Source organism: Paraburkholderia yinzeri, from assembly GCF_046581065.1.
GTDB lineage: Bacteria > Pseudomonadota > Gammaproteobacteria > Burkholderiales > Burkholderiaceae > Paraburkholderia.
In genome coordinates this window covers 56,510-113,192 of the sequence record NZ_JBFOCJ010000003.1, presented here as the reverse complement: position 1 = coordinate 113,192, position 56,683 = coordinate 56,510, and the positions used below count along the sequence as shown (strand labels likewise).

Annotated in this window: 51 protein-coding genes and 1 pseudogene (2 of these 52 cut by a window edge); 19 read left to right on the top strand and 33 right to left on the bottom strand. The window is 63.3% G+C overall.

What is annotated here, in order from left to right; translation table 11 throughout:
- A pseudogene (locus tag WJ542_RS27305) lies at window positions 1-250 on the bottom strand (SGNH/GDSL hydrolase family protein) (its annotated part extends 122 nt beyond the left edge of the window); the annotation flags it as partial.
- 15 nt (window positions 251-265) lie between these two features.
- Window positions 266-1,111, bottom strand: coding sequence for a helix-turn-helix domain-containing protein (locus WJ542_RS27300; protein ID WP_411192697.1), 846 nt, complete (start codon window positions 1,109-1,111; stop codon window positions 266-268).
- A gap of 338 nt (window positions 1,112-1,449) precedes the next feature.
- Between WJ542_RS27300 and WJ542_RS27295 the strand changes: the two genes are divergently transcribed.
- Together WJ542_RS27295 and WJ542_RS27290 are read left to right on the top strand one after the other, a co-directional pair.
- Window positions 1,450-2,193 carry a hypothetical protein gene (locus WJ542_RS27295; RefSeq protein ID WP_411192696.1) on the top strand — a complete coding sequence of 248 codons (744 nt, stop codon included), beginning with the start codon at window positions 1,450-1,452 and terminating at the stop codon, window positions 2,191-2,193.
- A 455-nt stretch (window positions 2,194-2,648) separates the two neighbouring features.
- On the top strand, window positions 2,649-5,414 hold the full coding sequence (locus WJ542_RS27290) for a sensor domain-containing protein (protein ID WP_411192695.1): 2,766 nt from the start codon (window positions 2,649-2,651) through the stop codon (window positions 5,412-5,414).
- Between the two features lie 22 nt (window positions 5,415-5,436).
- On the opposite strand, the gene WJ542_RS27285 is transcribed toward WJ542_RS27290, so the two are convergent.
- From WJ542_RS27285 to WJ542_RS27275, 3 genes are all read right to left on the bottom strand, one after another.
- Window positions 5,437-6,459 carry a zinc-binding alcohol dehydrogenase family protein gene (locus tag WJ542_RS27285; RefSeq protein ID WP_411192694.1) on the bottom strand — a complete coding sequence of 341 codons (1,023 nt, stop codon included), beginning with the start codon at window positions 6,457-6,459 and terminating at the stop codon, window positions 5,437-5,439.
- A gap of 196 nt (window positions 6,460-6,655) precedes the next feature.
- The gene (locus tag WJ542_RS27280) at window positions 6,656-7,555 is read right to left on the bottom strand and encodes a LysR family transcriptional regulator (protein WP_411192693.1); all 900 of its coding nucleotides are present in this window, start codon (window positions 7,553-7,555) and stop codon (window positions 6,656-6,658) included.
- 123 nt (window positions 7,556-7,678) lie between these two features.
- Window positions 7,679-8,080 carry a cupin domain-containing protein gene (locus WJ542_RS27275; protein ID WP_411192692.1) on the bottom strand — a complete coding sequence of 134 codons (402 nt, stop codon included), beginning with the start codon at window positions 8,078-8,080 and terminating at the stop codon, window positions 7,679-7,681.
- 264 nt (window positions 8,081-8,344) lie between these two features.
- On the opposite strand from WJ542_RS27275, the gene WJ542_RS27270 reads away from it, so the two are divergent.
- The 6 genes from WJ542_RS27270 to WJ542_RS27245 all read left to right on the top strand — a co-directional run bounded on the left by WJ542_RS27270 (window position 8,345) and on the right by WJ542_RS27245 (window position 12,998).
- A complete protein-coding gene (locus WJ542_RS27270) occupies window positions 8,345-9,142 on the top strand; it encodes a sulfotransferase family protein (RefSeq protein WP_411192691.1) in 798 nt (265 codons plus the stop codon).
- Between the two features lie 231 nt (window positions 9,143-9,373).
- Complete coding sequence (locus tag WJ542_RS27265; RefSeq protein WP_411192690.1) at window positions 9,374-9,655, top strand: hypothetical protein; 282 nt, start codon at window positions 9,374-9,376, stop codon at window positions 9,653-9,655.
- Window positions 9,656-9,706: 51 nt separating this feature from the next.
- Window positions 9,707-10,051 carry a carboxymuconolactone decarboxylase family protein gene (locus WJ542_RS27260; protein ID WP_411192689.1) on the top strand — a complete coding sequence of 115 codons (345 nt, stop codon included), beginning with the start codon at window positions 9,707-9,709 and terminating at the stop codon, window positions 10,049-10,051.
- Window positions 10,052-10,133: 82 nt separating this feature from the next.
- Window positions 10,134-10,802 carry a cupin domain-containing protein gene (locus tag WJ542_RS27255; protein ID WP_411192688.1) on the top strand — a complete coding sequence of 223 codons (669 nt, stop codon included), beginning with the start codon at window positions 10,134-10,136 and terminating at the stop codon, window positions 10,800-10,802.
- A gap of 2 nt (window positions 10,803-10,804) precedes the next feature.
- Window positions 10,805-11,965: a flavin monoamine oxidase family protein gene (locus WJ542_RS27250; RefSeq protein ID WP_411192687.1), complete on the top strand. Its 1,161-nt coding sequence runs from the start codon at window positions 10,805-10,807 to the stop codon at window positions 11,963-11,965.
- Between the two features lie 10 nt (window positions 11,966-11,975).
- A complete protein-coding gene (locus WJ542_RS27245) occupies window positions 11,976-12,998 on the top strand; it encodes an alcohol dehydrogenase (protein ID WP_411192686.1) in 1,023 nt (340 codons plus the stop codon).
- 23 nt (window positions 12,999-13,021) lie between these two features.
- Here WJ542_RS27245 and WJ542_RS27240 read toward each other — a convergent pair whose 3' ends face one another.
- Genes WJ542_RS27240 through WJ542_RS27230 form a run of 3 tightly spaced genes read right to left on the bottom strand, consistent with a single transcriptional unit; the run spans window position 13,022 to window position 16,541 of the window.
- Window positions 13,022-13,933, bottom strand: a complete 912-nt coding sequence (locus tag WJ542_RS27240; protein WP_411193500.1) for a LysR family transcriptional regulator — start codon at window positions 13,931-13,933, stop codon at window positions 13,022-13,024.
- A complete protein-coding gene (locus tag WJ542_RS27235) occupies window positions 13,933-15,195 on the bottom strand; it encodes an MFS transporter (RefSeq protein ID WP_411192685.1) in 1,263 nt (420 codons plus the stop codon). The genes WJ542_RS27240 and WJ542_RS27235 overlap by 1 nt, the downstream gene beginning before the upstream one ends.
- 23 nt (window positions 15,196-15,218) lie before the next feature.
- Window positions 15,219-16,541 (bottom strand): tetratricopeptide repeat protein, encoded by a 1,323-nt coding sequence (locus tag WJ542_RS27230; RefSeq protein ID WP_411192684.1) that lies wholly within the window; start codon window positions 16,539-16,541, stop codon window positions 15,219-15,221.
- Window positions 16,542-16,678: 137 nt separating this feature from the next.
- On the opposite strand from WJ542_RS27230, the gene WJ542_RS27225 reads away from it, so the two are divergent.
- Complete coding sequence (locus tag WJ542_RS27225) at window positions 16,679-17,596, top strand: AraC family transcriptional regulator (RefSeq protein ID WP_411192683.1); 918 nt, start codon at window positions 16,679-16,681, stop codon at window positions 17,594-17,596.
- Between the two features lie 70 nt (window positions 17,597-17,666).
- Here WJ542_RS27225 and WJ542_RS27220 read toward each other — a convergent pair whose 3' ends face one another.
- The 3 genes from WJ542_RS27220 to WJ542_RS27210 all read right to left on the bottom strand — a co-directional run bounded on the left by WJ542_RS27220 (window position 17,667) and on the right by WJ542_RS27210 (window position 21,116).
- A complete protein-coding gene (locus tag WJ542_RS27220) occupies window positions 17,667-19,100 on the bottom strand; it encodes an amino acid permease (RefSeq protein WP_411192682.1) in 1,434 nt (477 codons plus the stop codon).
- A 100-nt stretch (window positions 19,101-19,200) separates the two neighbouring features.
- Entirely contained in the window at window positions 19,201-20,451 is a 1,251-nt protein-coding gene (locus WJ542_RS27215) for a MalY/PatB family protein (RefSeq protein ID WP_411192681.1), read from the bottom strand.
- Window positions 20,452-20,591: 140 nt separating this feature from the next.
- On the bottom strand, window positions 20,592-21,116 hold the full coding sequence (locus tag WJ542_RS27210; protein ID WP_411192680.1) for a carboxymuconolactone decarboxylase family protein: 525 nt from the start codon (window positions 21,114-21,116) through the stop codon (window positions 20,592-20,594).
- A gap of 178 nt (window positions 21,117-21,294) precedes the next feature.
- On the opposite strand from WJ542_RS27210, the gene gcvA reads away from it, so the two are divergent.
- A complete protein-coding gene (gcvA, locus tag WJ542_RS27205; protein ID WP_411192679.1) occupies window positions 21,295-22,212 on the top strand; it encodes a transcriptional regulator GcvA in 918 nt (305 codons plus the stop codon).
- 42 nt (window positions 22,213-22,254) lie between these two features.
- Here the strand turns inward: gcvA and WJ542_RS27200 are convergent, their stop codons facing one another.
- From WJ542_RS27200 to WJ542_RS27170, 7 genes are all read right to left on the bottom strand, one after another.
- Complete coding sequence (locus tag WJ542_RS27200; protein WP_411192677.1) at window positions 22,255-22,830, bottom strand: disulfide bond formation protein B; 576 nt, start codon at window positions 22,828-22,830, stop codon at window positions 22,255-22,257.
- Between the two features lie 5 nt (window positions 22,831-22,835).
- Window positions 22,836-23,009, bottom strand: a complete 174-nt coding sequence (locus WJ542_RS27195) for a hypothetical protein (RefSeq protein WP_411192675.1) — start codon at window positions 23,007-23,009, stop codon at window positions 22,836-22,838.
- A 498-nt stretch (window positions 23,010-23,507) separates the two neighbouring features.
- The gene (locus WJ542_RS27190; RefSeq protein ID WP_411192673.1) at window positions 23,508-24,335 is read right to left on the bottom strand and encodes an AraC family transcriptional regulator; all 828 of its coding nucleotides are present in this window, start codon (window positions 24,333-24,335) and stop codon (window positions 23,508-23,510) included.
- Window positions 24,336-24,410: 75 nt separating this feature from the next.
- Window positions 24,411-26,696 carry a bifunctional diguanylate cyclase/phosphodiesterase gene (locus WJ542_RS27185; RefSeq protein ID WP_411192671.1) on the bottom strand — a complete coding sequence of 762 codons (2,286 nt, stop codon included), beginning with the start codon at window positions 26,694-26,696 and terminating at the stop codon, window positions 24,411-24,413.
- 363 nt (window positions 26,697-27,059) lie between these two features.
- Window positions 27,060-27,257: a hypothetical protein gene (locus tag WJ542_RS27180; protein ID WP_411192669.1), complete on the bottom strand. Its 198-nt coding sequence runs from the start codon at window positions 27,255-27,257 to the stop codon at window positions 27,060-27,062.
- A 22-nt stretch (window positions 27,258-27,279) separates the two neighbouring features.
- Complete coding sequence (locus tag WJ542_RS27175; RefSeq protein WP_411192667.1) at window positions 27,280-27,543, bottom strand: hypothetical protein; 264 nt, start codon at window positions 27,541-27,543, stop codon at window positions 27,280-27,282.
- A gap of 22 nt (window positions 27,544-27,565) precedes the next feature.
- Window positions 27,566-27,790 (bottom strand): YozE family protein, encoded by a 225-nt coding sequence (locus tag WJ542_RS27170; protein ID WP_411192665.1) that lies wholly within the window; start codon window positions 27,788-27,790, stop codon window positions 27,566-27,568.
- Window positions 27,791-28,111: 321 nt separating this feature from the next.
- Between WJ542_RS27170 and WJ542_RS27165 the strand changes: the two genes are divergently transcribed.
- On the top strand, window positions 28,112-28,486 hold the full coding sequence (locus WJ542_RS27165) for an IclR family transcriptional regulator domain-containing protein (protein WP_411192664.1): 375 nt from the start codon (window positions 28,112-28,114) through the stop codon (window positions 28,484-28,486).
- A gap of 276 nt (window positions 28,487-28,762) precedes the next feature.
- On the opposite strand, the gene WJ542_RS27160 is transcribed toward WJ542_RS27165, so the two are convergent.
- The 11 genes from WJ542_RS27160 to mug all read right to left on the bottom strand — a co-directional run bounded on the left by WJ542_RS27160 (window position 28,763) and on the right by mug (window position 43,597).
- Window positions 28,763-30,526: a ShlB/FhaC/HecB family hemolysin secretion/activation protein gene (locus WJ542_RS27160; protein WP_411192662.1), complete on the bottom strand. Its 1,764-nt coding sequence runs from the start codon at window positions 30,524-30,526 to the stop codon at window positions 28,763-28,765.
- A 21-nt stretch (window positions 30,527-30,547) separates the two neighbouring features.
- A complete protein-coding gene (gene bamE / locus WJ542_RS27155; RefSeq protein ID WP_411192660.1) occupies window positions 30,548-30,940 on the bottom strand; it encodes an outer membrane protein assembly factor BamE domain-containing protein in 393 nt (130 codons plus the stop codon).
- A gap of 214 nt (window positions 30,941-31,154) precedes the next feature.
- Window positions 31,155-31,394 carry a hypothetical protein gene (locus tag WJ542_RS27150; RefSeq protein ID WP_411192658.1) on the bottom strand — a complete coding sequence of 80 codons (240 nt, stop codon included), beginning with the start codon at window positions 31,392-31,394 and terminating at the stop codon, window positions 31,155-31,157.
- Between the two features lie 50 nt (window positions 31,395-31,444).
- On the bottom strand, window positions 31,445-31,717 hold the full coding sequence (locus tag WJ542_RS27145; RefSeq protein ID WP_411192656.1) for a hypothetical protein: 273 nt from the start codon (window positions 31,715-31,717) through the stop codon (window positions 31,445-31,447).
- A gap of 116 nt (window positions 31,718-31,833) precedes the next feature.
- Complete coding sequence (locus WJ542_RS27140) at window positions 31,834-32,343, bottom strand: hypothetical protein (RefSeq protein WP_411192654.1); 510 nt, start codon at window positions 32,341-32,343, stop codon at window positions 31,834-31,836.
- A gap of 232 nt (window positions 32,344-32,575) precedes the next feature.
- Window positions 32,576-32,851 carry a hypothetical protein gene (locus WJ542_RS27135; protein WP_411192652.1) on the bottom strand — a complete coding sequence of 92 codons (276 nt, stop codon included), beginning with the start codon at window positions 32,849-32,851 and terminating at the stop codon, window positions 32,576-32,578.
- A gap of 156 nt (window positions 32,852-33,007) precedes the next feature.
- The gene (locus WJ542_RS27130) at window positions 33,008-33,235 is read right to left on the bottom strand and encodes a hypothetical protein (protein WP_411192651.1); all 228 of its coding nucleotides are present in this window, start codon (window positions 33,233-33,235) and stop codon (window positions 33,008-33,010) included.
- Between the two features lie 2 nt (window positions 33,236-33,237).
- Window positions 33,238-42,072, bottom strand: coding sequence for a two-partner secretion domain-containing protein (locus WJ542_RS27125; RefSeq protein WP_411192649.1), 8,835 nt, complete (start codon window positions 42,070-42,072; stop codon window positions 33,238-33,240).
- A gap of 41 nt (window positions 42,073-42,113) precedes the next feature.
- Window positions 42,114-42,398, bottom strand: a complete 285-nt coding sequence (locus WJ542_RS27120; RefSeq protein WP_411192647.1) for a hypothetical protein — start codon at window positions 42,396-42,398, stop codon at window positions 42,114-42,116.
- 44 nt (window positions 42,399-42,442) lie between these two features.
- Entirely contained in the window at window positions 42,443-42,655 is a 213-nt protein-coding gene (locus WJ542_RS27115; protein WP_411192646.1) for a hypothetical protein, read from the bottom strand.
- A gap of 357 nt (window positions 42,656-43,012) precedes the next feature.
- Window positions 43,013-43,597, bottom strand: a complete 585-nt coding sequence (gene mug / locus WJ542_RS27110) for a G/U mismatch-specific DNA glycosylase (RefSeq protein WP_411192644.1) — start codon at window positions 43,595-43,597, stop codon at window positions 43,013-43,015.
- Between the two features lie 354 nt (window positions 43,598-43,951).
- On the opposite strand from mug, the gene WJ542_RS27105 reads away from it, so the two are divergent.
- The 5 genes from WJ542_RS27105 to WJ542_RS27085 all read left to right on the top strand — a co-directional run bounded on the left by WJ542_RS27105 (window position 43,952) and on the right by WJ542_RS27085 (window position 49,137).
- Window positions 43,952-44,725, top strand: coding sequence for an SDR family NAD(P)-dependent oxidoreductase (locus WJ542_RS27105; protein ID WP_411192642.1), 774 nt, complete (start codon window positions 43,952-43,954; stop codon window positions 44,723-44,725).
- Window positions 44,726-44,939: 214 nt separating this feature from the next.
- Window positions 44,940-46,121 carry a metallophosphoesterase family protein gene (locus WJ542_RS27100; protein ID WP_411192640.1) on the top strand — a complete coding sequence of 394 codons (1,182 nt, stop codon included), beginning with the start codon at window positions 44,940-44,942 and terminating at the stop codon, window positions 46,119-46,121.
- A 207-nt stretch (window positions 46,122-46,328) separates the two neighbouring features.
- On the top strand, window positions 46,329-46,904 hold the full coding sequence (locus WJ542_RS27095) for an ANTAR domain-containing response regulator (RefSeq protein WP_411192639.1): 576 nt from the start codon (window positions 46,329-46,331) through the stop codon (window positions 46,902-46,904).
- Window positions 46,905-46,914: 10 nt separating this feature from the next.
- Window positions 46,915-48,054 carry a CmpA/NrtA family ABC transporter substrate-binding protein gene (locus tag WJ542_RS27090; RefSeq protein WP_411192637.1) on the top strand — a complete coding sequence of 380 codons (1,140 nt, stop codon included), beginning with the start codon at window positions 46,915-46,917 and terminating at the stop codon, window positions 48,052-48,054.
- A 255-nt stretch (window positions 48,055-48,309) separates the two neighbouring features.
- A complete protein-coding gene (locus WJ542_RS27085; protein WP_411192635.1) occupies window positions 48,310-49,137 on the top strand; it encodes a peptidoglycan DD-metalloendopeptidase family protein in 828 nt (275 codons plus the stop codon).
- 48 nt (window positions 49,138-49,185) lie between these two features.
- Here WJ542_RS27085 and WJ542_RS27080 read toward each other — a convergent pair whose 3' ends face one another.
- The 3 genes from WJ542_RS27080 to WJ542_RS27070 all read right to left on the bottom strand — a co-directional run bounded on the left by WJ542_RS27080 (window position 49,186) and on the right by WJ542_RS27070 (window position 50,845).
- Window positions 49,186-49,512, bottom strand: a complete 327-nt coding sequence (locus WJ542_RS27080) for an antibiotic biosynthesis monooxygenase family protein (RefSeq protein WP_411192634.1) — start codon at window positions 49,510-49,512, stop codon at window positions 49,186-49,188.
- Between the two features lie 110 nt (window positions 49,513-49,622).
- Window positions 49,623-49,982 (bottom strand): protocatechuate 3,4-dioxygenase, encoded by a 360-nt coding sequence (locus WJ542_RS27075; RefSeq protein ID WP_411192632.1) that lies wholly within the window; start codon window positions 49,980-49,982, stop codon window positions 49,623-49,625.
- Window positions 49,979-50,845 carry a gallate dioxygenase gene (locus tag WJ542_RS27070; protein ID WP_411193498.1) on the bottom strand — a complete coding sequence of 289 codons (867 nt, stop codon included), beginning with the start codon at window positions 50,843-50,845 and terminating at the stop codon, window positions 49,979-49,981. The genes WJ542_RS27075 and WJ542_RS27070 overlap by 4 nt, the downstream gene beginning before the upstream one ends.
- A gap of 546 nt (window positions 50,846-51,391) precedes the next feature.
- On the opposite strand from WJ542_RS27070, the gene WJ542_RS27065 reads away from it, so the two are divergent.
- Together WJ542_RS27065 and WJ542_RS27060 are read left to right on the top strand one after the other, a co-directional pair.
- Complete coding sequence (locus WJ542_RS27065) at window positions 51,392-52,648, top strand: LysR family transcriptional regulator (RefSeq protein WP_411192630.1); 1,257 nt, start codon at window positions 51,392-51,394, stop codon at window positions 52,646-52,648.
- 288 nt (window positions 52,649-52,936) lie between these two features.
- Window positions 52,937-55,162, top strand: a complete 2,226-nt coding sequence (locus WJ542_RS27060; protein WP_411192628.1) for a TonB-dependent receptor — start codon at window positions 52,937-52,939, stop codon at window positions 55,160-55,162.
- A 38-nt stretch (window positions 55,163-55,200) separates the two neighbouring features.
- On the opposite strand, the gene WJ542_RS27055 is transcribed toward WJ542_RS27060, so the two are convergent.
- A complete protein-coding gene (locus tag WJ542_RS27055; RefSeq protein ID WP_411192627.1) occupies window positions 55,201-55,530 on the bottom strand; it encodes a hypothetical protein in 330 nt (109 codons plus the stop codon).
- A 329-nt stretch (window positions 55,531-55,859) separates the two neighbouring features.
- On the opposite strand from WJ542_RS27055, the gene WJ542_RS27050 reads away from it, so the two are divergent.
- Window positions 55,860-56,683: the 5' portion of a LysR family transcriptional regulator gene (locus WJ542_RS27050; protein WP_411192625.1), read on the top strand. It continues 136 nt past the right edge of the window; the window shows 824 of its 960 coding nt (coding positions 1-824); the start codon lies at window positions 55,860-55,862; its stop codon lies beyond the right edge, outside the window.

Genomic DNA, 56,683 nt, shown 5'->3' with positions numbered 1-56,683 from the left:
CGTAGGTCGCCGGCGAGCAGAGCAACGAGGTGTCGTCGGGTGTTTTCGAGGGATCGCAAGCCTGCGCCGTGTTGGACACCGTAAAGCCGTTCGCCTGGAAATTCGCGATCATCTGGCTCACCCAGGTGTACGAATCGATCTGGATGACTTTGCCCTGCAGGCCGGCCGATTGCAACGCGGCGTTCAAGGTCGTGTTGAACAGTTGCGACAACTGGGTCAGGTTCGCGCCGCCGTCGGATGAGGCAAGCCCCTAGCGGCAAGCCGCTCAGTGCTGCCTGGAATGTGCCGCGAGCAACTGCCGATGGCGTGCTTCGGTTTCGTCGTCGGCGGGAAACATGGATTCCAGCCGCAGTTCCTGAGCTGCAACGTTCTGCGGCGTGCCCACGGTCGTGACCATCGAGAAGTAGCGAAGCTCGACGCCCTCGCTGACGAAGCTCAGTGGAATGACGGGCATGGTGGCCGCGGTAGACGACCCACGATGGGCCTTCCAGTCGCGCGGTACGTCGGGATAGGCCAGCAGTTCGTCGAGCAGATGCTTCGTGCCGGCGTCGATCATATGGCCCACCGATTCGCGATACACGCGTTGCAGGAGGCTACGCGAGACCGTGTCCCAATCGGCCACGAATGGCCGCATCCCCTGAGGATCGAAGACCAGATGCAGCATGTTGCGCGGGCTCGGGCGCGCGGCCATGTCGATGAAGCAATTGAAGAAACGCGGTGCTGCCTCGTTGGTCATCAGAACATTCCAGTGACGGTCCATCACGATCGCCGGAAACGGCTCGTGCTGGCGAACGACTCGCTCCAGCGCGCGGATGACACCATGCATCTCCTGGGCATTCCATGCCGCTTCCGAATACACGGGCGCGTAACCGGCGGCGAGCAGCAAGTCATTGCGCTCGCGCAGCGGCACATCGAGTGTCTGAGCAAGCGTCAGCAGCGTGTCCCGGCCCGGCACGCTACGCCCGCTTTCGATAAAGCTGATCTGACGCTGCGAAACGCCGGCATCGAGCGACAGATCGAGCTGACTCACGCCGCGCAGGTCGCGCCAATAGCGCAGCAGACCACCGAGTTCGTTCAGCGGTACTTTCGAATCGAGACTGGTGGCATTCATCGTATTTCCCTGATCGAGGTGGATGAAAATGAAAAGACGACAATCGAAGCGTAGCGGCAGCAGCGCATGGCGCCAATTACATCCCATGTAATCATCGTGCGGCGAAACCGGCAGCCGTCGCACCGCCCGATGATTCTCCCAGGCATCGATTTTGCGGCACTTCCCTGACCCGCCGCTACGCGACAGGCTGTAGCGGCAATCAGTTCGATCTTCCGACTCCAGGTTTTCCCATGTCCAAGGAATTTGAGCGGGTTGAACCCGGCTCGCGGCAGTGTTCCCGCTGTGGGACCGGACTCAGTGGCCCGATGAAATTCTGTCCCGAATGCGGGGCGAACCAGATGATCGCTTCCTCCCAGGAGGAGACGGCCGGCGAACCCCCAGGGCACCGCTCGCGACAGCAGTTCTATGCCTTCGCCAGCGTGGCCGTGTTCGCGCTCGCATTTGCCGCCTACGGGATCGCACATCACGAAGAAAAGGAACCGGCGCCCGTCGCTCAGACGGCCAAAGGGCCGGTGCTCGCGCCCCAGGTGGTTGCGGTCCCGGCAACCCGCGCGCCAGCCAATGACACCGAGCCGCCCGCGGCCCCGCAGGCGCTGGCGGAACCCGCACCGCGAGCGCCACCCCGCATGGCGAACAGGGACGCCGCTCGGCAAAACGCCGATGCGCCAATGAATCGTCATGAGGAACGCGTTGCTGTGCGGAAGACCAGCGCGAACCTCCATGCCGACGCGGCCAGAAATCTCGCCAGTGCCCGCGCGAGTCTGGACAAGAGCAATCTTTGGCCGGCACGCAGGGCCATCATGAGCGCACTGGCCGAAGAGCCCGGCAACAGCGAGGCGCTACAGATGCAGGCCGAACTGGTTTCGCGCGAACGGGAACGGGACGCCCTGCTGGGCTACGCACGGCTATGCGCGCGTCAGGGGCAATGGGTTTGCGCGTGGCAAAACGCGGGCCACGCCCTGACCGTCGACGCATCGAGCCACCCGGCGAGCGAGCTGCTCGCGCGCGCCATCGCCAGGCGTGGAGCGAGCACCGCGGGAAGCCTCGACGCGGGCCCGTCGGCCGATGACGACGATCAGTAATCTTGTCTTATGGCTATGGCCGGCAATCCGGCGCGGATCTCAACCCAACCCTGAGGCGCGCTTTGTCGCTCATCATTCGATCCTGGGCATCCGCCGCACGCGGCAGGGGATATTCCCCGATCATCGCAGGCTGCGCAGGTAACGCATACCGCGCCGCGCCACGACACCGCGCTGAAGGCAACCCGAAAGCCTCGTTCGGCACACTTCAGAATCCTCATTTTCCGCCGTTACTGTACGGATGGCGTGTCCTGTTGGGCCCCGGCGGAGATGCCGGTTCCGGGAGCGCCAGCGTAGACGGCCTTGAGCGGACAATCAGTTTCTTTAACAGCATGGAAAACCCTGAAATCGACGCCGAAAGCGAATACTCTGTGCCGGTCCACGGTTTGCCCATGCCTGTCATCCGTTACGATGCACGCGGTCGACGGCGCCACCTGAATCGCGCGGCAATCGCCACGATGAGCGCCGCATCCGAACCCGGGCCGCGGCTGTACACGGAGGCCGAGCTGCTGTCGCCGCAAACGCTGCGGCGCTACCTCGACGCCATTCTCGAAGTCGCCACCACCGGTGTCGCTCGGGAGCTCGAACTGTCGTTCGACGGCATGCCCGCGGGACGCTGCGAGCACTATGTCGTGCAGTTCGTCAGCGACCCGGTCAAGGGCAGCACGCCCGGCGTGCTGGCGATCTGGTTCGACGTCACCGCGCGCAAACGCGCGGAGGCCAAGCTGCGCGAACGGGAATCCTTCCTTGAATCCCTGCTCGATACCATTCCCATTCCTGTTTTCTCGAAGGACCGCGAAGGACGGTATCTGCATCTAAACAAGGCGTTCGAAGCATTTCTTGGCGTGCCGAAGCAGCAATTCGTCGGCAAGACCGTCTTCGAAACCAGCCCGCGCGAACTGGCGCAAACCTATTTCGACATGGACGAAGCGCTCTTCACGAGCGGCGGCATCCAGCAATACGAATTCAAGGTCCGAAACGCGCGGCGCGAAGTGCGCGACGTGGAGTTCAGCAAGGCCGTTTTCCACGATGGCGAAGGCCGCCAGGCCGGCCTGATCGGCGCGATTCAGGACATCACCGAGCGCAAGCGCGCGGAAGGCGAACAGCGTGCCCAGTACGAAAAAATTCTCCAGCTCAACAAGCGCCTCGAAGACAAGGCGCGGGAGCTCTCCGAAGCGCGCGCGCAACTGATGAACGTGCTGCACACCATTCCCGACATGGTGTGGCTGAAGAGCACGGCGGGCGTCTTCATGCTCTGCAATCACGGTGTCGAGCGCTTTGTGGGCAAGTCGAAAGCCGAAATTCTCGGGAGAACCGACTACGCGTTCTACGAAGCCGAGATGGCCGACTTCTTTCACGAACGTGAAAAGGCGGCCATCGACGCAATGCGTGTTTGCGTCAATGACGAATGGGTGGTCTCCCCGGCAACGGGCGAACGGGCCTTGCTCGAAACCCGCCGGCTACCGGTGCTCGACGCGCGCGGTACCGTGACAGGCGTGCTTGGCGTGGCGCGCGACATGACCGAGCGGCGCCGCGCCGACGAAACCCTGGCCCGGCGCGAGCGCGAATTCAGAACCCTCGTCGAGCACTCGCCCGATACGGTGGCACGCTATAGCAGGGATTTTCGGCGCATCTACGTCAATCCGACTTTCGCCTCGCTCCTCTCGGGCGGCGCGGCGGCCCTGATCGGCAAAACCCCGGCCGAATCGCCGGGCGGCACCAACATGGAGCTTTACGAGCATCAGTTGGAAGCGGTTTTCACCACGGCACGCGACCAGGAATTCGAATTGAGCTGGGGCGAGCCCGGCGGCAGGCAGCTATGCCACCTCATCAGACTCACCGCGGAGCTTGGAGCGAACGGCACGGTGGAAACGGTCCTTGCCGTGGGGCGCGACATCACGGAACTTCACGCCTCGCGGGAGAAAATTCATCGCATGGCGTATTTCGACGCGTTGACGGCGCTGCCGAATCGCGCCCGGTTCAACGAGTACCTGCGTCAAGCCATCGCCGTCAGCACGCCGGGCCAGTTGACGGCCGTGATGATGATCGACATGGACCGCTTCAAGGGCGTCAACGACACGATGGGTCACGCGGTGGGCGACGAGCTGTTGCGCGAAGCGGCGGTGCGCCTGCTGGGCTGCGTGCGCCCCGGCGACACGGTCGCGCGTTTCGGCGGCGACGAGTTCGCCGTGCTGCTGCCCGGGATTCGCGAGCGCTGCCTCCTCGAACAGATTTCCGCCAGGATCATCAAGCGGCTCGACGAACGCTTTCTGCTGGACGGTAGAGAGGTCTTCGTTTCGTGCAGCCTTGGCATCGCGCTATATCCCGTCGACAGTACCGACGCCGAAGACCTGCTGAAGTACGCGGATTCGGCCATGTACCTCGCGAAGCGCTCGGGCCGGCGAGGTTTTCGCTTCTACACGAAAGAACTGACCGTCGAAGCGACCGCGCATCTGCTGCTGGAATCGGAGCTTCGCCGCGCAATCGATCAAGGCGAACTCGAACTGCATTACCAGCCTCAGGTCTTGTTTCGCGACGCAGAAGTGATCGGCTCCGAAGCGCTGTTGAGATGGAACCGGCCCGGCGTGGGCTACGTGTCGCCCGTGCAGTTCGTGCCGGTGGCGGAGGAAACGGGCCTGATCGGCGATCTCGGAAAATGGGTGCTGCGCGAAGCCTGTCGTTCGGCCTCCGAATGGAATGCCGGCGGCAAGACGCGTCACAAAGTGGCCATCAACCTGTCCGCGCGGCAGTTCCAGTTTCGCGACCTGGCGACGACGGTGAAGGAGATCCTCGACGAAACCGGCTGCCGGCCCGAATGGCTGGAGTTCGAGATCACCGAAAGCCTGCTGCTGGAAGAAGACGACACGGTAACCGGCACGCTCCTGGCGTTCAAGAACATGGGGCTATCGATCGCCATCGACGACTTCGGCACCGGCTACTCCGCGCTCGCCTATCTGGCGCGCTTTCCGATCGACACAATCAAGATCGACCGTACGTTCGTGCAACGCGTCACCACGGACCGGCGTCATGCCGAACTCGTCAAGGCGATTCTCTCCATCGCCCGCTGCCTTGGGCAGCAGGTCGTGGCGGAAGGCGTCGAGACGATGGAGCAGGCCGCATTTCTCGATGCTCACGGCTGCCAGGTCGCCCAGGGCTTCCTCTACAGCAAGCCGCTGCGCAAGCAGGATATCGCGGCGCTGCCGCGCTATCTCAACCGCCCATAAACACCCGTAAGCGCCGCCGCGCTCAGAAGCCTTCGAGCACCAGCTTGCCGCGCGCCCGGTTGCTTTCCACGAGCTCGTGCGCCCGGCGCAGGTTTGCGGCGTTGATGGTCCCGAAGCTCTCGTTGAACGTCGTGCGCAGCACGCCTTCGTCGATCAGCGAAGCGACCCGGGCGAGCAGGCGGTGCTGTTCGATCTGATCCTTCGTCGAAAACATCGAGCGCGTGTACATGAATTCCCAGTGCAGCGCGACGCTCTTCGTCTTGAGCTTGCGGAAGTCGAAGATCTCGGGGTCGTCGATCAGCGCGAGATGCCCCTGAGGATTGATCGATGCCACGATCTCGTCGAAATGGCGGTCGGTCTGATTGAGGCTCGCGATAAAGTCCACGCCCTCGAAGCCGATGCGCCTGAGCTCCTGCGAAAGTGGCTTCGTATGGTCGATCACGTGATGCGCGCCGAGGTCGGTCACCCACTGCGTCGTCTCGGGCCGCGACGCCGTGCCGATCACCGTCAAGCCGGTCAGCTTGCGCGCGAGCTGCACGAGGATCGAGCCCACCCCACCGGCCGCACCGATCACGAGCAGCGTCTCGCCGGTGGGCGCCGTGCCCGCCGTGCTCTGGGGCACCTTCAGCCGGTCGAACAGCAGCTCCCAGGCCGTGATGCTCGTGAGCGGCAGCGCCGCCGCCTGCGCAAAGCCGAGCGTCTGCGGCATGGGGCCGACAAGGCGCTCGTCGACGGCATGCAGCTCGCTATTGGTGCCCGGCCGCAGCAGCGAGCCGGCGTACCACACGCGGTCGCCGGGCTTGAACAGCGTCACGTCGCGGCCGATGGCGCGCACCACGCCGCTCGCGTCCCAGCCGATCACCTTCGGCTGGCCGCCCTCGGGCGCCATCCTCGCGCGCACCTTGGTGTCGACCGGATTGACCGACACCGCATGCACTTCGACCAGCAGGTCGTGCGGACCGGGCGCGGGCTCCGGCAGTTCGAGATCCACGAGCGATTCCGGATCGCCGATGGGCAGATTGCGATAGTAGCCAACGGCCTTCATGGTCGATACCTCCAGCTAACAATGTTGGGAAGCCGGACGCCCTGGCCTCGTGAATCAGTCCACGCCGGCCATTCCGTCCGTCACGGCTCGATCATCGGTCAGCGCGCCCGGCCCGGAAAGCGGCGTAGCGAGGAATCAGCTTCAAACAGAAATTGAAAATCGCCGCCGAATCCAACGCCAGCGGGACTGCAGAGCTTCAGGCGGCGTAGGTGGAAAGGCGCTCGCGCAGCAGGTCGCGCAGCGCGTTGACAGTCGGCGAGAGCATGGTCCGGTGCGCGCAGACGAGATGCAGCGGCGCGCTCTCGCCCTCGAAATCGGTCAGCGTCGCTTCGAGACGCCCCGCCTTGAGGTCGGCCAGCACGTCCAGCCGCGACTTGTAGGCGACGCCCCGTCCCGCCAGCGCCCAGCGGCGCACGAGTTCGCCGTCATCGCTGCTGCGGTCGCCGCGCACGTTCACGACCGTCGCTTCACCATTCCTGGAGAAGGTCCAGCGGTCATGCAGCGTGTCGCTCAACGCATAGCACAGGCAGTTGTGCTGCGCGAGCGCGGCGGGCGACCCGGGGCGCCCGTGCCGCGCGAAATAGTCGGGCGAGGCGCAGAGCACGCGGCGGTTTTCGGGCACGAGCGGCAGCGCCACCAGCGTGGAGTCTTCGGGCACGCCATAGCGGATCGCGAGCGCGATCGGCGCACGGAACATGTCGGTCACGCTGTCGCCGGGATGCACCTGCAACGAAACGGCCGGGTGCTGCGACTGGAATTCGTCGAGCCAGACGGCGAGCACGTTCCGGCCCAGATCGGAGGGCACCGAAAGCGACACGGTGCCGCCTATCGTTTTGCGTCCGTGCGCCACGGCGTTCTGGCCTGCCTCCACCTGCTCGATCACGTTGCGCGCGTACCGGAGATAGCCTTCGCCGTCGGGCGTCAGGCGCAGGCTGCGCGTCGATCGTGCGATGAGGCGCGTGCCCAGCTCCGCTTCGAGGCGCTTGAGGCCCGCACTGGCAACCGCGGGCGTGAGGTCCAGTTGCCGCGCGGCAGCCGAAAGACTCCCGTGGTCTACCGCGCTGATGAAAATGACGAGATCTTCCAGTCGTATCATGGGCCGTTGCGTGAAAGCAGTCATGCGTCAAGCGGAACTGTACACGAAGCGGCGCGACGGCCCATGCGCCGGCCAGCGGTGCTTATTGCGCTGCTTATCGCGCTGTTTATTGCACTCCGGGTCTCATATCCAGATGTCGTTTTCGACCGTCCTGTCGTTTTCCGTTTCGCCGGTATTGACCACACCGCGCGGTTCGATCAGCAACAGCTTCACCTCCGCCTGCGCATACGGCTTGTGCTCGACGCCCTTAGGCACCACGGCCATCTCGCCCGCCCGCAGTTCGATCGCCCCGTCGCGCAGATCGATGCGCAAGGTCCCTTCGAGCACGATGAACGTCTCGTCGGTGTCGCTATGCGTGTGCCAGATGAAATCGCCGAGCAGCTTTACGACCTTGAACTGATAGTCGTTCATTTCGGCAACGACGCGCGGCTGCCAGTGCCCCTCGATCCGGCGAATCTTGTCGAGCAGGTCGATCGTCTGACCTTGGCCGCGCCGCTCGGGCGTGCGGGAAGAATCGATGTCCATGACGGCTCCGTTACGGTGGATTTCAGCCGAGCTTAGGCGAAGCGGGCGCGAAGCGTCTTGAACGATTGTGCGCGGCGGCGCCCGGCCCAACGCGCGCGAAGCCACCAGGGCTCCTGCGAAACATTCAAGCGATTTAAGCGAATCCTTCAGGCACGCCGCCTGCTCGCGCCCTTCTCGCCTTCGCCTTCCGCCGTGTCATCACGGCGTCAGTTCCGCGCCATCACAGACGCGTAGGATGAGCGCAACAGAGAACGAGAGGCGCAAATGGATTCGTTCCCCCTCTTTATCGTCGGTGCGCCCCGCTCGGGAACGACCTTTCTTTGTTCTGTCCTGAACGAGCACCCGCTTATCCATCTGACCAACGAATGCCGGATCTTCGCACTGCTGAAGGAGACGCTGGACATCGGCAGCCGCCGCCCGGATCTGCTCAGTCCCGCCCACCGGGAGTCGCTTGTCCGCTTCGGCAATAGCACGCTGGGCCCTTGGGTCGAGCGCTTTTACCGCGAGGCGCTCCAGATCGCGGCGCCTATCTGGGGGGACAAGCATCCCCCCTATGCGGACCCCACCCTGCTTTCCGGCCGCCTTGGCTCAATCGAACGCCTGCCGCGTTCGGGCTCGTGCCTTCGGTTGATACGCGAATTGTTGCCGCATGCGCGCTTCATCCATATTCATCGCGATCCCGCGCGCGTGGCCAACTCTCTCGTGCGCAAGCGCTGGATCGGGTCCGTCGACGACGGCGTTCGAGTCTGGGGGCAGTATGTGACGGAAATACTCGACTTCTTCGACGAAGTACCCGCGAACCAGCGGTTGACGATTGCCTATCGCAGTCTCGTCGAGGATCCGGATGCCACGATTGCAAGCCTCGGCGACTTTCTTGCATTGGCCGACCCGTCTGCGCTCAGGAATTTTCTGCACGCGCAGCGCCGCACGCCCACACCGTTCAGCGACCCCGTTACCGACCTCGCCGATCTCTACATCGTCCCGAACACCCCGCCGACCGACGCCAAGCTTCTGGCGCTCGCGCAAAACGCGGCAACGCGGCTCGGTTATGGAGCCGCGTAGTTAGACTAGTCGGGCCAAAAGTCCGTTGCAGCCAGAAAATGCGCAGCGAGAAAGTTTTTCTTTCGGACGCTGACACATTATCTCCTTTGCCGGAACGACGGGACACGTGAAGAATGTCGTGGAAGCAAGGCTTGCGTTCCTCAAACCCGTCGGCATCGACGCTTTACGGCCGCTTCGCAGCGCGGCAGGCGAGCGCGAGCCATCTCTACCTCTAGAACAAGGAGATGTTCCATGGCCTGGTTGCAGATCACTCTCAAAATTCCCGAAGCCAATCGCGCGGCGGCTGCCAAAGTCTATCGGGAGTACAAAGCGCCGTTCCTCAACACCATCGTCGGCGCGAAGTCGAAAGACCTGCTGATACGCGAAGAAGACGTACAGGTATTGCATGGCTTCGACAGCGTTAAGAATGCCAGAGCCTATTTGACGAGCGAGTTGTTCGCCAATGACGTCGTCGGCGAGCTTCGCCCCCTTCTGGCCGCCGAGCCTGAAGTGCGCATCTATCAAGTCGCTTGATTCGCATCGCTCAATAAACGCGGTGTCACGCCCCTCACCGGAGAAACGTCCATGATGAAAGACTGGAATGCCTATCGCAGCGCGCTGCTGGAACGTGTCGGCGACTATGGAAAGCAGGCTCCCGAAATCATGCGCGGCCTCGGCGTCATCGACGCTGCCGCGGAGAAGACCGGCAAGCTCGAGCCCAAGATTCACGAGCTGATTGCGCTTGCCGTAGCGGTCACGACACGCTGTGACGGATGCATTTCCGTGCATACGAAGAAAGCCGTCGAGCATGGCGCCACACTCGAAGAAATCACGGAAGCGCTAGGCGTCGCCATCGCGCTGAACGCTGGTCCCGCACTGGTCTATTCGGCGCGCGTGATCGAAGCGCACGCTCAATTGTCCAAAGCGTAATTTCATCCCGCTACCGGCCAGAGAGGCTTTGCCTGGCTATCTGGCCGGATCTTGACAGGCACCCGTACCTCAAGTCCCCCCCATGCTGGTCAATGCCGATTTCTCGCGCCGTGTCACCATGACGCCCGCCGACTACCGCTGGATTGCGTCGCCTCAAGGCGGCGTCGAGCGCATGATGCTGGACCGTCTGGGCGGCGAGAGGGCTCGGGCAACCAGCATCGTGCGCTACGCGCCTGCGTCCCGCTTTTCTTTACATGAGCATCCGGGCGGAGAAGAGATTTTCGTCCTTTCAGGCGTCTTTTCCGAAGGCCGCGATCACTACCCTTCCGGTTGGTATTTGCGCAATCCGCCCGGCTCATCGCATCAGCCGTATAGCCTCGACGGCGCGATCATCTTCGTGAAATTGTGGCAAATGCCACCCACGGACAGTGAACGGGTACGCGTCGATACCAACGCTCGCGCAGCATGGCAACGCCGTGGCCGCGCGGCAGTTTGTCCGCTGTTTTCGGGCGACACGGAGCAGGTTTCCCTTCATCGGCTCCCTCCTCGCGAACCCTTGTTCGATGGAGAGGTGGGCACGGCGGAACTGCTGGTACTTGCGGGAGCGGTTAAGGCAGGACGTCTCTCCTGCAAGCGCGGCACCTGGATACGTCTGCCTGCGGGCGAATATCCGGAATTTTCCGCAGGGGAGTCGGGTGCGCTGTTCTACATCAAGACTGGCCATCTCACCGAAGCCGGATTAAAGGGGTAACCATGCAGACTGCACGTGTTGCCGTCGTCGGTGGCGGCTTAAGCGGCCTCTACGCGGCATTTCTGCTGCAGCAGCGGGGCATTCACGATTACCTCGTTTTCGAGGCACGTAAAACGCCCGGAGGACGAATCCTGTCTGTTCCCGCTACGGCGCACGGAGACGCCGGGAGCAAGAGCGACGCAAAACGGGATCGCCTTGACCTCGGTCCGACGTGGTTCTGGCCAGACCTCCAACCGCAACTGGGCGGTTTGATCCACGACCTCGGCATCACGAGCTTCGAGCAGCGCCAGACCGGCGACATGATGGTAGAGCGCTCGCATGGCGAGCCTCCCATGCGAATGCGAGGCTACACGACTGCGCCAGTCTCGATGCGTCTGGCTGGCGGGATCGCGACGTTGACCGACACGCTAGCCGCAGCGCTCGACGCAAAATCGGTCTTCACGGGCGAAGCGGTGCGCAGCCTTCGCTTCACAGGTCGCGATGTGGAATTAAGCAGCGAAGACCTGGCAGGAAATTTCCGAACCGCCTGCGTCGACCATGTCTTGCTGGCGCTACCTCCGCGCCTCGTCGAGTCCAACATCAGCTTCGAACCCGCCCTGCCGCAAGCGTTGGTACAGCAATGGCGCAGTATCGACACATGGATGGCGCCCCATGCCAAGTATGTTGCAACGTACCCGTCCGCGTTCTGGCGTCAATCGGGCCTCTCCGGCGAGGCTCGCAGCGCTTGCGGCCCGCTCGGAGAGATACACGATGCCTCCACGGAGGGCGGCAACGCGGCCCTCTTTGGATTCTTCGGCATACCTGCCGGCGTTCGCCGGAACGTGAAGGAAGCGGTTCTGCGCATGCATTGTCGAACGCAGTTAGCGCGACTGTTTGGCCCACGCGCCGCAACACCTGAAGCGGAATTCATCAAGGACTGGGCTTGCGATCCCCATACGGCCACCATTCGCGACATCGAAGGCGCTTCGCAACGCATTGCCCTGCCCGCGGCAAACGCACCACTCGGCTCGTGGAGCGAACGCCTGACCGGTATCGCAAGCGAATGGTCACCGCAGTTTCCCGGATACCTCGCCGGGGCTATCGATGCGGCCCATCGCGGCGTTCAAGCACTAAGCTCGCACAATCATTCGGCGTCGAGACAGGGAAAACGACAGTCTATTTGAAGGAGCAGTCATGAAATCAGTTTATCGAGCAGTGCAAATTACCCGGCCAGGCGTCCTGGAGCTGGTCGAAAGGGAAACGCCGACGCCGGGCGATGGCCAGGTGCTGATCGAGGTCGAAGCGTGCGGAATCTGCGGTGCGGATGCACGCGATATCGAGAACGCGGGCCCGGCTTCGCCGCATGCGCGAATACCGGGGCATGAAGTTGTCGGCCGCATCGTCGCCAGAGGAGCAAACACACCGTCGATCTGGAAAATTGGCCAGCGTGTCGGAGTGGGCCGGCTTGGCGGCCACTGCAATGAGTGCCCTCAATGCCGGCAGGGCAACTTCCAGCTCTGTCTGAACCAGCCCGTCCTGGGGGCGTCTTGCGATGGCGGCTATGCAGAAATGATGCTGGCGCGCAGCACCGGGCTCGTGTCAATTCCGGAGGAACTGGGTTCGGAAGAGGCCGCGCCCATCCTGTGTGCCGGCGTCGCCACGTTCAACGCCCTCAAGAAATGCGGCGCCGAAGCGGGCGACACGGTGGCTATTCTGGGAATCGGCGGCCTGGGACACATGGCATTGCAGTACGCTCGCCGCATGGGCTTCAGGGTCGTCGCAATCGGTCGCGGCAGTGAAACGCCCGACGACGCCAAGGCATTGGGAGCGCACCTCTACATCGACAACAGCAAGGAAGATGCGGCAGCAGCGCTCATCGGCATGGGCGGCGCACACGCTATCGTAACCACCATCGGTCACGCGGATACGGTATCGCAAGTGCTCGGCGGACTGGCTCCCCGAGGCCGTTTGATTCTGCTAGGCGCGGGTCGGGATCCGTTGACTGTTTCACCCGGCTACTTCGTCGGTGGCGAGCGCAGCATCCAGGGTTCTATCACCGGCACACCCTGCGAAAAGGAGAAAACGCTCGACTTCAGCGTTCTGGCCGGCGTTCGCCCGATGATTGAAGTCATGCCGCTAGAGAGGGCCAACGAGGCTTATCAACGGATGCGCTCCGGTGACGTCAAATTCCGCATGGTGCTCACGATGGCGCGTTGACGCAATATGTCCTGGCGACCGGGCTAGCTGTGAAGGTTTCTTCCGACCGCTACGCCCATTTCGAGCGCCAGGGCCAGGAAGCCTGCAATGTAAGCGACGCCTTCTTCTCCCCGGCGAACGCCAAGATTGATGCTCTTGTTGATGCCGTGCTCGCCGAGTCGCACGGTGCGAATGGAAAGCCCCTCTCCTTCCTCGACCACCAGCCATTCGGGAAGCACGGCTACGCCGCGCCCGGCCGCAACCAGTTGCAGCATCAGGTCGGTCTGCTCGGCGGTTCGGTGAAATTTCGGCTTGCAATGGGCGGGCACGAGAAATCGCGTGTAGACGTCGAGCCGCTCCTTGCTTACCGGAACCGTGATGAGCTCCTCATCGAGCAGGTCTTTCGGCGAGACAAACTCATGCGTAGCCAGCCGGTGCGCATCCGGGACCACCAGAACCAGCTCGTAGTCGATTACCGGAGTGAAGACAACGTCCGGAACGTCGATGGGGTCGGGCGTAATCAGCAGGTCGATTTCAAATCCCAGGAGGGCGGCAACACCGTCGAAGCGAAAGGCCGTCCTCACGTCGAAGTCCACGTCCGGCCAGGCAGCCAGATAATGCGGAGTCAGTCGCGTCAGCCACTTTTGGCAGGGATGGCATTCCATCCCCACGCGCAGCGCGCCTCTGCGACCCTCCGCGAAATCAACGAGCGTCCGCTCCGCGTGCTCCATCTGGGGAAGCACGCGTTCCGCGAGTGCGAGCAAGTATTCGCCTGCCTGCGTAAAGCGCAGGCCGCGCCCGTTCTTCGTCCATAGCTTGACGCCGTGCCGCTCCTCGAATTTGCGCACCATGTGCGAGAGCGCTGACTGCGTGACGTTCAACCGCTCCGCAGCGGCAGTGACACTGCCGAGGCGCTCGACTTCCATCACGATCGAGAGGTACTGGAGGTCTAGCATCATCTGTCTCCGTTTACCGGACCCGGGCTTCGTGATGTCATCGCGAATGCGGCAAGACCGAGTACCGGGCCTGGCACGAGGAGCCAGGTCGCATCGAGCCCGATGTGCTCGAACAAGGTGGTCGTAGCGGCAATCGATACCACGGTCAGTGCAAAGCCGATTGAGTTTTGAATCGCGAGCGCGCTTCCCACGAGAGCGGGCGGGCAAGCCTTCGCCGCGAGCGCGGAGAATTGGGGCGAATCGGCAACAACCGAAGCACCCCAAACCATTAGCAAGGCCACGACGCCCCCCGGCGTGAGGTAATGCCAACCGAGCGAAAAAACAAGCGCGCAGAGCCCCGAAATCGCCAACGCGCCGGTGGCCACTCTGGCGCTCCCGATGTATCGCGACAGCGTTCCGCCAATCAGGGAGCCCACGGCGCCTACGCCGATGACGATGAACGACCAACCCGAAACACGGGTGCCGGGAAAATGCGTCGTCAGCGAAGTGCGAGCGACCAGCAGGGGCACCGCCGTCCAGAACGTGTAGAGCTCCCACATGTGGCCGAAGTACCCAAGCGTCGCGGCACGAAACCCGCGAATCCGGAATGCGACCAGCACGGAGGGTTGCCGGGCCGCCGATTGATTCGGGTCTGTCGTCCCGCGGGACCTCACAGCGGCATGCGGTCCGTCTCCCAGCGCGGCGATGATGAGAGCGCCACCCATCGCCAGTATCGACGAGGCGGAAATGATGAGCTGCCAGGGAAAGCCTGCCCCCAACACGCGCATCGCATGAGGCAGGGCTGTGCCCAGCGTGAGCATCGCCACCAGTTGAGCAAGGGCCTGCCCCGTGCGCTCCGGCGCCCAGCCAACTATCAGCTTCATCCCCATTGGATAGATACCGGCAAGGCAAACGCCTACGCCGAACCGAAAGACGGCTCCGCTGACAAGGCCGGTCGAAAGCCATGCAAAACAGAAATTGAAAACCGCCCCGGCTATTGCACTGCAGACGAAAATCCGGCTCGCGCGAAAGCGGTCGGCTGCGCCACTCAACGAAATGAAGAGGGTGCCAAGGATGAATCCCAATTGCACCGCATTCGTCAACCACCCGATGTCGGCCGCGCTCGCGTGCCAGATTCGCATCAGGTCGGTGGCGGTGCTATTGGCACTGAACCACAACGCGGTACCGAAGAGCTGCGCGATTGAAATTGCGGCCACCGGGCGTGCCCCATCGACGAGCAGCTTTCGTAGCCCGGTAGCCCTGATTGATACGTTTGAACTCATTTCATCATCTGACGAAAGACGGCCTACGCAGCGGTCAGTTGGCTGAGCCAACGCGAGTCTCGCGGGGACGGGCGACGATGCAACCGCTTGTCGAGCAGCGCGCGCGCCCTGGCAATCTCCCCGCTTCGCATGAGCGAGACGAGAAGCGTGTCTTCAACAATCTCGCGTTGCGCGCCGCTTCCGCCAATGCGGACGACATCGTGAGCGACGGGTCCGAGAATTTCCGCACAACGCGCGTAGTTTTCTTCGGCGAATGCAAGGGCCGCCCGGCAAATCGCCGGGACAACGGGCCCGGCAGGAAGGCTTCCTGCCTCGACGAGTCCGAGGAGCGAGTCGACGCGCTGCTCGAGCCCTTCCTTATCCCCTGTGGCTGCGGCAACCAGGGCCATGTGGAAGTCCGCAAAGGCGAATCCGGCCTGTTTGAAATAGCCGGAGGCGTACTTCGCGGCGTCATCCCACATCCCCGCAGGGACGGTGTGGCCATACGCCTGCATACGCCAGAGGAACGACGAGGTGTCGCTCACGACATTGATGGGAACCCCCGTTGAGGCGGACGGTGCAACGTGCTCGCTGTATACCGCGAGTGCCCGCCCGGTGTCCCCGCGCTCCAGCGCGATGAGCGCAGCGTGCCATGCGATGTGGCCATGGAGCACGCCGCTTTTTTCGTACTCCGGCAGCCAGCCAGCAATCATTCGTTCAGCTTCGTCGTTGGCGCCGGCTTCATACAAGACGTGCGCAGCTGCATGGGCTGCGTTCACATTGTGGCGGCGCAATTCAAGTGCGCGTTGCGTCAGGGCGCGGCCCAGTTGAACGTTACCGTTCTCGCCGTGCGCCCAGCCCCGATAGGTCAGAAACCACCAGTCGTCGGCATCGAAGTGTCGTGCGTGACGCTCGCAGAGGTCCACGCGCGCCTGGTCGTGATTGGCCATTCCGGAGAACGCGAAAAGGCCGAATGCGCCAAGCGGCAACGACAGGACGACGATGTCGCGCGGCCACCGGTCCGTATGCGCCAGCGCTCCCGCAAGGGCTTTCGGCGCCTGCCCGTTGATCGCGAAAGCAAGGACTTCTACGTGACTGCGTTCACGCTCCGTGCCGTTGCGAAGCACGAGTTCCATCGCCTTTGCAATCTTCGCGCGCGCGTTCGTGACTTCCGCGCGGATGGCATGCAAACGTGCCCGTGCAGCATAGGCGAGCGCAAAATCCGGGTCTGCCGCGATCGATTCATCGAGCGTCTCCCCGGCGCCGGGCCACAGCGACAGAAGCAGGTCAACGCCAGCCTGATAGCGCTCGGCCGCAAGGTCGGAAGTCGTCGAGAGTGGCAGGCTGTAGCGGTCGAGGCGGGACATAAAGCGGGTAACTCCAGTGGCAGTCGGTGGCAATCGCGGGCGTTCGAGCATCGGCAGTCCGTTATAGCCGACGGCGCGATGCTTTAGTACAGGGAGTCGTTATTAGACCCGTTTTTCTCGTGTCGGTATTTCGACGAATGGTCAAGATGTATAGAATATCGGTCTACTGGATGACCGACATGAATTGGGAAACCATCGAAGCCCCCGCTGGCGTATCGCCCCCGGCTCCCCTGAAGGTACGCGCGCAGTTCATCCCCGCCCGCCACTTTTTCCCCGAGCATTCGCATCACTGGCATCAGATGGTCTACGCGATATCTGGTGCGCTAACCGTCATATCCGAAGCCGGGTCTCTCGTCATTTCGCCGGAACAGGCCGTGTGGCTGCCGACAGGCCTGCGCCATCGCGTCGGTTCGCTTCTGGGCGCCGAGTTTCGCAGCTTGTGGATCGCCGATGACACCGGCGACTCCTTGCCGGGAACGGGCCCAAGCGTCTTTGCTGTTTCGCCGCTGCTCAAGGCGCTCATTGTCGAAGCGACCGAGATAGAGGGGCAGGACGACCCTGACGGATACGCTGGCCGCATCACGCATTTGATTCTCGACCAGCTCCGGCGCGCGCGCCCGCTGCCTACCGCGCTACCCTGGCCGCGCGATGGATCCCTGGCAGTGCTGTGCGAAGCAGTTTACGCGGACCCGGCGGACACGCGCGGCCCGGAGGAATGGGGGCGAATATTGGGCATGTCGGCGCGCACCCTTGCCCGGCGCTTTGTCGCCGAAACCGGGATGAGCCTGCGTTCGTGGCGACGCCGAATGCGCCTCTTCAGAGCGATTGAACTGCTGGGCGGAGGGATGGGCGTCACGCGAACGGCGATGGAGCTCGGATATGGCTCGACCTCGGCGTTTGTCTACGCGTTTCGCCTTGAGATGGGTAGCAGTCCGCAAGTCTATATGCGGGGCCGCAGCGATGATCTGGCCGGCCGGGTGACGCCACAAGCGGCGCCGCCTTCGACGAAGACAGGGGACAACCCGGCCACGGTCACCAGAAGGAAAGGACCGTAAAATCCGGGGCAAGAACGGCTCGCCACGATCATGCATGGCAAGCCGCCGGAGAAAGCCGGTTAAATCGTCATCACGCGAGCATGTCCTTTGCGTCGCCGGTTTCTACGCTAACGCTGGTGCGCGACGATTCGTTTCTGATATAAAACTTGTAGCCGACGAAAACCACGAAGACCCAGACGGCGGAAACGACCAGTGAGATTCGCATGTCCGGCAGAATAGCGATTCCAACCAGTACCGCCGCCAGAAAAATCAGTGCGATGTAATTGCTGTACGGATAGAACGGCATCCTGTACGTAATCTGGCCTTCATCGCCCCGCTGCCGCCTGGCTTTCCGGAACCCGAGGTGGCTAATCACGATCGAGCCCCACGCACAGACCAGCGCGAATACGGTCACGGAAGAAAACAGTTCGAAGGCCTGCCCGGGCATGAAGTAATTCAGCAGCACGCCCGCGAACATCGTCGCGAAGACCATCAGGATCGCCCGGTGCGGAACCTTACGGCTATTCGTGACACCCAGGAACGCCGGCGCATTCTTTTGAAGCGACAGGTTGTAGAACGTCCGGCTATTGGTGAAGACGCTCGCGTTCACCGCAGACAGCACCGCCATGATGACGACCAGATTCATAATGCCCGCCGCCGCCGGAATACCGATTTTCGTGAACACCTCCACGAATGGGCTGCCCCTGGTCGTCAAGGAAGTCCACGGAAAGACCATCAGCAGGACGGCGATGGCGCCGACGTAGAAAATCAGCAGGCGCCAGAACGTCGCGTTGATGGCCTTGGGCATCGTGGTCTTGACGTCCTTCGCTTCTCCAGCCGCGAGCCCCAGATTTTCAACCCCACCGAATGCGAAGGCAACCATCACAATAGCGAGGAACGTTCCGCCGGCCCCCTTGGGAAAGAACCCGCCGTGGTCGACGAGGTTGCGATAGCCGATAGGCACGCCATTGTTCCCGATGCCGAAGACAATCATTCCCACACCGAAAGCGATCATTGCCACGATGGCTATGACCTTGACCAGCGCGAACCAGAACTCCGCCTCGCCGTATACCTTTACGCCAATGATATTGACCAGAAACATCAGCGACACGGCCGCACCGGCTGTCACCCAGATTGGAATGGCCGGAAACCAGAAATGCATGTAGTTTCCGAGTGCGTTCAAATCGGCGGCACTCGTGGCGAGCAAGAAAATAAACGCGTTCCAGCCGTTCAGAAATCCGGCGAATCGATGGATATAGCGGTTCGAATAGGAGACGTACGAGCCGGATACCGGCTCCTCCACAGCCATCTCCCCCAGCGCGCGCATCACGAAATAGATTGCGATGGCAGCCAATACGTACACCAGCAGGATGGCCGGCCCGGCCGTCTTGATTGCCCACGACGACCCATAAAACAATCCGGTTCCGATTGCGCCGCCGATGGCGATCATCTGGATATGCCTGTTTTTCAGGTCTCTTTTTAGATCTTCCTGTTCGTACGTCTGAATGTCATTACTGTGGCTCATGTCGCCTCCTGATAAATATCCGGTTGTTCTTGTATTTAATTCTGCAATCCTGATCACTTACGAGTGATGTCGTAAGCGAGATGGGATGCGCCGTCGATTGTCAGAGTCCCGCGAGTGCGGTGGTCAGACGGCGGATTGCTTCGTCGATGATGGAACGCGGGCACCCGAGGTTCGCACGCATGTAGCCATGCCCTTCGATGCCGAATTTCTGTCCCTTGTCGAGCCAGAGTCTCGCGTTGGTCAACATGAATTTATTCAGGACATCGGCATCCATGCCGAGACCGCGGCAATCCATCCACGAGAGGTATAGCGAGTCGGCAGGCAAGACCTCGATCTTCGAGGTAATGCTGTGTACCGCGCTGCGAAAGTGCGCATGGTTCTCGCGAAGGTAGCCGAGCAACTCGTCGAGCCATGGCTCGCCGTGGGAATAGGCTGCCTCTGCCGCGACCATGCCCAGGACATTCACCGCCGGATACATGTTCCGGTCGAACTGGCGATGAAGCGCTTCCCGCAAACGGCGGTTCGGCACGAAGATGTTTGCGCTTTGCAGGCCAGGAAGATTGAATGTCTTGCTCGGTGCAGTGCAGGTGATGCTGTTTTCGGCAAACCTTTCATCCAGCGATGCGAACGGCACGTGCTTCTTGAGCGGGTTGATGACGAGATCCTGGTGAATCTCGTCCGAAATCACGAGAACGCCACGGCGCAGGCAGATTTCGCCCATCGCACGCAGTTCGCCTTCGGACCAGACATTGCCCGTTGGATTGTGAGGGTTGCTAAGGATGAACAGCCTGGTGTTATCCTGGATGGCCGCCTCGAATACCTTCTCGTTGAAGCGGTATGCCGTCCCCACGCGTTCAAGGGGTGCGTACGCAAGACGGCGGCCATTCAGCAGGACGTCGTCGTGGAAATGGGCGTAGACGGGAGGCTGAATCAGAACCGAATCGCCCGGCGCCGAAAAGGCCTGGATGGCGTTTTTGAGCGCGGTAATGATGCCGCTCGACTGGAGAACCCAGTCGCTGGACACGTCCCAACCAAAGCGCCTGGCCTGCCAGGCCGTCACCGCTTCGACATAGCTCTCGGTGGCGCCGCGCGAGTACCCGAAGACGCCATACCCGACTGCCTCATGGAGCGCATCGATTACCGGCTGGGGCGCGCGGAAGTCCATGTCCGCGACCCACATCGGCAAGGGGTCGGCAGCCTGTTCGTCTGCGGAAAGAAGCCTTTCTCCGAATGCCCACTTCAGGGAATTGGAGTGCTTTCGGTCGATGACCTCGTCAAACACCGATCTCTGGTTTCCGGGTGAGGCTCCGCGGCCCTGCATTTCTGGATGAATCTTCACAGTCACTTCCATTCGCGATAGAACGGTACGCCCGCGGCGTAGCTTCGTATTGCGATTAGAGTAGCAGCCCGAAATTTTGAGCAACAATGGTATGTTCTCATGGTGCAGTGAGCGTAGCTCATGGATGCCCCGGAGCCCCATCCGGCAAGACTTCAGACAGCCAGCGCCACCAGAAAGCGCGAAACCATGTTGTACGCGGCGACCGTCGCGACGGCTTCCACCGTCTTCGACTCGCCAAAAAGGCGCTTCAATTCCTCGATGACGGCGACCTCCACCGCAACGTTCCGGGTGGACTGGTCGGTCAGCTTTATCAGCGCGATTTCATGGACGTTGAACGCCGCGTGCTCGACGTGTGCCGCTTTGAGAGCCTCGGTCTTCTCGCGGGTTCCGCCTGCCGCCAGATAGGCCGGGTAGTGCACATTCCATTCGAAGTCGGCACCGTTGAGCACCGCTACGCGCAGCATAACGAGCTCGAGATATTCCAGCTCCAGACTGAAATCGGCGCGAACCCTGCGCAGCAACTCATTCCACCCGGTCGCGAGCGGAACGCTTTTCAGCAGAACGCGGTCGATCCCGATGAGCTCGCCATTGGGCCGACGCGCACGCATGCCGGCAAGTAGCTCTTCGGGGGCGGCATCGCCCTCCCTCCATGGGGTGACGCGTACATTGCTGCTCATAAAACTCTCCTGCAAAAAACCATAGTCACTTCGGCTCGCACGGCGAACCGCCTCCAGACGCCCCTCGCTCAAACATCCGCGATCACAAAATCACAAGAAGGCACCCGTCATCATTTTTCGGAACTCACTCGCGGCTCACAACTGCTATATTCTTTGCTGGATGCAAAGAAAATCTTTCATGAGAGCGCCCATCTTTCTTAACGCACTGCGTGCGTTCGAAGCCAGTGCCCGGCATCAGAGCTTCTCTTCGGCTGCGTCCGAACTCAATGTCACGCCTGCGGCGGTAGGACAGCTTGTCCGCTCCCTGGAGGAGTGGCTGGGTGCGCCCCTGTTTCATCGAGAGACCAGCGGTCGAGCCCGGCTTGTGCCCACGGAAACCGCCGAACGGGCGCTACCCGATATCCGTGCCGGGTTCGACCGGCTGGCTATCGGGCTGAGCCGCCTGCGCGAGAGTTCGAAGAATGGCGTGCTGACCGTGGCCGTCAGCCCCTCCTTCGCCGCAAAGTGGCTGCTACCTCGAATCGAGCACTTTCATGCCGTCTGCCCGGAGACCGATGTTCGTCTGGATACGAACCTCAAGCTCGTGGACTTTGCCGCGCAGGGCATCGACATCGGTGTGCGATACGGCCGCGGCGCCTGGCCGGGTCTCGTCGCCGAAAAGCTGATGGACGAGAAAATCTTTCCCGTCTGTTCGCCGGCCTGGCTCGCGAAGAATGGAAAACTCAAACGCCCCGATGACCTGGCGGGCAAGGCGCTCATCCATGACCTCTCGGTCGACGCGCATATTGGATTTGCGTCCTGGGGCGACTGGCTTCAACGGGCCGGCGCCGCGAAGGTCGATGCGACGCGAGGCATGCAGATCAACAATTCGGCGGCGGTGCTGCAAGCAGCGATTGACGGGCACGGCGTGGCGCTGGCGCGAAGCGTCATGACGAGCGACGACCTCGCCGCCGGCCGGCTCATCCAGCTCTTCCCGACGTTGGAGCAGGCTTCGGAGTTGGCGTACTTCATTGTCTATCGCGCAGAGTGCGCATCGCTGCCGAAGCTCGTCACATTCCGCGACTGGCTGATTCAGGAGGCTGGTTCGCCTTCCTGAAGAAAATGGCCCAGGTCGAGATTCGCTTGCGTCGAGGCCTCATCACGACTTCATCACATCTCCGTCGTAAAGCATCTGATAGTGCTTCTGGCCACCTGCCCTGAAAGTGTGAAAGCCGTTCTGCAGGAACGCCGAGACGAGGTTGGCGCCAACGAGGAAGAGGAACGCAGCCGTGACGATCGACCGAAACGTCGCATATCGCCCACTGGCCCGCTCCGGAACAGAGCCCGGGTTTCCACAAGCGAAGGCTAGCATCACCGTGCAGAACATGATGGCCGCCGTAAACAGGATGTACGTCCACGTATACATGTGCAGCCCGAAAACGGCTGAACCGGTTGGCGTGGTCCACGCCGGCGCTTTGGCGAACATGAAGAGCAGACTGATGAGACTGCCAATCAGGGCGCCAAATGCGCTGAGCACATAGTTCCAGACGTTCGTGCCAAAGCGCAGGTTCAGCAGCAGGCCGCTGCCGAGCAACATGAAGCCCACGCGTATGAGATTGCAGAATGCGCAGGGAAGCTCGCCCTTGACGAGCTGGTAGTAGAACGCCTCGAGCAGGACAAGGCAGATGCCCAGCAGTGCTGCGATGTCGATAGCGTTCAGGTGTCGCGAGTTCACTTTCATCACCACGACCCCAGCGTCGACAGGTCATGCAGATGATGACGACCATGGAACAGGGTCCAACTGACGACCAGCAGCGCACACATGATCCATAAGAGGCGTGCGCCTTTCTGACTGCGTAGCGAAGTCAGCGCGGCAACGAAGGCAACCAGCACCGGAATGAACCCGATGAACATTCGTTGAATCTCCTGTTGTCTGAGAAATGAGGGGCAAGTAACCGGGTCGAATTTAACGCGCCCCTCGCTGTCCGTCTGTCGACAATCGGCCGAATTGCATATAGGAACAGCCAGTCATTTCGTCTCGCGTCCAGGTGGCGCGATAGAACGACCGCGCGCTGCTCGAACAGGCCATGAACGCAGGAGCGTGGAAATCGCCCCGGCCGCACGCAGCCGCACGAGCGGTCGGCCTACACAGGGCGAATCTGGAATCGAATGCCTCGACGAAAAAAGCGCGAGAGACAAGCCACGCGCACAAGCATGCGCGGCGCGACAAGAAGGTGAAGTACGCCGCAGTTGCGCGGCCCGCCTCCTTCGCCGACATGGCCACGCTCTACCATCAATAGAGCGTGCGCCGACGGCCCGCAGCGCCATGCAACCCGATCGGCCGATGGTGCGGCCGGACCCAGCGAACACCAGGGAGTCATTTTATAGGATGCCTTATTATGCCGGCCTGCATCAGCCGCGGCGCGGGCCGCCCATCATCGCGAGCCAGCGCGCGGGAGAAATGCCGTAGGCACTGCGAAAATGCCGCGTCATGTGGCTCTGGTCGGAAAAGCCGGCGGCAGCCGCGGTATCCGCCAGTGGCATGCCGCGCAGCATCATCGCGCGGGCCGCTTCGAGCCGGCGCATGGTCAGGTAGCGGTAGGGACTCGTCCCGTAGAACGTCCTGAAGTCGCGTGACAGGCTCCAGCGGTCCCGTCCGCCGACGGCGGCCAGCATGTCCAGCGTGACGTTCTCCGTGCAGGCCGCCTGCAGATAATCCCGTGCGCGTTGCGCCGCCGCATAATCCGCGGAGGGTTTGGCCGGACGTGCGCCCGCTGCGGCATCGAGCGCGATGGCGAGTTCGAAGAGCGCATCGTCCCGTTCGAGCGGTTCCGCGTGGGCGTGCATGCGGCGCAGCGCATTTTGTGTCGCTTCGAACAGGCGCGGATCCGTGGCGATCCCGCCCTCGACGAACGGGAGCGCCTTGCCGCCGAGCACGGCCTGAATGGCGGCAGGCTGCACGTAGAGCATCTGGTAGCGGAAACCCTCGCTCGTGCCCGCCTGACCGTCATGGGCCTCGTCCGGGTGCAGGACCATCGTCTGCCCCGGCAGACTGCGGCACAAGCCGCGCCGGTAATGAAAGCACTGGACGCCCGCGAGCGTGACGCCGATCGCGTAGGTGTCGTGCCGGTGCATCGAGTAGGCATTGCCGTGCAAAAAAGCCTCGATCCGCTCGATGCCCTCCGCCGCTTCGGAGCGGGCAATCCAGTCGGTCCGGTTCCTTTCGGTGCTGCGGTTCATCGCTTCCTCCTGCTTCGCTGGCGCCACGGAGGAGATTGTGCCGCATTTGCCGAGAATCCCGCTGCCCATTACGAATTACGAAGCGGTCTCGCAGCCCCCGCGCAGCATGGCGGCATAGGCCGCGGCGCCGACCGGGCGCCCGAACAGATAGCCTTGCTGGCGCTCGCAGCCCAGCGATTTGAGGAAGGACGACTGCTCGGGCGTTTCCACCCCTTCGGCCGTAACGCGCATACCGAGCGAATGGGCCATGGCGACGACGGCCTGCGTGATCGCCACCGAATCGCGGTTGTCGGGCAAGCCCATGACGAACGAGCGGTCCACCTTGAGGTGATGGAGCGGAAAGCGCTTCAGGTACGAAAGCGACGAGTAGCCGGTGCCGAAGTCGTCCACGGAAATACGCACGCCGAGGTCGCTGATCGCACGCAGCATCGGCATGACCGTCTGCGTGTCGTTCATCAGTAGTCCTTCGGTAATTTCCAGTTCGAGACCTGCAGGGTCGAGGCCCGCCTGTGCCAGACAGTGCTCGATCTGTTCGACGAGCCCTTCGGTGAACTGGCGCGGCGACAGGTTGACGGCCATGACGAAATCGGGCGCGAGCAGGCGGCGCCATTGCGCGGCCTGCCGGCACGCATGCTCGAGCACCCAGTGGCCAATCGCGACGATCAGGCCGGTGTCTTCCGCCACCGGAATGAATTCGGCGGGATACACCGGGCCGAGTTCGCTGCTCTCCCAGCGCAGCAATGCCTCCGCGCCTATCGGCCTGCCCGTCTCGCCGTCGACGATAGGCTGGTACACGAGCGCAAGTTCGCCCGAAGCCAGCGCGCGCCGCAACGACTGCTCCACGAGAAAGCGGCGCTGCAGCCGGTCTCTCAGCTCGGCCGTGAAAAACTGGAACTGGTTGGTGCCGCGCTGCTTGGCCACGTACATCGCGGAATCGGCATTGCGCATGAGCGCCGCGGCGTCGAGCCCGTCGTCGGGAAAACGGCTGATCCCGATCGAGGCGCCCAGGTAATACTCGTTGCCCGCCACCGCGAACGGCTCGGCAATGGCGTCCAGCACGCGCTGCGCCAGCGTCACGAGTTCGCCCTCGTCGTCGTGATGACGCACGGCGATCACGAACTCGTCGCCGCCCACGCGCGCGAGTGTGTCGGCGTCGCGTACGCAGCGCATGAGCCGCTCGGCCACCACGCGCAGCAGCATGTCGCCCGCCTCGTGGCCGCCCGTGTCGTTCACTTTCTTGAAGCCGTCCAGATCGACGAACAGCAGCGCGAGACGCCCGTCGCCCGCCTCGCCGTCCAGCAGATCGCGCATGCAGTCGGCAAGCCACGCGCGGTTGTAGAGGCCCGTTAGCGGGTCGCGCGTAGCAAGGTATCTGAGCTGCTGCTGCGCTTCGCGCACGGCGCCGATGTCGGTGAACGAAACGACGACCGAAACCGGCTCGGTCTCGCCGGGGCGGAAGATCGGCAGCACGTTTTCCGTCACCCAGACGATCCCCCCGTTCGCCAGTTCGAGCGCCACCGTCTCGCCGATGACGGCTTTGCCGGTGCGCAGCGCACGCATGCTCGGGCGCTCGCCGTGGCGCATGGGCCGTCCGTCGCCGTCCAGCACGCGCGGAATCACGCTCATGATGCTCCGGCCGATCACGTCTCCGGAAAGACGCAGGATACGCCGCGCACTGGGATTGCAGGCGAGCACCGTGTCGTCGCGCGACTGTACGACGATCCCCTCGTTCAAGTGATCGACCACGAGACGGTGATGCTCCTCGCTCTGGGCGAGCCGCTGCGCGACCGTCACCTGATTGAGCAGCGCGGCGACGCTCAGGCCGATGTCGCGCAGCAGCGCCTCTTGCGCCTCGCCGGGCCGCCACGGCACGCGCTGGTAGACGGCGAATGCCCCCAGCACGCCCCCGGCGTCGTTGCCTAGCGGCATCGTCCAACAGGCGCGCAGGCCGCTCGCCGTGGCGATACGCACGGCATCGCCCCAACCGGCTTCCACGTGGAAGTCTTCCACCAGCACGATGCGGTTCTCGTACATCGCCATGCCGGACGGGCTGCTGCCCGGCCCGATCCGCGCGCCGTCGAACTCGCTGTGGTAACGCCCGGGCAGCGACGGCGCGCTGCCGACGCGCAGATGCTGGCCGTCTGCGTCGGCCAGCAGGATCGAGCACGACGCGCCGTCGCCCAGCAGGCGCTCGGCGCGGCGGCATACCTCGGCGAGCAGTTCCGGCAACGGCACGCTACGTGCAATGAGCTTGAGCATGCCGCGCTCGAACGCAAACGCCTCCTCTGCGGAATCATGGGACGAACGTGGGCCGCGTGGCTGAGCCCCGCCTGCGCCGTCCGTCCTCTCCGAATAGCTCATACCCGCGCTATCTCCTGGCGCGGCGGCAAACCCATGCCACCGCCGCGCGTGTGTGCGTTCGTTCGTGCGTTCGTATCTGCGTTCCAGTCCGGGGCGGCGGCCGGGCGCGGCCCGCGCTCATGCGCCTTCATGCGGCCCGCCAGAAGCCCCTGTGCAATCCGCGACGGCCGACACCGCCGACCTCGCCTCTGCGTTATCGGCACGCCGCGGCAGTTCTTGACGCCTGCGTATGGGGGAAATGCGCTGCTTCAACCGATGCCGGATAACCCGACCAGTCGGACTGTTTATCGAGTCGCGCTGATTGGACCGTTAGTTGCGGACTATGCCACCTGAGCCAATGCCGCGCCGCAACGGGCAGAACCCTCACCAAAGATTGTCGAGAAGAAGGTGAGCGCTCGCGTAGGCGCCGGAAAAGACAAGCAGGCATCCGGCGCACATGGCAAAGTCCACATACAGGTGGATGTGGTATTCGATGTGTTCCGCCAGCAGGATGTCCGGATCGACGGGGATCGCGGCTATCCCCTGTGGCTGTCGAAGCTTGACCATGATCGATTCGAACATATGAAGGATACCTGATTATGTATTAATGCGAATTGCGCGTCTCGTGGGACGTGCCGTTGCTGCCGAACATGACGTGAGCCGCGACCAGCGCACCGAACGATATGAGAATGCCCGCGAAGATTGCGCCTGTCAGAGCAAACCGGCTGTCATGCTTTTGAGCAAGGGCCCCAATTTCATCGCGCGCTCGCAGCGTGTCGACCGGCGCCGACCGGGCGCGGTCATCGCCAACAATCGAGTGAGCGCGGTCGCGCAGGGACGAAACATCGATCAAAGAAAGCGGGCTCATGGCAGTTGTCCAACACCTATATTTAACGGTACTTGTCCAGAAACGAGACGGCGTATTCTTCCCAGGCTTTTTCAAACGCAGCCATCGCACCCGGCCCGGCTTTGCGCAGCACCAGATGCTCCAGCCAGTTTGCCTTCCACAGTCCTTCCGGCGCTCCAGTACGCGCTTCGACATCGCGCGCCAGGCGGCCAACGGGATCGTCCCGCTCAGCTTGTGTTCGAATCCAGGTCAGGAACGAAACGACCATCTACATGCTCCTTTTCAAGCTTAATTGATTTGGAATCCGAAATACAAGGCTCGATTACGGAAAGAATGGGGTCGCGAATATGCGCAACCACGACCTCCCTGCTGCCTGTCTTCAGGACAGGTGTAAGGATAGAGTCCCGGCGACTACTGCGGCGTAGGACAAGTCTGACTTCTGATGCGGCGGCGCGCCACACTGTTTGAGGGAAGGCCAGGAAATGGTTCAGGCTTTTCGGCGACGGTCGCGGCGGTCCTTTACAACAGAACCTCGGAGTCTGCCGCAGACTGATAGAGACGCAAGGTGGCAACATCGTGACGACAAACGATGCGCCTCCAGCGCCGATGCGCGGCTGGGAAGGGGGTAATGAGCATGCTTGCCGCGAACAGGCAGAAGCATGACTGGAGCGAGTTTATTTCGGATCGCGCCGCGCACGCGTCGCTCACACCGGTCAGCGCCGACGAATGGATGCACGAGTTCGCGGAAATCAGGCGCGCCGGCTACGCGCTGGCCCGTTCGGACATCGGCCCGAACGGGCGCCATCTCGCGGCCCCGGCACCCAATCGGCGCGGCGAACCGCTGGCCGCCATGGGCGTTTCTCTCGCCGCGCAGCAGGACGTGCGCCCCTACGTCACGCCGCCCACTCAGGCGACGTGGCAGTTGTCGTCGCGGCCCGGACAGCCGCGTGTTCGGACTCCGTGACTGTCCAGGCACCGCCCGCTTCCACGCGTGCCCCGATGTGATCGAGGGCGGTCTCCGCCGCGTCAAGCAGACCGACGTCGCCCGGATCGGGACCCGCCATGAAGCGGGCGAGATAGACCGCCTGCAGAAGCCGGGCAGCCTCTTCCAGGCCACCCCGCCCGGCATTCAGCACCGAAAGCGCAAGATGGTATGCGAGCGAGAGCGCCCGTGCCTTCTGCACCGGAAGCGGTAGCAGCATGGCGCGCGTGAGTGGTCGGCGTTTTCCCCTGTTCATCGTCAGAACTGCCCCATGACCTGAAACCCCAGCGTCACGCGGGCGGTATCGAACCCGTCCGGCTTGTAGATCGGCGTGCCCGCGAAGAGGTCCCAGGAGAGCGTGCCGATATGGATGGGCAGACCGCCCCGGATGCCGATGACGGCCCCCGCCAGTTGTGTTCCGACCAGCACTTCGGTACCGGGGCCGAAAACATGGCCGTAGTCGATGCCCGCGTAGAGCGATTGTCCCGTTTGTCCGACAGGCCACTGCAGTTCGTTGCGCCAGTAGAAGCCGCGCCCGGCGGCGAGCATCTGTTCGCCGTCGAAGCCGCGCACCGTATAGCGCCCGCCGATGCTCAGGTCGTCGATGTAGAACAGCGTGTCGCCGGTGTACTGGCCATGCACGGTAGCCACGTAGCGCAGCGGCTGGCTACCGACCGCGAACGGCACCGAGAGATTCGCGTCGAGCGTCGCCATGTGGAAGCGGTATGTGGCCATCTGCGGCGTGCCGTCGCCAGCGTCCGGGTCGGGCGTTGCCCCGAGCCCCCCGATACCCTGGCGGTACGCGAGCGTGCCATCGAATTGAGCGGTGCCGAAATAATGCCGGTCGGTCACGCCGCCTTCGATGAACGTGTTGTTGCGGTCCTGTTGCGGAATCGTCGTGTCCGCGATGAAGCTCGCGCCCCAGCGCTTGATCAACTGGAATTCGAGGCCGAGTACGTCGTTCTGGCTGCGGCTGATGACCCGCTGGATTTTCAGGGCTGCTGTCTGCGCATTGCCGCTCGATACGAAGGCCTGGTTCGCGGTCGCGATCTGCTGGTAGTACGTGTTCGTGTTGCCGTAGAGCGTGGCCGTCCAGTAGCCCCAGGGGATCGAATACGAACCGTTGAAGCCGTGCGAGCCCAGGCCATGGTCGGCAAATTCGAGGTCCTGGTTCGCACCGACCGTAAAGATGTCGTTCAGGCCGAGCGGATTGTCGATGCCGAGCGATACGTTGCCCTGCAGTCTGCCGGTGGCGCGCTGGCCCGAGTTGTCGACCGAGGCGACGAAGGTCCAGGGCTTCGAGCGCTTCACGGTGATGTCGACGTCGCTTTCGCCGGGCACAGTGCCGGGTACGATCTGCATGGTGGCATCCTGGCTTGCCGGGCGCTTCATCTGCTCCAGACCCTGTTCAAGATCGCGCAACTGGAGCACATCGCCGTCGCGCGCAGGAAATGCGCTCTTCCAGGTGCCGCGGGTGGACGGGTCCACGAACTCCAGGTGACGGATGACGCCGGGGATGAGGGAGAATTTCAGCGCGCCTTTAGACAGGTCCTGCGGTGCGAGCAGGACGCGCGTGGTGACGTAGCCCCGGCTCAGGATTTCGCGCTGCAGACCTTTCGTGAGTGCGTCGAGGCCCTGCCTGCCGACGCATTGCCCCCGGTAGTGCTGCAACCAGCCCTGCAGGAATGCAAACCGGTCCATCGGCAATGCCGAAGCGCCCTTGACGCGCTGTGCCTCCGGCAGCGTATCCGGCACCTCGACCGTGAACGTGTCGATGCGGAAGCACGGCGTCTCGGAGGGCAGGACCGGCCATGCGCCTGCTGCGGGCGCTGCCGAGAGGACAGCGGGCGCGGCGACGGTGGCCGCGCGCTGTTGCGCGTCGCGTTGCTGCTGGAGTTGCTGGTTTTGCAGCGCGTTTGCGCGAGCGGCAGCCGCGACATCGGGCGGGGTCTCCTGCGCGCAAACGGCAAGAGGTATCAGGGCTGCAAGCGTTGCCGCTGACCGCCGTTGGGTACGAATCATTATTTTCCGGTGAAAAGCGGATTATTGCGGCAGGATGCCGCCCTTGACTTCTTCCTTGCTGGACTGCATGGAAAAATTCTTCACGACACCCTTGTCGTCAAAGAGCACCACGAGTTCCTTCTTGTCCACATCCTGGCCAGACATGAATAGGTTGGCGAGAGGGACAAAGTTGATCCCCTTGGCGGTGGAATGCGAATAGCGGTAACGCCAGATCTCGTTGCCGCTGTCCGTAAATGATGTTTCGGTTGGATCGCCAAACGCCGCGCGCACATCATCCTTCGTGCTCCTGTCCCGGGTAATCTTGGCACTGACAGTCGTTGCATCTTCCGTCTTCAGTTGCTGGACGCCTGCACTTGCGCAGCCCGCCAGCATGGTTGCAACGATTAAACCCGTAGCGATATTTTTATAGAACATTGTTTCCTTCCTGTATCAATGTCGGCATGACTCATCTTCGCCGCCGCCGACTTCGTGGTGAAGATGTAAAAGATCAAACACGCGAGAAAAGGCAGGGTTTTACACTCTGCCGAATGCCTGCAATTTATCGATGCGGAGGTGCCGAGATTGTGAGGGGCAACGCCGCCAGCGTATTGCGGATTTTCATACGGTGATTCGCTGTTGGTGACAGGGACTACAGTTCGAAATGACTGCCGTCCTTGCCGGGCAGAATGGGCAGCGGATATACGCGACTGACGATGATGGAGATACTATCAAGCAACCCGGGTTTGATTATGTCCTGCAGACACAGGGCAACCGCCTGGAACGGGTGCAGGACCAGCGCCAAGGGCTTGCAGTCATTGAGGACGATGTAACGCCCGATACCGTCCTCGATGAGTGTCCACGGCCCGCAGGCTAGATCGAATGCTTTCATAAAACTACACCCTTGATTTTTCCCGTCTTGGAATTAGTATCTCTCGGTCATTACCGGAACCCGTGGATCGATAGCTGCATTACTGCAAAGATAGAGACTCCACCGATCCAGAAGGTGAAGAAGCAGAGCAACGATTTCAGGAACTTTGTCCGCGCAGTTTTTCCTGCTTCGCTCAGGTAGTCACTCGAAAAAAGGGATCTTCCCTTGAGCATTCGAGCATCGAAGATGGTCTGTCCAGGCCGCGGGCTATTAATCATTTTTAAAAAGAAATATCCGCTTGCGAATAAGGCTGCCGCAGTTCCTGCGCAGAAAGCAGCAAACATTCCCACACCTATGCTTACAAGAATTCTCGACACTATTGTACCCGCGATGAAAAACGTCCCATCCATAAAAATCCTGCCACATCTCTGGCGAATAGCAACCACCTATTATTGGAATTTTAGTAGTTGTTGATAATAGCATCGATGAATTCACGATCGAAGCAATCATGCAGCCTAGAATCCGCGTTACGTTTGGCAGATCGAAACTCGTCGACAGATAGAAAATCTTCGCTATCCATAGAGTCGAGAATTACCTGCGCAGACCGGGAGTTCGATTTGACGGCAAATACGCCCCACTCAACCGGAGAATGTTGAGCAAGTAGCCAGCCACTATTCAGATCAGCGATAACGAGTCCGTAGGGTTCACCTTGTTGATCTAATGACTGGTCGACACGACTAACAATAGTCGACCATTTTTCGCGACGATCTGCCTCAGCAAGTAGCTCCAATGAGTGCGCGTAAAAGACCTGAATCCTTGAATTTTCATCAGCAAGCGTCTGAATTTCATCTAAAAATTGCGGACTCCCTCGCAGAGAGAAGTCAAAGAACAGAAAATGACTGAAATCGTCGGAAACAAAACGACCTGGAAGGATTGGGGGCGCAACAATGACATCGAATATTTTATTCATTTCAAAACTCCTTATTTCCCGCCAAACCGAATCTTCGTTGATTGACCCATGACTGTCACAGACGCCGACGGGATACCACTGCTCGCACCTGCGATGCCGTTACCGGTGCTTGCGGGATTAGCGCTCGATACCGTCCTCAATGAGTGCCCAAGGCCCGCAGGCCAGATCGTGCGCTTTCACGAGGCCACACCCTATGAATTTTGGTCTTTCCTTATCGTCATTTTTGAATATCCTAGTCCAGCCCTTCAAAGTCATCCTCCAGATCACCCAACTCTCGATATAGGGCAAAGCCGCATAGCGCCACACAGGCGAGAAGAACTGGAATCAACATGGAAAATGCTTCCACACCTTTCCCATGCAGCTCCAATGCAATTGAAATGCCAAAATATGATAAAAATAAAAATAAAACCGCCATATAAAATCTAAAAAATAACTTCCCTCTACTCAATTGAGGCGCTCCCCTCAAAATTCTTCGTGCCTTTATTGTCTGATATACATAGATCGCCACGACCAAGATCGAGAGTGGAATCAGCCTCCCTATGGTAGCTTTCCAGTCAGCCCCTCTGGCAACGCCGACAGCAATCGAAAATACTGTTAACGACGCAATAGTTGGTATCCATTTCCGCATTTTTAGTAGCCACGTTCGAACCTGCTCTGTCAAGCACTACGACTTATCTTTATCTGAATTTTTCCTAAGTGCGAGAAGCTCTCTGAGCATCGCATAGGTAACAAGGGCGAAAAGCGAAACATACATTGGAACCCCTGCTAACGCGGGCCTCCAGCCCGCACCTTTCCATTCCGAAATTGCAACCACTACGCCAACAACTGCCAGCACGGAAACGTATGCTTTGACGTAACGAACGATGAACTTGCGCCTCTCTTGATTCTCCATAATCATTTCCTATATTGGATTGCGGCTTGTATCGGTCCGGCTGATCCCTGCATGATTTGATTCACCAGACTTCCCAGCGGCGGCGGCAATACTGCTTTTGCAAACGAACCGGCTGCCGTTGTTGCTGTTGCGACTCCTGCAGACAAGTCCGGATTGCTGCTCGTCATCCCTGCGCTGCCGAACGCACCAACACCTGTGACTCCCGCGTTGTACGTATTGGCCGCGATTTTCCCAGCCGTTCCCATTCCTGCGATTGCAGCATCGCCAATCATAAAGGGAGTTGACAGGCCACCAATGATTCCGGCGATATACGAATTTGTAAAATTTGGCGCGTCAGGGCTAAGTCCATTCTTGTAGCTGTAGTAACTACCCCCGTAATCATAGCCACCCGCGAGAAGCGCAGCGGTTACGGCTTCTGGTCCGAGAGCGATTACCGCAACCGCAGGAACTCCATACAGGGCTTCAGTTTTCATGTTGTCCGATGCCGTCTGCGCATTCGCTCCCTCAGCATTAACGGCAGCCATCGCCAGCGACGGATCGCAGGGCCCCGAACCATCGCAGACCTTCGACAACAGGCTCTTTTTGTTGTCCAGGCTCTGGTTGTACAGTTGCACGGCCGAGCCCGTCGCCGCGCCTGCTGTCCCTCCGATAATCGCGCCACCAAGTCCAGCAGCAATATTGCCCGCGAGATTCCCAATCAGTTCCGAACCCGTCGCCGAGCTTACACCGTTTGCGATATCCGCCAGGCCCTTGGCTGACATCGAAGCAAAGCCCGCGCCCGCAGCGCCGCCAATCGTGCTGAATGCCGTTCCTCCACCCAGGCCACCAATCAGCGCGCCGCCCGCGATATGCGCCAGCGTCCGGTCTGTTCCGCCTTCGTCCCACGCCGCCGCCGTTGTCGGATCCGTCGCCGTATCGCGCTTGTGGTCCGCATACATGCCGATCCCCTGCGCCACCACCTGGCCCGCTGCCTGCGCCGCCTGCATCGTGTCCGCCTGCTGGTTGAGCAGGGTGTTCACATCGGGCGTATTCGCAACCGTGCCGTTGGTATTCGTCGTGTCGCGACTCAGGTTCGCCACGTCCTGCGTCTGCGCGCCGGGATTCGTGACGTTGATCGTGCCCACGCTGATTGCGCTGCGCGTCGTTGCGCTCGAATCGCCATTTGCATCCTGCGACATCATCGGCGCTACGCTGCCGGTCCCGCTCACCGAGCCGGGGCCGATTGCCTTGCCCGTGTTGCCCACGCCCACACCCGCGCTGATGCCGTTGCTCGTCGCGTCGTAGTGGCTCTGGTTCTGGATATCGCTGTACGTCAGCGTGCCCGTCGTCAGGCTGTTCTTCGAGGCGTCGGCCGTGCTGGAGATGACCGCGCCCGTCAGGCCCGTATTGCCCTTGACGTTGATATCGAAGCCGCCAGTACCCGCAGCGATGCCCGCCTGCTCATTGACCTGGGCGTAATTGCCATCAGCATGCCCGTTCTGCGCGCTGAAGCTCGCGCTGCCGCCGGCCTCGCTGATACTGAACCCGCCACCCGCGCTGCTCTGGTGTGCTGCGCTCGTCGTCGTATCCTGCACGCTCGCGATATTGAGGTCGCCGCCCACGGCCGCCGTCACCTGGTTGCCCGCCACCTGCGAGCCGGTGATGTTCGTGTCGCCGCCGCTCAGGATCGTGACGCTGTTCGTGCCTGTAACGTGCGAGGCATTCTGCGTCGCCGCATCGCTGTTCGCGTCACCGTGCGCGTTCTGCATCGAGGCCGAGACCCCGAAGCCGTTCGTGGTGAGGGACACGCCCACGCTCGCCCCGGACGACGAATTCGAGCTGCGCGTCGAATCGGTGTTCGTCGTATTCACGATGTTGACCTGGTTCGCCGCGGCCAGCACGACATCGCCGGCACTCACGTTCGAACCGGCAATCGTCACATTACCGCTACCCGCCGTGCCGTTGCCCGTCGCGACGAAGGTGGTCGTGCCGCCCGCCTGCACGTTCGAACCCACCTGCGTCGTCTGGTTCTCCGACGACTGGCTCTGGCTGTGGCTTGAGCCGACACTGACCTGCACGCCGATGCTCGGTGCGCCCGCCGCCTGGGAGACTCCGGTTGTCGCCATCTGGTACGCGCCGTAGCCCGCCAGCGCCGCATCGCCCACCGCCGCAATCGCATGCAAGGCGTCGGCACGTCCATTGCTGTTGCCGCTCGCGAGCGCCTGGCCCTGCTGGTACGCGCCGTTGATCGCATCCCCGATGCTGCCACCCAGGCCGATGCTCAGGCCGCTGCTGCTCGTCTGCTGCGTCTGGCTCGTGTTGCTCGTATTGGTCGCCGAGTTGATGGTGACGTTCGCCGCCGTGCCCGTGATGTTCTTCGCGGCAATCAGGTCGCTGCCCGTTACGGTCAGGTTGTTGCCCGCGTTGACCGAGACACTGCCATCCAGCGAGCCGACCATGCTCGCATTGTTCGTCACGCTCGACTCCTGGTCGGTCGTGGCGAGCTTGTTCGTGCCGACCGTCACCGACAGCCCGCTCGTGCCGAGGCCTGTGTGCTTCTCCTGCTGGCTGCCCGAGGACTGCATCGTGTCCTGCGACGTGGTGATGTTGACATCGTTCTTCGCACTGAGATCCACATCGTTGGTCCCGACAACCGTGCTGCCCGTCACGTTGATATCGTGACCGCTGCTGATCGACACGGCATCCGCCGAGACCGTGCTACCCTGGGACTGTGTAATGGTCGTATCGCGCGAGCTGGCCTCCTGCATGCCGCTCACCAGGTTGCTGTGGCTGTGCTGCTCCTGCGAGTTGTCGACCTGCGTCGCGGTGGCCGCGCCGATGTTCACGTCGTTGGTCGCCGCAAGCGTCGCCGTACCCTGGGCGAGGTTGATCGTGCTGCCCGTCACGTTGATATTGTTGCCCGAGGCAACCGTGAGGCTGTTCCCCGAGTTGAGCGTCGTGCCCGTCAGCGTCTGGCTGGAAACGTGCGAGGTCTGTGCGTAGCTGCCGTGGGAATCGCTGCCCGAGTCGTTGCTGTCGACCGTCGACGTGGTCGTGGCCGCCTGGAACGTCGCGTCACCCTTTGCCGCGAGAATGCCGCCACCGCCCAGGTTGATGTTTGCGCCCGTTGCCGTCAGGTTGTTGCCGACGCCGACTTCCGACACGCCGCCCACGTTCACGGTACTGCCCGTCGCGCTGTTGATATTGGTATCCGACACGCCGTTCGCGCGCTCGACTACCTTGTGCTCACCGGTCTGCACCGTGCCGATATCCCAGTTGCCGCCCACGGCCATGCCGAGATTGCCGCCGACGTCCAGGTTGCTGCCGTTCTGCTCGAAGTTGCCGCCCGTGACGATCGAGGCGTTGCCCGCCACGTCCAGGTTCGCGATGGGGCCGAGCGTCGTGTTCACGCGCGTCGCGCCCGTGGCGCTGACCTGGTTCAGCGTGTTCGTCGCCGTGTTCAGGATCAGGTTGCCGCCCGTGTTCAAGGCCAGACTTCCCGCACTCACGTTCGCCGAGGTGAAGTTGATGTCGCCCGTCGTGTTCAGGTCCATCAGCCCGCCGCTTTTCAGCGCGCCGAACGCGTCGTTGATCTGCTGGCCGCTGATCGACAGCGAGTTGCCAGCCTCCACCGTGCCGCTATTGTTGAAGGTCTGCGCGTTCTGCAGGTCGATGTTGGTCGCAGCAATGAGCGGCCCGTTCATGTTCTGCTGGCTGGCCTGCGCGAGATAGACGACCGGCACGAGCACGGATTGTCCGTCCACCACCTCCGTCTGCATGATGACGACGTTGGACGTGAGCGCGGCCACCTGGGCGGCCGACAGGCCCATGCCGAGCGGCAGGTCGAGCGACTGCGCAAGCGACGCGCCCGAGGCCATCAGCGCCTCGTACATCGACTGTGTGTTCGTGTAGGGGCCGAGTACCGCCTTGCCGGTGAGCGACGTGATCTGGTTCTGCACGAGCTGCTGCTCGTAGAGGCCGTCGCCCAGGCGCTTTTCGGTGGTCTGCGGGTTGTATCCCAGCAGGTTCAGGTAGTAATCGCTGGAGAGGAAGGAATTCGTGCTCGTGAAGGCCGGATTGGTCTCGATCAGGTAGTCCGCACCCGGCGTGGTATCCAGATGGAAGAGACCACCCTGCGGAATGGTCAGATTGTCCAGCACGTTCTGCGCGGTGGCGCTCGCGATGGCCGGATCGACCGTGCCCCCGCCGCCCTTGATGGGACCGGTGCCGGCGCTCGCGCCGCCCGCCGAGCCGCTGAGCGTCCCGATCCCGACGGCCAGCGACGTACCCGGTGCGAGATTCATCGACGGCAACCCCGCATCGCCTGCCGTGTTGTCGATGTTGATGCCTGTTCCGCTGATCGTGCCGCCCGCGACGAACGTCGATTCGTAGGACGGCAGGGCGTAGGTGCGGATATCGGCTGGCGCCGCCTGGGTGTAGCCGCCCGGGTGGTTGGTCGGAAACAGGGGATTGGGGTTGCCGAACGGCAACTGCCAGTTGTATTCGGTGTTGTCGTAGTTGTCGTAGTGGTAGTAGCCCGAATACGTGACCTGCACACCGGGCGCGAGCTGGCCCTGCCACGAGTTCTGGTCGAGCGTGGCCGGCATGGCGATGTTGCCAACCGCCGCGACCGCGCTCCAGTAGTTCTGGAACAGCCCCACCGACGACGCATTGAGGTTGCCGCCGGAGATGATCTGTGCCTGCGGGCTGATCGCCGTGATCAGGTTCGCGAGCGCCACGCCCGTATAGGTCGTGTACTGGTACGTGCTGTTCCACTGGCCGCCATGCGGCGGATCGGTGGGCACGCCGCCGATCATCGACGGGTCGCCCGTGGAACCCATCACCTGCGGATTGCCGGGACCGCACGCGGCCATGTAGGTGGCGGTACACCCGGAGAGGCTGATGCCGAGCTGCTGGATGATCGACGAACCGGCATCGAGCGGCACGCTGTAGGAGCCCGAGGTCGTCATCACGCGCCGTGTGTTCGTGACCTGGTTCGCGTACAGCGCCATGTCGGCCGAGGACTGGATCAGCGCCGAGACGTTGTCGATCAGGTTCGCATTGGTGTAACTGCCATCGGCATTTTTCCCACCCGCCAGCACGACACTGCCGAGTCCAAAGATCGCAGTGGTCGCCTGTGTGTCGGTCGCCGTGACGTTGTCGACGTTCTCGATGTCGGGCGCGAGCAGCTCGAGCGTGCCGCTGCTATCCGACGCGCCGATCAGCGCGGACGGTCCGAGATTCTGCAAACTGCTGGTCGCGCTGAGCGAAACGCTGCCGCCGACCATCGCGCCCGTGTTCGTGAGGGTAGCCGAGTGCGTCGTGAGCGTGCCGCCGGCCATCATGGCGCCGCTGTTGACGATATCGCCCGCGTTCACGCCCAGGTCGTTCGCGGCCTCCACGATGGCGGCATTGGTGAAGGTGCCCGGCAGCGTGAAGGTGAGGTTGTGGCCGGCGTCGAACTGCTGGTCGGGCGTCGTCGTGAAGTCGCCCTGCAGGTTCACCGACACGTCGTTGCCGGCGGAATAGACACCGCCGCCCAGCAGCGTAGTGGCCGACAGGGTCAGGTCGTGCGTGGCTCCCATCTGGCCGTTCGTGTTCGTGATCGTGCCGGTTGCCGTGATGTCCGCATCGCCCTGCGAGCCCGGCAGGGTGCCCATCTGGCTGCCGGTGTTGTCGATGTCGCCCGCCTGCACCCCGAGGCTCGCGCCGCTCACCTGGCCGCCCTGGGTGTTCGAGATGGACGATGCGGCGAGCGACACCGCGCCGTTGCCGGTCATGACGCCATCGGCGTTCACGATCTGGCTGCCGCCCTGTACCGACGTATTACCGGTACCCAGGTTGCTCACGACGCCCTGGGTGTTGTCGATGGACGCGGCCTGTACCGAGAGCGTCGAGCTGTCGTTTGCTCCGCCCGTACCCGCCTGGACACTGCCCCCTGCGTTGGTGAGCGCACCGCCGCTCGTGAGCGCGAGCGAGCCGAACGAGCGCATCAGGCCGGCGGTGTTGTTGATCCCGTTCAGGACGGCGACCGTCATGCCCTGCTGCGCAGCGAACGTGCCGCTGCCGTTGTTGAAGCTGCCCATCTGCGCGTTGATGGTGCCCGCGCTGATAAGCTTGCCGCCCACATTCGAGAACGCCCCCGCGCCGTTACCTGGCGTGAGCGTGAAAACGCCCGCGCCCGCATCCAGGATCGAGCCGCCGTCGTTGTCGAGCGTGGCGGGGGCAAGCGTGAAATTCGTGCTGTTGGTCTGGAACGTGCCGCCTGCGGAATTGTCGAACAGGCCGCTCACGTTGACCGCCATCGGGCCGGTTCCGTATTGCGTGACCGTCCCGCCCTCGTTGATAAGGTTGGTCGCAGACACCTGGAGCTGGTTCGCGGCCACACTGCCGCCGCTGTTGTCGGCCGTGCCGCTCACGTCCAGCGTGAGGTCCGGGGCCTGGAGGCTGCCGCCGTTGCGGTTCGACAGGGAGCCGGTCGTGATGGTGGCGCTGGTGTTCGCGCTCGTGGTCCCGCCATCGTTGACGAAGGTGCCGCTCGCGAGACCCAGCCCCGCGCCCGACAGCAATTTGCCGTCCGTGTTGTTCGCTTCGCCGCTCACGTTCGCCGTGAGTCCCGCCTTGCCCCCGACATCGCCCGAGGTATTGTTGAGTGACCCGGCAGTCGCCACGACCTGCCCGTTGCTCGTGACCTGGCCACCCACGTCCGAGATCGACCCCGAACCGTTGCCGGGATCGAGCGCGAGGGTGCCGGTGCCCGCATGCAGGATCGAGCCGCCGTCGTTGTCGATGGCAGCGGGCGACAGCGTCAGGTTCGTGCTGTTGGTCTGGAACGTGCCGCCTGCGGAATTGTCGAACAGGCCGCTCACGTTAACCGCCATCGGGCCGGTTCCCGTCTGCGTGAGCGTGCCCGCGTGATTGACGAAGTTCGTCGCGTCCAGCGTCAGTTGCGCGGCCTGCGTGCTGCCTGCGCTGTTGTCGAGAGTTGTCGCGCTGATCGTCGCCGCCTGGGCCGACACGGTCCCGCTGACGTTCTTGAACTGCGAACCGGCGTTGAGGGTCGCGTCCTGTCCCGCCTCAAGCGAACCACCGGAATTATCGACGGATTGCGCCGAGACCTGCAGATTCGTCTGCGCGGTAACATCGCCCTGGTTGACCACGGTGCCACCCTGCAGCGACACCGCGCCGTTGCCGCCAATGTCGCCGCCCGCGCCATTGAGCAGTTGCCCCGTCGCGCTGAGCGTCAGACCGTCGCCGTTCAACGAAAGGATCTTGCCGGCCGTGTTCTGTATCGAACCGGCGCTGATGGATTCCTGGCCCTGGGCCTGGGCGATCCCCCCGGTATTGTCGAACGCGCCACCCGTCGCGATGCCGAGCGTCGTGCCGGCCGTCGTCTGGCCGCCCGCGTTCGTGACCGCGCCCGCCGTAATCTGCGTGGACGTGCCGCTCGACAGTTTCGCGCCGCTGTTGTCGAACGTGCCGGCCGCGTTCGCTGTGATCGACGTGCCCGCGCCCGTGGTCGCATTGACCAGACTCAGGTTGCCGCCGGTGGCCGTGAGAGCCAGCGCCGTGCCGGCGCCGATATTCGCATTCGAGAGGTCGAGCGCGACGCCGTAGAGCGTCACCGAGCCAGCGGCAACGGTCTGGCCGTTCGCCGACAGCAGACCCGCCGCCGATATGCTCAGGTTGCCGCTCGGACCGGTCGTGCCGTCGCTGTTGATGCCCGCGCCGAACACGCCCGTCGAGGCGACACTGCCCGCGTTGACCGACGTGTTTTGTTGTGCCGCAAGGGTCCCGCTGTTCACGAGCGCACCGGGCGTATTGAGGATGGTATTCTGCTGCGCGTAGACCGTGCCGGTGTTCTGGATGCTGGCGGCGCTGAGGGTGGTGTTGCCGCTCGCGTTCATGCGGCCCGACTGTACGAGCTGCCCCGCGCTCGTGAGCGTGAGGTCTCCCGCCTGCGCCGCAATCGTGCCGGCATTCGCTACCCCGACACCATTCTCCGTGCCGACCAGAGTTATGCTACCCGCATACATGCCGCCGAGCTGCGACACGTCGATGGACACGCCGGGCGCGGGGCCGCTGCCCGCAATGGGTGTCGGCGTCAGGCTCGCATAGTCGATGCTGTTGGCGCCCGTGGTGACGTTCAGCCGGTTGGCGTAGACCGCCGCATTGGCCTGCACGGCACGCGCCAGCAGGTCTACCTCGTCGATATTCGAGGCGTTCAGGCCCGCGCCCTGGACCGTGATGGTGCCCTGGGTGACGCTGAAACCGCTCAGGTTGCCGCTGCCGTCGATGAGCGGATTGCCCGTCGTTAAAATTCCGCGGGCCGTATTGATAAAACCCCCGCCGTCCACCACCAGGCCCGAACTGTTCGCGATCACCACATCGGCTTTCTGCCCGGCCACCTCCACGTAGCCGGCCAGCCGCGAAGGGTTGCTGCTGTTGACCTGGTTGACGATAATCTTCGCGGACTGGCCGGGCGAGAGGTTCGGATTGCCCGATATCTGCCCGGCGAGCTGCGTGTTCGTGTTCGTGGGCGAATTGTTCAAAATCGCGCCACCCGATCCGACGTCGAACTGCGAGTAGCTATTGAGCGAGACGCCCGCCCCCGAGGGCTTCTGCACGTTCACCTGCGGCAGACCGTTAGCCGTATTGATCACGTTCGGCGCATGCACACCGGATGGCACGATCTGCGCCCCGGCCATCAAGGGTGCGAGGCCAAAGACCGCGAGCGCAGCAAAAGCCACATGACGCATGGCGAACAGCGTGAAGGACCGGCGTGCGACCGATGGGCCGGTTTCGCCCTGGCCTGACTTGCCCTGCGCGATGGCCGTTTCCGAAACGGCGACAAGCATTCCCCGAAGCCTGCTGAACACAAGCCGGTAACAACGATGGTTCATTTTTTCTTGTACCTGTGATGCTGGATGAAGCCCTGCCGGTTTGCAGGATGTTTCCCAGTTACGTCACACGACACCAGACGCGGCATCGCACCTGAAAGCGCGCTATCTGCGCGCACGGGCATGGGAAGAGCTTCACTCAATCCCTGTTTAACAGTTGTCAAGCATTGCCAGGTTTCGGCGTCGAAACCACGCTTCGTTAATCTTTTATGCGTCTTGCTGTCAAAACCGGACTCGACCGTCTGCGTATGCTCTTGCGCGAAGAGGGCATCGTCGTCAGGCAAAGACAACCGGCAAGCGCTTGAGATACGCCATACTGGCCGGCGCGTCAGTGCTTGCGGCCGGTCAGCAGGGCACCGAAATTCCGGCGAGCGGATTTGGGCCGGCCTGCGTGGAGCGTAGACAGGGTCCGAATGACCTGCTCCAGCTCGCGAACCCGGGCTTTCAGGGAATAGATGTGGGCGGATTGCGCGACCAGTTCATTGATCAGGTCGTCGGTCGTATAGCCGCTGGGGAAAACGGAAAGAGGTCTGTCGTGCATCGCGTCCGTTCCTGTGAGTGGAAACGGCCCGCCCGGTGCAGAGGGGCGAGCGGGCACATGACAGGGTTGGTCGACCGGCGCAACACCAAACCGGCAGGCACGAAGCCTCCCTGCCAGGCCCGCCCGTAGACAGAAAACAATGGACGAACAAAGGCAGCCGCCTGCCCCTGGGGGGGCAGGCGGGGTGTTGCGTTTTCAGGCGACCAAGCCTGAGCCACCGCTGTTTTGGTGGCAGTCCCGACTCTAGCGCAGGGGCAAGATGCGGCGCAGCCGATGCTACCCGACTTCTCTTGATTAGTCATCCTGCCGGTTCCGCTTCAGGCGGCTGGCTTCACTTCCTCGAAGTACTGAGGCACTTCACGGCGATCGAGCATGCCGTACAGGCGACGCAGCCGCACGCCCTCCGCCAGCGGGGCTCGAGGACGCGACTGCGATATGAAGTTCGCGATAAGCCGCAGCCAGCGCGTCGAGACTGAATGCCCGGTTCAGGCCGCTCGGGTTGGGCAGGACCCAGGCATGCGCGCCGCCGAATCGGGCGGCTTGCGGACCCCATTCGATATCGCGCACGCCAGTCATCGCGGAAATCACCGCCTTGCCGAGAAACGCGATCACGCCCGGCGCGTATCGTCGAATCTTCGATTCGAACTGCAGCGCCGCGGCTTCGATCTCCGATCGCGACAGCTCGTGGGCGCGCGCGGTGGGTCGCGAAACCGCCGTGGTCAAACCATAGCCGTATTGCAATAGCAGGCGGTCGTTCTCGGGAGCCAATAACCCGGGCGTCAATCCGGCAAGATGGAGCACCCGCCAGAAGCGGTTGCCCCTGCCGGCAAAATGATGGCCTGTAGCTGCCGCGCGCAGGCCCGGATTGATTCCGCAAAATACGATCGACAAGCCCGGCGCGAGGATGTCCGGCAGAGATTGCGCCGAATCAGCGTGCGTCACGGCCGGCTCGCGGCGTGCAAGCCACCGGCCGGGCCGATACGCTCGTCAACGTGGGGGCGCTGCTGCATCTCAGCCTCCTCGCCTCTGTCCAGCGGCATTGGTAGTCCCGGTTCTTCAGGCGCCTGAACAAGCACGCCGTGGCAATAAAGTTTTTCTTTCAATGAAAGACATTTTATCTCGTTTGTCCATACGAGGAAATCGGCGAAAAATATCTTTCAAGCCAGGTGCGAAGGCAGATGCCGCCGACTGGCGCCGGGAGTCCGCGAGTCGCTGACGGAATGAATAGATTTTCTTCCTGAAAGCAGCCAACGCTCGTTCCCGGCTTTCTTCCACCAGACAGAAAGAGAGATCGAAATGAGCAATGAGTTCAAGGGCAAGAAGCTGCTGGTTGTCGGCGGCACGAGCGGAATGGGCCTGCAGACGGCCCGGTTGGTTCTCGCCGAAGGCGGCAGCGCGGTGATCGTGGGTAACCGCCCGGAAAAGACCGAGGAAGCGCGCGAGGCGCTCTCCGCGCTCGGCCAGGTCACCGCGCTGAGCGCGGACCTGGCCACGGATGAAGGGCTGGCCGCGCTGCTCGAGGCGATCGACGGGCAACACCCGGATATCGACCTGCTCGTCAACGCGGCCGGCGTGTTCTTTCCCAAGCCGTTCCTCGAACATCGCGAGGCCGACTATGACCCGTACATGAAGCTGAACAAGGCAACCTTCTTCATCACGCAGAAAGTCGCCGCGAACCTGGTCGCGAAGAACCAGCCAGGTGCGATCGTCAATGTCGGTTCGATGTGGGCGAAACAGGCCATCGCCGCCACGCCGTCCTCGGCCTACTCGATGGCCAAGGCCGGTCTGCATTCGTTGACCCAGCACCTGGCCATGGAACTGGCGCCGAAGCATATCCGCGTCAATGCCGTCTCGCCCGCCGTGGTGCAAACCCCGATCTACGAGGGCTTCATCCCGAAAGCCGAAGTGCACGACACGCTGCAGGGCTTCAACAGCTTCCACCCGATCGGCCGCGTGGGCACCCCGCAAGACGTTGCCGAAGTCATCGCGTTCCTGCTCTCGGAGAAGGCAGGCTGGGTCACCGGCGCGATCTGGGACGTGGACGGCGGCGTGATGGCCGGCCGCAACTGACGCGCGCATCGACCGGGCCACGTAGTCGCTGGCCGGATCGCAGGCCCCAAGGCGCCGTCATGGCGCCCCGACCGCCGTAACAGAACTGACACGAAACTTTAGTCCGAGGAAACCAAACTAACGCTGCACGCGCCGGAGCCGTGCAGCGGCCCCGGCTGCGCCCCAAGCCATTCTTTCCCCACGAGGCAGCAAGGCACACAAGGAGCAGACCCCCATGACCGTTTCCAAGGGTTCGCACGGCCATATCTTCGGCCGCATGAGACCGTCGCATACCGGCTACGCCATCCACCGCGATCCGCCGCGCGACACGCACTTCCGCGACCTCCCTCCACCAACCGGCAAGGCGCCGTTCCGGCTCGACCTGAAGGACATCATCAGCAAGGCCGACTACGACGCCATCGTGAAACGCCAGCGTCTCGTGTTCCACCTGAACGGCGACATGGGCGGCATTGGCTATGCGGTCCCGCAGGAACTCGTAGCCGCGGGCATGGAAACCGATCTCACGAAGGCGACGAAGGACGGCTCGCTGCCCGACTTTCTCTACATCACCGGCGACTGCGTCTATTTCAACGGGCAGATCAGCCAGTACTACGCGCAGTTCTACGAGCCCTACGAGCTGTACCATCGTCCCGTATTCGCCGTGCCGGGCAACCATGACGGCGAGAACCTGGCGACCGACCAGACGCTGGACGGCTTCATGCGCAACTTCTGCGCGAGCAAGCCCGGCACGAAAACGCCGGAGTCGATGGGCTCGTTCCGCACGGCGATGATCCAGCCGAACTGCTACTGGACGCTGCTCACGCCGCTGTGCTCGATCGTCGGCCTCTACAGCAACGTGCCCGAGGGCGGCGAGATCGTCGAACCGCAAACCGACTGGCTCGTGGAAGAGCTGCGCACGCTGCCCAGGGACCTGCCGCTCTTCGTGGCGCTTCATCATCCGCTCTACTCCGCCGACGACTACCATTCCGGCAGCTCGCGCATGCGCAAGGTGCTGCAGGATGCGAGCAAGAGCGCCGGCCGCTATCCCGACATGATCTTCACGGGCCATGTCCACAACTATCAGCGCATTTCGAGCATGCACCCCGACGCCGGCCTCATTCCGCAGCTCGTAACGGGCGCGGGCGGCTATCACAACCTGCACTCGATCATGAAGGTGGATGGCGAGAAGATGGTCGCGCCCGTGAACTTCGACGCGGGCGACGGCGAAACCGTCACGCTCGAAACCTACTCCGACGACCACCACGGCTTCCTGCGCATGGACGTGACGAAGACGCTCGTCACCGGGCGGTACTACCTGGTGCCGCGTCCGCAGGAGCCGCGCACCAAGGGATCGCAGTTGTTCGATCACTGGCAGTACGACGTCAAGCACCGGCGCTGGGTGCCGAACCAGCTATAGGAACCCGCGGGAACCCGCCCGAGGCGCGGCGGGCGGGGGCGTCGCGGGGTTTCGTCGCGCCGCCCTGGCGTGCGCCCGCTGCGCCAGTTGAGTGCGGCCTCGCGCACCTCGCACTGCTGCGGTGCACCAGCCGGCCCGCGAGCCCTCCTGCAAGGCATCGCGGGAGGACGCGCCGCAAGCTGGCACGAGGTTTGCTTTTTAGCTCGCATGCTGCGCGTCCTGCTCGTCACCGACACCGAGAAGCCCATCGGCGATCTGCGCGACGCCCTCGCGCGGCTCGGCTACGCCATGCTGCCCGATCCGGCCACGCCGCAAGACCTGCACCGCGTGGTCGAGCGCGCGCACCCCGACGTCATCATCGTCGATACCGAGTCGCCCTCGCGCGACACGCTCGAACAACTCGCCGTGATGAATGCCACCGCGCCGCGCCCCGTGCTGATGTTCAGCAACGACGCGAACCAGCGGCTCATCCGCGCCGCCGTGCAGGCGGGCGTGACGGCCTATCTCGTCGAAGGGCTCGCGAGCGAACGGCTCGCCCCCATACTCGAAGTGGCGCTCGCGCGCTTCGCCCAGGAAGCGGAATTGCGCGAGCGCCTGACGCAGGCCGAGACCGAACTCGCCGAGCGCAAGCTGATCGACCGCGCGAAGCGCGTCCTGATGGAGCAGCAAAAGCTGAGCGAGCCGGCCGCCTACGCCGCGCTGCGCAAACGCGCCATGAACCAGAGCGTGAAGCTCGCCGAGGCCGCACGCCAGATCGTCGAGGCGGCCGGCGCGAAAGAATGAGGCGATGCCCATGAATCCGACTACGCTCTCCCCTTCCGCCGACCTGGACGGCGCTCCCGAGAAGACGCATCTCAAGATCGGCTTCGTGCCGCTCTCCGACGCGGCGCCGCTCGTCGCCGCCAAGCTGCTCGAATTCGGCCACGCGCACGGCCTCACGCTGGAGCTCTCGCGCCAGCCTTCGTGGGCCGCGCTGCGCGACAAGCTGCTCGCCGGCGAGCTCGACGCCGCCCATGCGCTCTACGGGCTCGTCTACGGCGTGCAGCTCGGCCTTGGCGGGCCGCAGACCGAGATGGCGCTGCTCATGGTTCTCGCGCGCAACGGCCAGGCCATCACGCTTTCGAACCGCCTCGCCGATGCGCTCGACGCACACGGCACGCTGCCGCGCGCGCTCGCCGCGCTCGGCAGAAAGCCTGTGTTCGCGCACACCTTTCCTACCGGCACGCATGCGATGTGGCTTTACTACTGGCTTGCCGCGCAGGGCGTGCATCCGCTGCGCGACGTGCAAAGCGTCGCGATCGCGCCGCCGCAGATGGTCGCGGCGCTCGCCGAGGAACGGCTCGACGGCCTGTGCGTCGGCGAGCCCTGGAACGCGCTCGCGCAGCAGCGCGGCGTGGGCCGCACCGTTGCATATAGCGGCGAGATCTGGCCGGATCATCCGGAGAAGGTGCTGACCTGCCGGCGCGATTTCGTGCGGGCGTACCCGCGTACCGCCCGGGCGCTCGTGCGCACGATGCTGGAGGCGTGCCGCTGGCTCGACGGCGCGGGGCACCGGCGCGAAATCGCGCAGTGGCTCGCGCGGCCGGAATTCGTCGGCGTCGACGCCGCGCTGATCGCCTCGCGGCTGGACAGCGCGGACACGCACGGCGTGCCGCCGGTGCGCTTCTTCGATGGTGGTGTCGTGAACACCCCGCACGCTTCGGAGGGCGTGTGGTTCCTCACGCAGTTCGAACGCTGGGGCATGCTCGCGCGGCGCGGCGACTATCGCGAGATCGCGCAGGCGCTGAATCAGACCGAACGCTTTCGCGAGGCCGCACAAGGCCTTGTGGAGCGGCTGCCGGAGGAAAATGCGCCACCGGTGTTGATCGACGGGCATCGCTGGGACGCCGCCGATCCCCGCGCCTACGTGGAAGGTTTCATGATCCGCGCCTGAGCCGCCGGCCCGCACCGCGCGCAAGGAGACAGGCCGCCGCGTCTGCCTCGTCTGCCTGAGACCCGGCTTCTCGGGCTATCATGCATGCCGCCACGGCGGCGAAGACCGACGCATCCGCGCGGTCAACCATCGCCCCCGGCCAATCGTTGACAGTCCAGAACGCGGACGCGCCGCATGGTGCGCCCGGGGCGTCAAGCAACTGAAAGAACCAGGTATCAAGCGATGCGAGCAAATCTTCCGGGCCTCCGAACGACCATGACCCAACGCGGCATCTGCGCCGCCGCGCTCTGCCTGCTGTCGGCGTGCGCCACGCGGCTCGACCCGGCGCCTGTCGTCGACATGACCACCGGCACGAACCCCAACGCGCAAGCTGCCGTGCCGGCCCCGGGCCAGCTCGCGCCTGGCGCCGCCGCACCGGTCCCGCTCGGCCCGCCGCCGCCCGGCTACTACCGCGTGCGCCCCGGCGACACGCTGTATTCCATCGCGCGGTCGAACGGCCGCAGCGGCCGCGATCTGATTGCGTGGAACAACCTCACCGATCCGAACCATATCGAAGTGGACCAGGTGCTGCGCGTGGTGCCGCCGGACGAGGGCGGTGCGATGGCCTCCGCGCCTGTGCCGGCCGCGCCAGTACCCTCCAACCCCGCCGCAGCGCCCGCGGCGGCCCCCACCGTCGCCGCCGCGGCTGGCGACAGCGCGCCAGCGCCCGACGCCGGCAGCCTCGCGCTCGCCTGGCCCGCGCGCGGGCCGCTGATCGGCCGCTTCAACGATTCGACCAACAAGGGCATCGACATCGGCGGTACCGCCGGCGAGCCCGTGCGGGCGGCAACCGGCGGGCGCGTGGTATATGCGGGCAATGGGCTGCGCGGCTATGGCAACCTCGTGATCGTGAAGAGCAACGCGACCTACCTCACGGCCTACGCGCACAACCGCGACCTCAAGGTGAAGGAAGGCGACACCGTGAGCAAGGGCCAGGTGATCGCCGACATGGGCAGCACCGATTCGGATCATGTGATGCTGCACTTCGAACTGCGGCGCGACGGCAAGCCTGTCGATCCGCTGCGTTATCTGCCGCCGCAATAAGCCGGGACGGGCCTCGCCTGCGGCGTGCATGACGCAGGCGAGGCGCCCTTACTTCACGACAACCTGGGTGTGCCCCACCACCGGCGGCTTCTCGAAGTACGGGCCAACGAGCTGGCGCCACACCTGGAAGTCCGCGGACTCGCGAAAGTGCACCATGTGATCCTCGACCGTATCCCACTGCACGACGAGGACATACTGGTTCGGCTCTTCGATCGAACGTTGCAGTTCGACGCCGCGGCAGCCGCGTGCGCGATGGAAGAGCGCAAGCGCTTGCGCCACACCCGCTTCGAATTCTGCGTTCTTGCCCTGCTGCACGACGATGTGCGCCATTTCGTAGACCACGAGACCCTCTCCTGATTCGGAACTGCGTTGCATGACCCGCTACGCCGCGCCGTCCCCAAAGGACACACGGCGAAGCGGCCAGCCGCAACGTTAGCACGGGGAAGTTTTCGCGTTCGTCCGGCGACCCTCGGCCCCCAGGGCCCTCAGACGGCCTCGGGTACCTGGCGCGTCTTCAGAAACGCTTCGAGCGTTTCGCCGCGCATGCTCGCGTACATGCCGAGATTCGTGATCTTCACCACGCGCGCGAACTTCTCCAGCACGAAGAAGCACACGCCGTAGCGCACGAGCCCGAGCCAGTCGGTGTTGTCCACCAGCGCGCGCTCTTCCCCGGTCAACGCGGCCGCGTCGTAGGCCGCCTGGCGGTCGGCGAGCCACAGATCGCGCGCGGCCGGCTCGCGCATCTGCCAGAAGAAGCGGTTCAGGCGCATCGCCTTCATGCTCTGGCGAATGTCGAACGGATAGGTGCCCGTCAGTTCCTCGATGCCCACGAGCTGCGGATTCATTGCGCCCCTCCTTCGGCTACCCCTGCGGCCACCTCTTCGTACACTGTCACGGCCATCGCGGTGCTCGTCGCCAGATAGTAGTGGCGATGTACCTCGCTTATCGTCGGCCCGAGGGCGCCGCGCATGGCGAGCCACATGATCGTCTCCACGCTCTCCGCACCGCCCAGACGGACATAGTCCACGTGCTTCATGGCGGCAAGCCGCTCGGGGTCGTTCACGATCAGGTCGAGGAACGCCATGTCCCACTCGGTGTTGTTAAAGCCGCTGCGCTCGCCGTGCACCTGGTGCGAGAGGCCGCCCGTGCCGACCACGACGACGTCGAGATCCGCATCGAACGATTCGATCGCGCGGCGCAGCGCCTGGCCTAACCGATAGCAGCGCCGCGCCGTCGGCAGCGGATACTGCACCACGTTCACCTCCAGCGGCACGAGCGCCGCGGGCCAGCCGCCCGCGTGCGGCAGCATGAGCGAAAGCGGCGAGTTGCAGCCGTGGTCGAGCGGCTTGTCCTGGAAGATCGTGAGGTCGAACTCGTCGTTCACGAGTTGCTCGGCGATATGGATCGCGAGATCGGGATGTCCCGCGATATCGGGCAGCGGCCGCTTGCCCGCGCCTTCGTCGGCAAACTCGTGCTGCGCGGAAACACCCAGCGCGAAGGTGGGATAGCAGTCGAAGAAAAAGCTGTTGGCGTGATCGTTGTAGATCATCACGAGTGCGTCGGGCTGGCGCGCCGCGAGCCACTCGGCCACCGGCTCGTACCCTTTGAAGAGCGGCGCCCACGCGGGCTCGTTCTGCTTGCCCTTGTCATAGGCCAATCCGATCGTCGGCACGTGCGAAGTGCCGATGCCGCCCACTATTCTTGCCATGTCGATGCCCTCGCTAACGCCAGATTCCATTGCGGCCGCCCGAATGCTTGCAGCGCGCGGCAGCCGCTCAATCGGGAGAGGAAATTACCGAATACCGGTTCGTGCGATAAGCAAGGGTTAACCTTTAGGTCCGGATGTTTACTACTTATTTCAGGAGATTTTTGTATCGCCGCGCCCTGTCCGGCCGACCGGAGACCCGCGTGCCCCAAAGGATCTTGATATCGCGAAACCGTGCCCGCCCGGTGGGGCATCCGGCGCGCCGGCGCGCTCGGTCATAAATAAAACAGATCGCTAAAGAATCAACTCGCAAACCCGGCTATTGCGGCTGCGCTGTGTTCGCGCGAGACTTCGCGGCGCCTCGACCAGCCGGCAACACGATGCGAGGCCACCGGCAGCGGTGGCGGCATCGAACCCGAACGACGCGGGCCGGCGCGCGACGCGGCGACGAAAGCCGGATTCCGAACGCCAATCGAGGAAGCCGCGCACAATCATGCCCGTGAACGCCGCGCCCGGCATGCACGACCCGACGTCCCTATCGATTCGAACGTGAGCCAGCCCGAACTCCTGAATCTCGCGCAACTGCGCGCCTTTCGCCTCGTGGCCGACACCGGCAGCGCCACACGCGCCGCCGCCGCCCTGTATCGCGCGCAATCCGCCGTGACGCGTTCCGTGCAGGAACTGGAGACCGCGCTGGGCGAACCGCTTTTCGAGCGCAAGCCCTCGGGCATGCTGCCCACCGCGGTCGGGCGCGTGGTGCTCGAACGCTGCGCGCGCATTTTCGGCGAACTCGAAGAACTCGCGCACTGGTGCGCTTCGCGGCAGGCGCGGCGCCGCGCGCTGCCCGAAGGCGCGCTACCCGCCTGGCTGCTCAATACGCGGCGGCTGCAGCTCTTCGTCGCGCTCGCGCGGCACCGTCACATGCCGAGCACGGCCGGCGCATTCGGCATCAGCCAGCCCGCCGTGAGCAGCGCCATGCGTGTGCTCGAAAGCGGCTCGGACGTCACGCTCTTTCATCGCGGCCCGCGCGGCGTGCTGCTCACGGCCGAAGGCGAAACCTTCCTGCTGCATGTGCGGCGCGCGCTGAACGAGCTGCGCCACGTTCCCGACGATATCGCCGCCCTGCACGGCAACATCCAGGGCGCGGTGACGGTGGGCGCCCTGCCGCTCGGGCGCACGCTGATCCTGCCCGCGGCGATCGCGCGGCTGAACGCGCGCCATCCCGGCGTGCGCGTCGTGACGGACGAAAGCGCGTGGGACCTGCTGGTGGCCGGACTGCGCGCGGGGGATATCGACTTCATCCTCGGCGCGCTGCGCGAGAGCGACGCCGCCAGCAGTCTCGCGAACGAGCGGCTGATGTCGGAGGACATGGTGGTGTTCGCCCGGCGCGATCATCCGCTTGCGTGCAAGAAAGACCTCAACATCGGCGACCTGCGCAACGCGCAATGGATCGTTCCGCGCATCCACTCGCCCGCGCGCCTGCTGTTCGAGGCGCAGTTCAGACGGCTAAAGCTCAAACCGCCGGCGCCGGCCGTCGAAAGCGCCGATCTCGCCGTCATCCGGGGCCTCCTGCTCGGCACCGACATGGTGGCGGCGCTCTCCGCGCAGCAGCTCTACTACGAGTGCCAGGCAGGTCTGATCGTGGCGCTCGATCTGCCGCTCCACAACACGCGGCGCGACATCGGCCTCACGCTGCGGGCCGAAAGCGCGCCCTCGCCGGCCGCTCGCGCGCTGATCGATGCGGTCCGGCTCACGGTGGCGAACCTCGCCCCCGACGTGCGGGTGGTGGAAGGGCGGCGCGCGTAGCCCAGCTCGCGTTCTCGTTGTTCACACAACCAGACTGGCAGCAACGCGGTGGTGCGCGCTGTTGCGTAAACGCCGAATACCCATGGCAACGCCAATATTTTAAATGCAAATCATTATCATTTGCCATACAATTTGCGGCCATGTGTATGCGGTTTGCATGCCTGCTTCGTACCCCTCGTGCGTCAGCCACGCGCCCGGTGCGAAACGGCCTGCCTCCGCCCAATAACACGCCGCCCGGATCTCCCGGCATCGCGGGGCGGCGGCTAACCACTCGCCCATCACCTGTCCATGTCCGTTGCCCGCCCGATCACGCCTGCCCTTGCCCTCCCCCGTTCCTCCAGCCGCTGCGCCATCCTGGCTGCCATTGCCATCGCATTCGGTTGCCCCGCCGCCGCGCACGCGCAGGCGGCTAACGGTGACACCACCGGCAGCAACGCGGGCACGAACGCGAACACGAACGGCACCTTGCCGAGCGTGAAAATCCAGGCGCAGAAAGACACCCTTCCCGGCGATCTCGCGCCCACCTATGCCGGCGGCCAGGTAGCGCGCGGCGCCGACTACGGCGTGCTCGGCCAGCAAAAGAACATCGACATGCCGTTCAGCATGACGACCTACACGTCGAAGCTCATGGAGGACCAGCAGACCCGCACCGTCGCGGACGTGCTCGCGAACGATCCGGCCGTGCGCTCGGCCTACGGCTATGGCAACTTCCAGCAGGTCTACGTGATCCGCGGCTTCGAGCTGGACAGCGACGACGTTTCGCTCAACGGCCTCTACGGCATCACGCCGCGCCAGCTCGTGATGACCGACGCACTCGAACGCGTGGACGTCTTCAAGGGCGCGAGCGCGTTCCTGAACGGCGCGTCGCCGAACGGCTCGGCGATCGGCGGCAGCGTCAATCTCCAGCTCAAGCGCGCCGACGATCAGCCGCTCACCCGCGTCACCTTCGAAGGCACCGGCTCGGGCGAATTCGGCGAGCACATCGACGTTGGCCGCCGCTTCGGCAGCGAGGACCAGTTCGGCATTCGCGTGAACCAGTCGAACCACGACGGCGAAACGAGCATCGACGGCGAACACCGCCGCAGCGACCAGACGGCCGTCACGCTCGACTGGCGCGGCGACAAGCTGCGGCTCGAAGGCGACTTCCTCTACCAGCGCCAGACCATCACAGACGGCCGCCCGGTGGTCTACGTGAGCGGCGACACGATTCCCTCCGTGCCGTCCGCCAGCTACAACTACGGCCAGACCTGGGAATACAGCTCGGCCGAAGACACGGTGGGCATCCTGAAGGCCGAGTACGACTTCCTGCCGGGCTGGACCGCCTACGTGACGGGCGGCACGCGCCACACTAACGAACACGGCGAGTACTACTCGCCGTACTACACCGACCCGACGACCACGACGGGCTCGCGCCTGGGCGTGCCGCGCAAGGACGACGCCGACTCTGCCGAGGCCGGCGTACGCGGCCGCTTCGACACGGGCCCGGTGAGCCACTTCGTCACGGCGAGCGCCTCGATCACGCGCGTGGAAACGCAGTCGGGTTGGACGCTGAGCGGCTCGTTCCCCGCGAGCCTCTACAACACCGTGCAGGTTCCGTATCCGGCCACCGTCTACTCCGCGGGCATGGACGGCAACCCGCCCATCACGGCGCTCACGCTCATGCGCAGCGTCGCCGCTTCCGATACGCTCGGCTTCCTCAACGACCGCGTGCTGTTCACGGTAGGCGTGCGCCACCAGGAGATCCTCTCGAACGCGTATTCGTCGTCGACGCTCGAGCAGACCGAAGCCTACAACGACGCGATCACGACACCGCTGTTCGGTCTTGTCGTCAAACCCTGGCAGAACGTATCGATCTACGCGAACCGCGCCGAATCGCTCGCAGCCGGCGACCAGGCGCCGCTCGGCTCGAAAAACTATGGCGCGCTGCTCGCGCCCGAGCGCACGAAGCAGTACGAAGTGGGCATCAAGTACGACACCGGCAGCTATGGCGCCTCGTTCGCGGCGTTCCAGCTCGAAAAGCCGCAGACCTACACGAACGGTGACGGCTACTTTGCCGCGAACGGCACCGAGCGCCATCGCGGCCTCGAAGCGTCCGTGTTCGGCGAGCCGTTCAGGGGCGTGCGCGTGATTGCGGGCGCAACCTATATCGACGCCGTGCAACTCGACACGGAAAACGGCGCGACGAACGGCAACCGTCCGGTTGGCGTGCCCTCGTTCCTGCTGAACCTGGGCGCCGAATACGACGTGCCGTGGCTCCAGGGCCTCACGCTCAGCGCCCGCTGGACGCATACGGGCCCGCAGTATCTGGACGCGGCCAACACCCTGTCGATCAAGGCGTGGGACACGGTCGACCTCGGCGCGCGCTATGCAACCACCGTGTTCGGCAGGCCGACCACGTTTCGCGCCAACGTGCTCAACGTGGCGAACAAGGCCTACTGGGCCTCAACGATCGGCGGATATCTGACGCAGGGCGCGCCGCGCACCGTGCTCTTCTCGATGACGACGGACTTCTGATCGGGCAACGGCGGCGCGGCATCAGCCCGCCCCGCCGTTCACGACTTCATCTCTCGCTGCATATCGCTGCAGATCGCCCCTTTCTGCTGATCGTATTCCTGCGGGTTGCTCGCCTTCATCTGCCGCAGGCCATTGACGGTCTGCGCGGCGCTCTTCCAGCCCGCATCCCAGTCTTTCGCGAAATCCGGATCCTGGACGAATTTCCGGCTCGCGGCGTCCTTGTAGTTCGAAACGGTCGATGCATCGACGCCGCAGACTTCCGCAGCCACCCGAGCGTTGTTCGCGGCAAACTGCACGCCCAGCTTCGCGAGCTTTAGCGTCTGATCCTGGTCCTGCGCATACGCGACGCCCGCTACGGCAAACGTCACGACAGAAGCGAAAAATAATATAGGTCTGCGAATTATCATAAAAATCCCCTCAACTCTTCTGACGTCAACCATAAAAGGCATAACCGGCGCGCATACGGCGAACGATGCCTTAGTCAAAATGAATCATTTCCGGATGAGCCGTTTCGCATCGCACGAAAGATTCAATTCGAAAAGAAAATCTCAAGTCGCAAGAATACATTCGGCCTCATTGCCCAGCCAACTGATTATTTTGTAACAGAAATTAAAGCTTTGGCTAACCTTGGCGTAGCTCGTCAATAATGACGAGCGCATTGCCCACCTGATAATCGGCGCTTCGAATCGAGGATTTCATGGACCGGCTGACCGGCATTAGAGTGTTCGTCGCCGCAGTCAATAGCGGCAGTTTTGCCGCAGCCGCACGACACTATGGATTATCCGCTGCGATGGCCGGCAAATACGTCAGCGCGATCGAAACCGGGCTGAATGCGAGGCTGCTCCACCGCACCACGCGCCGCCTGACCCTCACCGATATCGGCGAGGTCTATTACGAGCGGTGCCAGCGGATTCTCGAAGCTTATGACGAAGCCAATCGCGAAGTCACGGATGCCAGCGGATCGGCCCATGGCGTTCTGAGAATTGCCGCGCCGGTCACGTTCGGGGCAATGCATCTTGGCGAGGTCGTCGCGCAGTATCTGGAGGCGCACCCCCAGGTCAACATCGAGATATCGCTGAACGACCGCTACGTCGACCTGCTCGAAACCGGCGTGGACGTGGCCATACGAATCGGCCGCCTGCCCGACTCCGGGCTCGTCGCGCGCCGGCTCGCGCCATGCCGCATGGCGGTCTGTGCGTCCCCTGCCTATCTGAAGCGCCACGGCGCGCCGCGCAATCCCCGCGATTTGCGGCAAGCCACCCGGCTCACGTTCAGCGAAGCCGTTTCCGACGACGACTGGACACTCATCGACGCAAACGGCCGCCGTCACGTCATAGACGGCCCGTGCCGGCTGGCGGCCAACAACACCCAACTGCTGCTCGCAGCGGCGCTTGCCGGAGCCGGCGTCGCCTATGGGCCGACCTTTGTCTTCGGTGAGCAGATCGCACTTGGTCGGCTAGTCGAGCTACTACCGGAGTACGACACGGCGGAACTTGCGATCCAGGCCGTCTATCCGAGCGC

What these genes read in the sequence shown, in the direction of transcription:
- WJ542_RS27300 (WP_411192697.1), bottom strand. Translation starts at nt 1,111, where the DNA reads ATGAATGCCACCAGTCTCGATTCGAAAGTACCGCTGAACGAACTCGGT.
- WJ542_RS27295 (WP_411192696.1), top strand. Translation starts at nt 1,450, where the DNA reads ATGATCGCTTCCTCCCAGGAGGAGACGGCCGGCGAACCCCCAGGGCAC.
- WJ542_RS27290 (WP_411192695.1), top strand. Translation starts at nt 2,649, where the DNA reads ATGAGCGCCGCATCCGAACCCGGGCCGCGGCTGTACACGGAGGCCGAG.
- WJ542_RS27285 (WP_411192694.1), bottom strand. Translation starts at nt 6,459, where the DNA reads ATGAAGGCCGTTGGCTACTATCGCAATCTGCCCATCGGCGATCCGGAA.
- WJ542_RS27280 (WP_411192693.1), bottom strand. Translation starts at nt 7,555, where the DNA reads ATGATACGACTGGAAGATCTCGTCATTTTCATCAGCGCGGTAGACCAC.
- WJ542_RS27275 (WP_411192692.1), bottom strand. Translation starts at nt 8,080, where the DNA reads ATGGACATCGATTCTTCCCGCACGCCCGAGCGGCGCGGCCAAGGTCAG.
- WJ542_RS27270 (WP_411192691.1), top strand. Translation starts at nt 8,345, where the DNA reads ATGGATTCGTTCCCCCTCTTTATCGTCGGTGCGCCCCGCTCGGGAACG.
- WJ542_RS27265 (WP_411192690.1), top strand. Translation starts at nt 9,374, where the DNA reads ATGGCCTGGTTGCAGATCACTCTCAAAATTCCCGAAGCCAATCGCGCG.
- WJ542_RS27260 (WP_411192689.1), top strand. Translation starts at nt 9,707, where the DNA reads ATGATGAAAGACTGGAATGCCTATCGCAGCGCGCTGCTGGAACGTGTC.
- WJ542_RS27255 (WP_411192688.1), top strand. Translation starts at nt 10,134, where the DNA reads ATGCTGGTCAATGCCGATTTCTCGCGCCGTGTCACCATGACGCCCGCC.
- WJ542_RS27250 (WP_411192687.1), top strand. Translation starts at nt 10,805, where the DNA reads ATGCAGACTGCACGTGTTGCCGTCGTCGGTGGCGGCTTAAGCGGCCTC.
- WJ542_RS27245 (WP_411192686.1), top strand. Translation starts at nt 11,976, where the DNA reads ATGAAATCAGTTTATCGAGCAGTGCAAATTACCCGGCCAGGCGTCCTG.
- WJ542_RS27240 (WP_411193500.1), bottom strand. Translation starts at nt 13,933, where the DNA reads ATGCTAGACCTCCAGTACCTCTCGATCGTGATGGAAGTCGAGCGCCTC.
- WJ542_RS27235 (WP_411192685.1), bottom strand. Translation starts at nt 15,195, where the DNA reads ATGAGTTCAAACGTATCAATCAGGGCTACCGGGCTACGAAAGCTGCTC.
- WJ542_RS27230 (WP_411192684.1), bottom strand. Translation starts at nt 16,541, where the DNA reads ATGTCCCGCCTCGACCGCTACAGCCTGCCACTCTCGACGACTTCCGAC.
- WJ542_RS27225 (WP_411192683.1), top strand. Translation starts at nt 16,679, where the DNA reads ATGGTCAAGATGTATAGAATATCGGTCTACTGGATGACCGACATGAAT.
- WJ542_RS27220 (WP_411192682.1), bottom strand. Translation starts at nt 19,100, where the DNA reads ATGAGCCACAGTAATGACATTCAGACGTACGAACAGGAAGATCTAAAA.
- WJ542_RS27215 (WP_411192681.1), bottom strand. Translation starts at nt 20,451, where the DNA reads ATGGAAGTGACTGTGAAGATTCATCCAGAAATGCAGGGCCGCGGAGCC.
- WJ542_RS27210 (WP_411192680.1), bottom strand. Translation starts at nt 21,116, where the DNA reads ATGAGCAGCAATGTACGCGTCACCCCATGGAGGGAGGGCGATGCCGCC.
- gcvA (WP_411192679.1), top strand. Translation starts at nt 21,295, where the DNA reads ATGAGAGCGCCCATCTTTCTTAACGCACTGCGTGCGTTCGAAGCCAGT.
- WJ542_RS27195 (WP_411192675.1), bottom strand. Translation starts at nt 23,009, where the DNA reads ATGTTCATCGGGTTCATTCCGGTGCTGGTTGCCTTCGTTGCCGCGCTG.
- WJ542_RS27190 (WP_411192673.1), bottom strand. Translation starts at nt 24,335, where the DNA reads ATGAACCGCAGCACCGAAAGGAACCGGACCGACTGGATTGCCCGCTCC.
- WJ542_RS27185 (WP_411192671.1), bottom strand. Translation starts at nt 26,696, where the DNA reads ATGAGCTATTCGGAGAGGACGGACGGCGCAGGCGGGGCTCAGCCACGC.
- WJ542_RS27180 (WP_411192669.1), bottom strand. Translation starts at nt 27,257, where the DNA reads ATGTTCGAATCGATCATGGTCAAGCTTCGACAGCCACAGGGGATAGCC.
- WJ542_RS27175 (WP_411192667.1), bottom strand. Translation starts at nt 27,543, where the DNA reads ATGAGCCCGCTTTCTTTGATCGATGTTTCGTCCCTGCGCGACCGCGCT.
- WJ542_RS27170 (WP_411192665.1), bottom strand. Translation starts at nt 27,790, where the DNA reads ATGGTCGTTTCGTTCCTGACCTGGATTCGAACACAAGCTGAGCGGGAC.
- WJ542_RS27165 (WP_411192664.1), top strand. Translation starts at nt 28,112, where the DNA reads ATGCGCCTCCAGCGCCGATGCGCGGCTGGGAAGGGGGTAATGAGCATG.
- WJ542_RS27160 (WP_411192662.1), bottom strand. Translation starts at nt 30,526, where the DNA reads ATGATTCGTACCCAACGGCGGTCAGCGGCAACGCTTGCAGCCCTGATA.
- bamE (WP_411192660.1), bottom strand. Translation starts at nt 30,940, where the DNA reads ATGTTCTATAAAAATATCGCTACGGGTTTAATCGTTGCAACCATGCTG.
- WJ542_RS27150 (WP_411192658.1), bottom strand. Translation starts at nt 31,394, where the DNA reads ATGAAAGCATTCGATCTAGCCTGCGGGCCGTGGACACTCATCGAGGAC.
- WJ542_RS27145 (WP_411192656.1), bottom strand. Translation starts at nt 31,717, where the DNA reads ATGTTTGCTGCTTTCTGCGCAGGAACTGCGGCAGCCTTATTCGCAAGC.
- WJ542_RS27140 (WP_411192654.1), bottom strand. Translation starts at nt 32,343, where the DNA reads ATGAATAAAATATTCGATGTCATTGTTGCGCCCCCAATCCTTCCAGGT.
- WJ542_RS27130 (WP_411192651.1), bottom strand. Translation starts at nt 33,235, where the DNA reads ATGGAGAATCAAGAGAGGCGCAAGTTCATCGTTCGTTACGTCAAAGCA.
- WJ542_RS27125 (WP_411192649.1), bottom strand. Translation starts at nt 42,072, where the DNA reads ATGCTTGTCGCCGTTTCGGAAACGGCCATCGCGCAGGGCAAGTCAGGC.
- WJ542_RS27115 (WP_411192646.1), bottom strand. Translation starts at nt 42,655, where the DNA reads ATGCACGACAGACCTCTTTCCGTTTTCCCCAGCGGCTATACGACCGAC.
- WJ542_RS27105 (WP_411192642.1), top strand. Translation starts at nt 43,952, where the DNA reads ATGAGCAATGAGTTCAAGGGCAAGAAGCTGCTGGTTGTCGGCGGCACG.
- WJ542_RS27100 (WP_411192640.1), top strand. Translation starts at nt 44,940, where the DNA reads ATGACCGTTTCCAAGGGTTCGCACGGCCATATCTTCGGCCGCATGAGA.
- WJ542_RS27095 (WP_411192639.1), top strand. Translation starts at nt 46,329, where the DNA reads ATGCTGCGCGTCCTGCTCGTCACCGACACCGAGAAGCCCATCGGCGAT.
- WJ542_RS27090 (WP_411192637.1), top strand. Translation starts at nt 46,915, where the DNA reads ATGAATCCGACTACGCTCTCCCCTTCCGCCGACCTGGACGGCGCTCCC.
- WJ542_RS27085 (WP_411192635.1), top strand. Translation starts at nt 48,310, where the DNA reads ATGACCCAACGCGGCATCTGCGCCGCCGCGCTCTGCCTGCTGTCGGCG.
- WJ542_RS27080 (WP_411192634.1), bottom strand. Translation starts at nt 49,512, where the DNA reads ATGCAACGCAGTTCCGAATCAGGAGAGGGTCTCGTGGTCTACGAAATG.
- WJ542_RS27075 (WP_411192632.1), bottom strand. Translation starts at nt 49,982, where the DNA reads ATGAATCCGCAGCTCGTGGGCATCGAGGAACTGACGGGCACCTATCCG.
- WJ542_RS27070 (WP_411193498.1), bottom strand. Translation starts at nt 50,845, where the DNA reads ATGGCAAGAATAGTGGGCGGCATCGGCACTTCGCACGTGCCGACGATC.
- WJ542_RS27060 (WP_411192628.1), top strand. Translation starts at nt 52,937, where the DNA reads ATGTCCGTTGCCCGCCCGATCACGCCTGCCCTTGCCCTCCCCCGTTCC.